At 33.9% G+C, this 57,671-nt stretch carries 58 protein-coding genes, 1 tRNA gene and 1 other annotated feature (1 of these 60 running past the window's edge); of the genes, 13 read left to right on the plus strand and 46 right to left on the minus strand.

Annotation, left to right across the window (positions count from 1 at the left end; genetic code table 11):
• The 3 genes from LB941_RS03465 to LB941_RS03475 all read left to right on the plus strand — a co-directional run.
• Window positions 1-594 (plus strand): UPF0236 family transposase-like protein (locus tag LB941_RS03465; protein WP_253359508.1); only part of this gene is annotated, 594 nt, incomplete at its 5' end.
• A 307-nt stretch (window positions 595-901) separates the two neighbouring features.
• The gene (locus tag LB941_RS03470; RefSeq protein ID WP_253359509.1) at window positions 902-2,341 is read left to right on the plus strand and encodes a C69 family dipeptidase; all 1,440 of its coding nucleotides are present in this window, start codon (window positions 902-904) and stop codon (window positions 2,339-2,341) included.
• Between the two features lie 19 nt (window positions 2,342-2,360).
• Window positions 2,361-3,245 carry a hypothetical protein gene (locus LB941_RS03475; RefSeq protein ID WP_253359510.1) on the plus strand — a complete coding sequence of 295 codons (885 nt, stop codon included), beginning with the start codon at window positions 2,361-2,363 and terminating at the stop codon, window positions 3,243-3,245.
• Window positions 3,246-3,570: 325 nt separating this feature from the next.
• Here the strand turns inward: LB941_RS03475 and lepA are convergent, their stop codons facing one another.
• The 5 genes from lepA to hrcA all read right to left on the minus strand — a co-directional run bounded on the left by lepA (window position 3,571) and on the right by hrcA (window position 10,425).
• Window positions 3,571-5,406 (minus strand): translation elongation factor 4, encoded by a 1,836-nt coding sequence (gene lepA, locus LB941_RS03480; RefSeq protein WP_253359511.1) that lies wholly within the window; start codon window positions 5,404-5,406, stop codon window positions 3,571-3,573.
• A gap of 182 nt (window positions 5,407-5,588) precedes the next feature.
• Entirely contained in the window at window positions 5,589-6,728 is a 1,140-nt protein-coding gene (dnaJ, locus tag LB941_RS03485; protein ID WP_253359513.1) for a molecular chaperone DnaJ, read from the minus strand.
• Between the two features lie 164 nt (window positions 6,729-6,892).
• Entirely contained in the window at window positions 6,893-8,737 is a 1,845-nt protein-coding gene (gene dnaK, locus LB941_RS03490) for a molecular chaperone DnaK (protein WP_253359515.1), read from the minus strand.
• Window positions 8,738-8,773: 36 nt separating this feature from the next.
• Window positions 8,774-9,376 carry a nucleotide exchange factor GrpE gene (grpE, locus tag LB941_RS03495; protein ID WP_253359517.1) on the minus strand — a complete coding sequence of 201 codons (603 nt, stop codon included), beginning with the start codon at window positions 9,374-9,376 and terminating at the stop codon, window positions 8,774-8,776.
• A 17-nt stretch (window positions 9,377-9,393) separates the two neighbouring features.
• Window positions 9,394-10,425: a heat-inducible transcriptional repressor HrcA gene (gene hrcA, locus LB941_RS03500; protein ID WP_253359519.1), complete on the minus strand. Its 1,032-nt coding sequence runs from the start codon at window positions 10,423-10,425 to the stop codon at window positions 9,394-9,396.
• A gap of 201 nt (window positions 10,426-10,626) precedes the next feature.
• Between hrcA and LB941_RS03505 the strand changes: the two genes are divergently transcribed.
• The 4 genes from LB941_RS03505 (at window position 10,627) to LB941_RS03520 (ending at window position 14,391) form a co-directional block, all read left to right on the plus strand.
• Window positions 10,627-11,295: a histidine phosphatase family protein gene (locus LB941_RS03505; protein WP_253359522.1), complete on the plus strand. Its 669-nt coding sequence runs from the start codon at window positions 10,627-10,629 to the stop codon at window positions 11,293-11,295.
• Window positions 11,296-11,628: 333 nt separating this feature from the next.
• Complete coding sequence (locus LB941_RS03510; protein ID WP_253359524.1) at window positions 11,629-12,111, plus strand: FeoA family protein; 483 nt, start codon at window positions 11,629-11,631, stop codon at window positions 12,109-12,111.
• On the plus strand, window positions 12,111-14,219 hold the full coding sequence (feoB, locus tag LB941_RS03515; protein ID WP_253359526.1) for a ferrous iron transport protein B: 2,109 nt from the start codon (window positions 12,111-12,113) through the stop codon (window positions 14,217-14,219). The genes LB941_RS03510 and feoB overlap by 1 nt, the downstream gene beginning before the upstream one ends.
• 13 nt (window positions 14,220-14,232) lie before the next feature.
• Window positions 14,233-14,391, plus strand: a complete 159-nt coding sequence (locus LB941_RS03520) for a FeoB-associated Cys-rich membrane protein (RefSeq protein WP_253359528.1) — start codon at window positions 14,233-14,235, stop codon at window positions 14,389-14,391.
• A 436-nt stretch (window positions 14,392-14,827) separates the two neighbouring features.
• Here LB941_RS03520 and obgE read toward each other — a convergent pair whose 3' ends face one another.
• From obgE to LB941_RS03555, 7 genes are all read right to left on the minus strand, one after another.
• Window positions 14,828-16,132, minus strand: a complete 1,305-nt coding sequence (obgE, locus tag LB941_RS03525) for a GTPase ObgE (protein ID WP_253359530.1) — start codon at window positions 16,130-16,132, stop codon at window positions 14,828-14,830.
• Window positions 16,133-16,246: 114 nt separating this feature from the next.
• Complete coding sequence (gene uvrC / locus LB941_RS03530) at window positions 16,247-18,028, minus strand: excinuclease ABC subunit UvrC (protein WP_253359532.1); 1,782 nt, start codon at window positions 18,026-18,028, stop codon at window positions 16,247-16,249.
• A gap of 219 nt (window positions 18,029-18,247) precedes the next feature.
• A complete protein-coding gene (gene tsf / locus LB941_RS03535) occupies window positions 18,248-19,126 on the minus strand; it encodes a translation elongation factor Ts (RefSeq protein ID WP_253359534.1) in 879 nt (292 codons plus the stop codon).
• A 100-nt stretch (window positions 19,127-19,226) separates the two neighbouring features.
• Complete coding sequence (gene rpsB, locus LB941_RS03540) at window positions 19,227-20,024, minus strand: 30S ribosomal protein S2 (RefSeq protein ID WP_253359536.1); 798 nt, start codon at window positions 20,022-20,024, stop codon at window positions 19,227-19,229.
• A gap of 162 nt (window positions 20,025-20,186) precedes the next feature.
• Window positions 20,187-21,179 (minus strand): D-2-hydroxyacid dehydrogenase, encoded by a 993-nt coding sequence (locus tag LB941_RS03545; RefSeq protein WP_253359538.1) that lies wholly within the window; start codon window positions 21,177-21,179, stop codon window positions 20,187-20,189.
• A 153-nt stretch (window positions 21,180-21,332) separates the two neighbouring features.
• Window positions 21,333-21,614, minus strand: coding sequence for a GIY-YIG nuclease family protein (locus LB941_RS03550; protein ID WP_253359539.1), 282 nt, complete (start codon window positions 21,612-21,614; stop codon window positions 21,333-21,335).
• The gene (locus LB941_RS03555; RefSeq protein ID WP_341869220.1) at window positions 21,604-22,344 is read right to left on the minus strand and encodes a tRNA1(Val) (adenine(37)-N6)-methyltransferase; all 741 of its coding nucleotides are present in this window, start codon (window positions 22,342-22,344) and stop codon (window positions 21,604-21,606) included. The genes LB941_RS03550 and LB941_RS03555 overlap by 11 nt, the downstream gene beginning before the upstream one ends.
• Before the next feature lie 104 nt (window positions 22,345-22,448).
• On the opposite strand from LB941_RS03555, the gene LB941_RS03560 reads away from it, so the two are divergent.
• The gene (locus LB941_RS03560; protein WP_253359541.1) at window positions 22,449-23,084 is read left to right on the plus strand and encodes a lysophospholipid acyltransferase family protein; all 636 of its coding nucleotides are present in this window, start codon (window positions 22,449-22,451) and stop codon (window positions 23,082-23,084) included.
• An 84-nt stretch (window positions 23,085-23,168) separates the two neighbouring features.
• Here the strand turns inward: LB941_RS03560 and LB941_RS03565 are convergent, their stop codons facing one another.
• Window positions 23,169-23,393: a YneF family protein gene (locus LB941_RS03565; protein WP_253359542.1), complete on the minus strand. Its 225-nt coding sequence runs from the start codon at window positions 23,391-23,393 to the stop codon at window positions 23,169-23,171.
• 86 nt (window positions 23,394-23,479) lie between these two features.
• Window positions 23,480-23,731, minus strand: coding sequence for a DUF896 domain-containing protein (locus tag LB941_RS03570; RefSeq protein WP_253359543.1), 252 nt, complete (start codon window positions 23,729-23,731; stop codon window positions 23,480-23,482).
• A 152-nt stretch (window positions 23,732-23,883) separates the two neighbouring features.
• On the opposite strand from LB941_RS03570, the gene lexA reads away from it, so the two are divergent.
• Window positions 23,884-24,507 (plus strand): transcriptional repressor LexA, encoded by a 624-nt coding sequence (gene lexA, locus LB941_RS03575; protein WP_253359545.1) that lies wholly within the window; start codon window positions 23,884-23,886, stop codon window positions 24,505-24,507.
• Window positions 24,508-24,607: 100 nt separating this feature from the next.
• On the opposite strand, the gene recN is transcribed toward lexA, so the two are convergent.
• From recN to rplU, 14 genes are all read right to left on the minus strand, one after another.
• A complete protein-coding gene (gene recN, locus LB941_RS03580) occupies window positions 24,608-26,326 on the minus strand; it encodes a DNA repair protein RecN (RefSeq protein ID WP_253359547.1) in 1,719 nt (572 codons plus the stop codon).
• Between the two features lie 119 nt (window positions 26,327-26,445).
• Window positions 26,446-26,907: an arginine repressor gene (locus tag LB941_RS03585; RefSeq protein ID WP_253359549.1), complete on the minus strand. Its 462-nt coding sequence runs from the start codon at window positions 26,905-26,907 to the stop codon at window positions 26,446-26,448.
• A 92-nt stretch (window positions 26,908-26,999) separates the two neighbouring features.
• The gene (locus LB941_RS03590; protein ID WP_253359550.1) at window positions 27,000-27,815 is read right to left on the minus strand and encodes a TlyA family RNA methyltransferase; all 816 of its coding nucleotides are present in this window, start codon (window positions 27,813-27,815) and stop codon (window positions 27,000-27,002) included.
• Complete coding sequence (locus tag LB941_RS03595; RefSeq protein ID WP_253359707.1) at window positions 27,812-28,717, minus strand: polyprenyl synthetase family protein; 906 nt, start codon at window positions 28,715-28,717, stop codon at window positions 27,812-27,814. Before LB941_RS03595 ends, LB941_RS03590 begins: the two co-directional genes overlap by 4 nt.
• Entirely contained in the window at window positions 28,704-28,940 is a 237-nt protein-coding gene (locus tag LB941_RS03600; protein WP_253359551.1) for an exodeoxyribonuclease VII small subunit, read from the minus strand. The genes LB941_RS03595 and LB941_RS03600 overlap by 14 nt, the downstream gene beginning before the upstream one ends.
• Window positions 28,937-30,289, minus strand: coding sequence for an exodeoxyribonuclease VII large subunit (xseA, locus tag LB941_RS03605; RefSeq protein ID WP_253359552.1), 1,353 nt, complete (start codon window positions 30,287-30,289; stop codon window positions 28,937-28,939). Before xseA ends, LB941_RS03600 begins: the two co-directional genes overlap by 4 nt.
• Window positions 30,279-31,139, minus strand: coding sequence for a bifunctional methylenetetrahydrofolate dehydrogenase/methenyltetrahydrofolate cyclohydrolase FolD (folD, locus tag LB941_RS03610; RefSeq protein ID WP_253359553.1), 861 nt, complete (start codon window positions 31,137-31,139; stop codon window positions 30,279-30,281). The genes xseA and folD overlap by 11 nt, the downstream gene beginning before the upstream one ends.
• A gap of 233 nt (window positions 31,140-31,372) precedes the next feature.
• A complete protein-coding gene (gene nusB / locus LB941_RS03615) occupies window positions 31,373-31,786 on the minus strand; it encodes a transcription antitermination factor NusB (RefSeq protein WP_253359554.1) in 414 nt (137 codons plus the stop codon).
• A 1-nt stretch (window position 31,787) separates the two neighbouring features.
• On the minus strand, window positions 31,788-32,222 hold the full coding sequence (locus LB941_RS03620; protein WP_253359555.1) for an Asp23/Gls24 family envelope stress response protein: 435 nt from the start codon (window positions 32,220-32,222) through the stop codon (window positions 31,788-31,790).
• A gap of 23 nt (window positions 32,223-32,245) precedes the next feature.
• The gene (gene efp, locus LB941_RS03625) at window positions 32,246-32,803 is read right to left on the minus strand and encodes an elongation factor P (protein WP_253359556.1); all 558 of its coding nucleotides are present in this window, start codon (window positions 32,801-32,803) and stop codon (window positions 32,246-32,248) included.
• A 131-nt stretch (window positions 32,804-32,934) separates the two neighbouring features.
• Window positions 32,935-34,008: a M24 family metallopeptidase gene (locus LB941_RS03630; RefSeq protein WP_253359557.1), complete on the minus strand. Its 1,074-nt coding sequence runs from the start codon at window positions 34,006-34,008 to the stop codon at window positions 32,935-32,937.
• Window positions 34,009-34,096: 88 nt separating this feature from the next.
• Entirely contained in the window at window positions 34,097-34,378 is a 282-nt protein-coding gene (gene rpmA, locus LB941_RS03635; protein WP_275979987.1) for a 50S ribosomal protein L27, read from the minus strand.
• A gap of 23 nt (window positions 34,379-34,401) precedes the next feature.
• The gene (locus LB941_RS03640) at window positions 34,402-34,728 is read right to left on the minus strand and encodes a ribosomal-processing cysteine protease Prp (RefSeq protein ID WP_253359558.1); all 327 of its coding nucleotides are present in this window, start codon (window positions 34,726-34,728) and stop codon (window positions 34,402-34,404) included.
• A gap of 21 nt (window positions 34,729-34,749) precedes the next feature.
• Window positions 34,750-35,058, minus strand: a complete 309-nt coding sequence (gene rplU, locus LB941_RS03645; protein WP_253359559.1) for a 50S ribosomal protein L21 — start codon at window positions 35,056-35,058, stop codon at window positions 34,750-34,752.
• Window positions 35,059-35,076: 18 nt separating this feature from the next.
• Window positions 35,077-35,157: a sequence feature (ribosomal protein L21 leader region), on the minus strand.
• 205 nt (window positions 35,158-35,362) lie between these two features.
• On the opposite strand from rplU, the gene asd reads away from it, so the two are divergent.
• Window positions 35,363-36,448 (plus strand): aspartate-semialdehyde dehydrogenase, encoded by a 1,086-nt coding sequence (gene asd / locus LB941_RS03650; protein ID WP_253359561.1) that lies wholly within the window; start codon window positions 35,363-35,365, stop codon window positions 36,446-36,448.
• Window positions 36,449-36,615: 167 nt separating this feature from the next.
• On the opposite strand, the gene LB941_RS03655 is transcribed toward asd, so the two are convergent.
• The 6 genes from LB941_RS03655 to LB941_RS03680 all read right to left on the minus strand — a co-directional run bounded on the left by LB941_RS03655 (window position 36,616) and on the right by LB941_RS03680 (window position 41,617).
• Window positions 36,616-37,245, minus strand: a complete 630-nt coding sequence (locus LB941_RS03655; RefSeq protein WP_253359563.1) for an Lreu_0056 family protein — start codon at window positions 37,243-37,245, stop codon at window positions 36,616-36,618.
• A gap of 272 nt (window positions 37,246-37,517) precedes the next feature.
• Window positions 37,518-37,591 (minus strand) — tRNA-Arg (locus LB941_RS03660).
• A gap of 362 nt (window positions 37,592-37,953) precedes the next feature.
• Complete coding sequence (locus tag LB941_RS03665; protein ID WP_253359565.1) at window positions 37,954-38,415, minus strand: hypothetical protein; 462 nt, start codon at window positions 38,413-38,415, stop codon at window positions 37,954-37,956.
• Between the two features lie 3 nt (window positions 38,416-38,418).
• Window positions 38,419-39,429 carry a hypothetical protein gene (locus tag LB941_RS03670; protein WP_253359567.1) on the minus strand — a complete coding sequence of 337 codons (1,011 nt, stop codon included), beginning with the start codon at window positions 39,427-39,429 and terminating at the stop codon, window positions 38,419-38,421.
• Window positions 39,422-40,309: an exonuclease SbcC gene (locus LB941_RS03675; protein WP_253359569.1), complete on the minus strand. Its 888-nt coding sequence runs from the start codon at window positions 40,307-40,309 to the stop codon at window positions 39,422-39,424. The genes LB941_RS03670 and LB941_RS03675 overlap by 8 nt, the downstream gene beginning before the upstream one ends.
• Before the next feature lie 150 nt (window positions 40,310-40,459).
• The gene (locus LB941_RS03680) at window positions 40,460-41,617 is read right to left on the minus strand and encodes a hydroxymethylglutaryl-CoA synthase (protein ID WP_253359571.1); all 1,158 of its coding nucleotides are present in this window, start codon (window positions 41,615-41,617) and stop codon (window positions 40,460-40,462) included.
• A 125-nt stretch (window positions 41,618-41,742) separates the two neighbouring features.
• Between LB941_RS03680 and LB941_RS03685 the strand changes: the two genes are divergently transcribed.
• Together LB941_RS03685 and yidC are read left to right on the plus strand one after the other, a co-directional pair.
• Entirely contained in the window at window positions 41,743-42,018 is a 276-nt protein-coding gene (locus LB941_RS03685) for an acylphosphatase (protein WP_253359573.1), read from the plus strand.
• Between the two features lie 103 nt (window positions 42,019-42,121).
• Window positions 42,122-43,054, plus strand: a complete 933-nt coding sequence (gene yidC, locus LB941_RS03690; RefSeq protein WP_253359574.1) for a membrane protein insertase YidC — start codon at window positions 42,122-42,124, stop codon at window positions 43,052-43,054.
• Between the two features lie 156 nt (window positions 43,055-43,210).
• Here yidC and LB941_RS03695 read toward each other — a convergent pair whose 3' ends face one another.
• The 10 genes from LB941_RS03695 to rpsO form a co-directional block, all read right to left on the minus strand.
• Complete coding sequence (locus LB941_RS03695; protein ID WP_253359575.1) at window positions 43,211-44,737, minus strand: HAMP domain-containing sensor histidine kinase; 1,527 nt, start codon at window positions 44,735-44,737, stop codon at window positions 43,211-43,213.
• Window positions 44,738-44,765: 28 nt separating this feature from the next.
• Entirely contained in the window at window positions 44,766-45,452 is a 687-nt protein-coding gene (locus LB941_RS03700) for a response regulator transcription factor (RefSeq protein WP_253359576.1), read from the minus strand.
• A 198-nt stretch (window positions 45,453-45,650) separates the two neighbouring features.
• Window positions 45,651-47,072, minus strand: coding sequence for an NADP-dependent phosphogluconate dehydrogenase (gene gnd, locus LB941_RS03705; RefSeq protein WP_253359577.1), 1,422 nt, complete (start codon window positions 47,070-47,072; stop codon window positions 45,651-45,653).
• 166 nt (window positions 47,073-47,238) lie between these two features.
• A complete protein-coding gene (clpX, locus tag LB941_RS03710) occupies window positions 47,239-48,471 on the minus strand; it encodes an ATP-dependent Clp protease ATP-binding subunit ClpX (RefSeq protein ID WP_253359578.1) in 1,233 nt (410 codons plus the stop codon).
• Between the two features lie 156 nt (window positions 48,472-48,627).
• Window positions 48,628-49,938, minus strand: a complete 1,311-nt coding sequence (gene tig, locus LB941_RS03715; RefSeq protein WP_253359579.1) for a trigger factor — start codon at window positions 49,936-49,938, stop codon at window positions 48,628-48,630.
• Between the two features lie 343 nt (window positions 49,939-50,281).
• A complete protein-coding gene (gene tuf / locus LB941_RS03720; RefSeq protein WP_253359581.1) occupies window positions 50,282-51,469 on the minus strand; it encodes an elongation factor Tu in 1,188 nt (395 codons plus the stop codon).
• A 204-nt stretch (window positions 51,470-51,673) separates the two neighbouring features.
• Window positions 51,674-52,576: a hypothetical protein gene (locus LB941_RS03725; RefSeq protein WP_253359582.1), complete on the minus strand. Its 903-nt coding sequence runs from the start codon at window positions 52,574-52,576 to the stop codon at window positions 51,674-51,676.
• Between the two features lie 93 nt (window positions 52,577-52,669).
• Window positions 52,670-54,385: a ribonuclease J gene (locus tag LB941_RS03730; RefSeq protein WP_253359583.1), complete on the minus strand. Its 1,716-nt coding sequence runs from the start codon at window positions 54,383-54,385 to the stop codon at window positions 52,670-52,672.
• 16 nt (window positions 54,386-54,401) lie between these two features.
• Window positions 54,402-55,274: a 4-hydroxy-tetrahydrodipicolinate synthase gene (gene dapA, locus LB941_RS03735; protein ID WP_253359584.1), complete on the minus strand. Its 873-nt coding sequence runs from the start codon at window positions 55,272-55,274 to the stop codon at window positions 54,402-54,404.
• Between the two features lie 374 nt (window positions 55,275-55,648).
• Window positions 55,649-55,903: a 30S ribosomal protein S15 gene (rpsO, locus tag LB941_RS03740; protein ID WP_253359585.1), complete on the minus strand. Its 255-nt coding sequence runs from the start codon at window positions 55,901-55,903 to the stop codon at window positions 55,649-55,651.
• 278 nt (window positions 55,904-56,181) lie between these two features.
• On the opposite strand from rpsO, the gene rpsT reads away from it, so the two are divergent.
• Entirely contained in the window at window positions 56,182-56,436 is a 255-nt protein-coding gene (rpsT, locus tag LB941_RS03745; RefSeq protein WP_253359587.1) for a 30S ribosomal protein S20, read from the plus strand.
• A gap of 184 nt (window positions 56,437-56,620) precedes the next feature.
• Here rpsT and holA read toward each other — a convergent pair whose 3' ends face one another.
• Entirely contained in the window at window positions 56,621-57,643 is a 1,023-nt protein-coding gene (gene holA, locus LB941_RS03750; RefSeq protein WP_253359589.1) for a DNA polymerase III subunit delta, read from the minus strand.
• A 15-nt stretch (window positions 57,644-57,658) separates the two neighbouring features.
• Window positions 57,659-57,671, minus strand: the 3' end of a protein-coding gene (locus LB941_RS03755; protein ID WP_253359591.1) for a DNA internalization-related competence protein ComEC/Rec2. Its footprint extends 2,216 nt past the window's final position; 13 of the gene's 2,229 nt are visible here — the last part of the coding sequence; its start codon lies off the right edge, out of view — the gene reads right to left on this strand; the stop codon is at window positions 57,659-57,661.

A 57,671-nucleotide genomic window follows, 5' to 3' on the forward strand; every position in this document is an offset into this window, starting at 1 on the left:
TGTGGAGTCGACTTTATTCCACAGTGCACCTTCATCTTAGATCGTTTTCACTTACGTAAATATTGTAAAAAAGCTTCCGTAGGAATTGCCGGTCTGGATCGGACTTTATATCATTGGGCTTTAGCTGGAAAAACCAACTTTATCCAGGATTACTTTAAGGTCCGTTTTAGTGACCCAATAGTAACTGTTAGCCAATGCCAAAGCTTGAAACAGGCCGCTAAATATTTGACCAACAATGCCGTAGCAATCCGCGAAAACCGCTTAGAGGACTATCATGGCTGTTCAGCTGAAGGTCATATCAGCCACTATCTGTCACGGCGTTTGAGTTCGCGTCCGCAAGGTTGGAGTTTGGTTGGTGCGCAAAGTGTCGCACGGACACTAATCTTCCAACTAAATGGTGGCAATATCACCAATTTCTTACAGATGGAACAGCAAAAAACGTGCAAGCAGGAAAAAATTATCCGATTCGATCGACGGCTGAATGTCAGAAAAAACATTAAAAATAAGTATTATGAACAAGCACAAGTTGCATTCAGTGGTCACCTGCGGGGACAGCGGAGTTTGTGGCAACATAGCCTACAGGTTGGTTGGTAGTTCAAAGATGTCAATTTTAAGCTTAGTAGGCGGCTAATGTGCTTGTCAACTAATTCCTTGTTTTCATTGGGATCATGTCAAGAGAAGGAGCGTCAGCGGCTCTTGACGTGATTTCAATGAAAATATAAAATAATTCAAGCATAGAAGCTGAATAAAAATAAAGATCGCAATTACAAAAAGCAGCGAAACAGGCTCTCTAAAAATTTACCCACACAAAGTTGACACTATCGTATTTTCTTTCATCCTACTAATGTTACTTAAAAATGTGCTAAAATTAAGTGGATTAACTTTAATTAGGAGGATCTATATGAACATAGTAAAACAACGACTCTCAGCTTGTACAAGCATTCTTGTAGGAAAAAAAGCTACTCTTGATGGTTCAACTTTTATTGGCCGCAATGAAGACTTTAAAAGTGCCTGGCCTAAACATATGTGTGTTCATTCTCATAAGGAATTTAAAGCAACACAAAGTTTTGTTTCTAAAAGTAATGGGTTTAAAATTAGTTTACCTTCAATTCGTTATAAATATACTGCAACTCCTGAATGGACAGATGAATTTGGTTTATTAGAAGAAAATGGTATTAATGAATATGGAGTAGCAATGAGCGCAACAGAAAGTGCCTATGCTAATTCTAACGTATTAAGTTATGATCCTTTAGTTAAAGATGGTATAAGTGAGGAGGCCATGTTAACTGTCGTTTTACCTTATGTATCTACTGCAAAAGCCGGTGTAAAACGTCTTGGTGAGATTGTAACTAAGCATGGCGCAAGCGAAGCAAATGGAATTTTATTTGCCGATAACAATGAAGTCTGGTATATGGAAATAGGTAGTGGTCATCATTGGGTTGCCCAAAGAATACCAGATGATTGCTATGCGGTCGTTGCTAATCAATTATCTATTCAAAAAATTGATTTTAATGATTCTGCGAATTTTCTAGCGTCACCTAATATTCAACAATTTGTTCAGAAAAATCATTTAAATCCTGCCTTAGAAAGTAATTTTATCTTTCGAGATATTTTTGGAACGCATACTCTTTTTGATGAAATATATAATACTCCGCGAGTCTGGTATGGGCAAAAATTTTTAACTCCTTCCAAAGAACAAGTACCTATGGACGAAAACTTAGCCTTTACTTTAAAACCAGATCGCAAATTAGGAATAGATGATTTAACCTACGTTCTCAGCTCGCATTTTCAAAAAACGCCTTATGATCCCATTGGACAAGGTGATGCAACGCTAAAACATAAATTTCGGCCGATAAGTTTAGCCAAAACTCAAGAATCACACGTATTGCAACTACGTCCGAATTTACCGCCCGCATTATCAGGAATTCAGTGGCTCGCCTTAGGTGTACCTGCACAGAGTATCTTTGTTCCTTTCTATGCAGGAGCAAGTGATGTTCATTCAGCATACAAGTTAGGTAATGAAACCTACTCCCCTGATTCTGCTTACTGGACATATAAACATGTTGGAATTTTAGTAGATGCTCATTATCCGTTATTTGGTCCTATTCTTAAAGACCTTCAAGATGAACTGACTACTAAATTCAAGCAACATATCCATCTTATTGATCAAAAGGCTATCCAAAATTCTTTTTCAGGCAAAGAACTTGAAGAATATTTAACAAAAAACTCTATTGAACTGCAAGAACTTGGGTTGACTGAATTTAAAAAATTGGCCGCTCAGCTTATAACAAGCGCAACTGATCTTTCACCATTGAACTTCAAAACAGATGCCAATCTTTAATAAAGGATGATGAGTACAAGTGCAACTAACAAAAACAAATGGCTATCTTTTATTCCAATCTGATGCTACACATCTTTACTGTGATCCGACGCATTATGCTAATGAATTAGATGGCAAATTAATCCTAATTACCCATCTTTATCCATCGTTATTTGATGTTTTAGAATCACTTTCTTCAAATACAACCGTTCTCTTAAGTTTAGACTTACTTTTTTTACTGCAAAAACTGCAACGTTTTTTTGCTTATAAAAAGTTTACTTTGAGTTTTAAAATTTTACCTTGCTCGTATGCCGTTACACTTGGAAATATACATCTTACTGCTGAAAACAGCGACGACAGTCTTTACGGTTCTATTGTCGTTTTAATCCAAGATCAACAAACAAAAATAGGTTATGCACCTATTTTTGATCCCCATGGCAAACATAAAAAGCGTATAAAAAAATGGAAAAAAAAATGGAGTCAAATCCATTTAGATTTGCTAATTGTTGATTCATCTTTGTTAAATCCAGTAGATAATTTACATCACTTTACTGAACTTGATAATCACAAAGAATTTAGTTCATTCATTAATAAGATACAACCTCATGAATTAGCTTATGTTAGATTTAGTCCTTGGAATCCTGAACTACTATTATCTTTTAATGACATCGCTCTAAAAAGTAACTATCATATTGTTTGGCCCGACTATTGGAAGAACTTTCTACAATCATTTTCTCCTTATGCTGATTTAAAAAATACAGATTCTATAGTTTCTGGGCAAAAACTATATTTTTCGGATAAAGTTAAAGTAACAAATTATTATGAATACTACTATGAATTACCTCCGCTTTTATCAACTATTTCCAATCAGGAATGGGCAGAATTTGCAAAGATTATTAATGCCAAAGCACTAAAACTTTTATAGTATATTGACATAAACTTATGAATTCTAGTTATAAACAAATAGGAACTGTATCATATTGAGATAAAAGAATCACAATATAATACAGTTCCTATTTGTTTTTTCTTTAAATACTATTTTTGTGTAAAAATATACACAAAAGATAGCTAGTTGCGCTAATTTGGGATTACCGCTATTATTACTGATCCTTTTTAATCACTCTATTTTTTATAATAATTAAAAAAACTATTTCAGATAACAGACCCAACTAATTGGCAATATTATCTAAAATAACTTTAAAGTTACCGACTATTCTTACTCATAATTAGCCTTTTGCAATATCATCTAATTACTTCTTATTGTACTCTTCATCTGTTTTTAAAACAGCCATAAATGCATCTTGCGGAACATCTACTGTTCCAACCGATTTCATGCGCTTTTTCCCGCGTTTTTGTTTATCAAGCAGTTTGGCACGTCGATCAGGATCACCCGTATGAATCTTGGCCGTTACATCTTTACGATAAGCCTTAATATTAGTTCGTGCAATAATCTTTGCACCTATTGCTGCTTGAATTGGAATTTCAAAGTTCTGCCGCGGAATTACATTCTTTAAACGAACAACGATTGTTCGTGCTCGTTCTTGCGCAAAATCACGATGCGCTATAAAGCTTAGTGCATCAACCTTGCTACTATTTAGTAAAATATCAATTTTAACTAAATCACTAGGCCTATTCTCAATTATTTCATAGTCCAGTGATGCGTATCCCTTGGTGCTTGACTTTAATCGATCAAAAAAATCAAAAATGATTTCAGATAGTGGTATATCATAGATAACATTAACCCGATAATCATCTAAATAATCCATCGTAACAAAAATTCCTCGTTTTCGCTGACACAACTCCATAACCGGCCCCACATAATCATTAGGTACCATAACAGTTGCTTTAACAAATGGTTCATTAATTTCTTTAATACCAGATGCTTCTGGCATTTCTGATGGATTATCAACCACTCTATGCGCACCATCTGTAAGCTCAACATCATACGTAACAGAAGGTGCTGTTGTAATTAAATCCATATTAAATTCGCGCTCAAGTCTTTCTTGAACTACATCCATATGCAACATTCCTAGAAAACCAGCTCTAAAACCAAAACCTAACGCCTGCGATGTTTCTGGTTCAAATTCTAACGCAGCATCATTTAACTGTAATTTTTCTAATGCTTCACGCAAATCATTATATTTTGCATTATCTGTTGGATAAAGCCCTGAATAAACCATTGGATGCATTTCACGGTAACCTTCTAATGGTTTAGCAGTTGGATTTGTGGCGCTCGTAACAGTGTCACCAACTCTTGTATCTTGAATATCTTTAATAGATGCTGTTAAATATCCAACATCACCTGCCATTAAAAAATCACGTTTTAATGGCTTAGGCGAATTGACTCCAACCTCAACAACTTCATATTCAGTGTTGCTGTTCATTAGTCTGATTCTGTCACCGGTTTTAACAGTTCCTTCTACAACCCGAATACTTAGTACAACACCACGGTAATCATCATAAACAGAATCAAAAATTAAGGCTTTTAAAGGTGCATTTAAATCTCCTGTAGGTGCTGGAATATTATACACAATTTGTTCTAGCATTTCCTCAATTCCAAGTCCCACCTTAGCACTTGCTAAGACAGCTTCTGAAGCATCAATACCAATCATATCTTCAATTTCTTGACGAACTACCTCTGGTTGTGCTGAGGGTAAATCTATTTTATTTATAACAGGTACTATTTCTAAATTATCATCAATTGCCAGATAAACATTTGCTAATGTCTGCGCCTCTACACCTTGTGCTGCATCTACTACTAACACTGCACCTTCGCAAGCAGCTAATGAACGTGAAACCTCATAAGAAAAATCAACATGCCCCGGTGTATCAATTAAATGAAAAATATAGGTTTCACCATCTTTAGCATGATAATGCAATTCAACAGCATTTAATTTAATTGTAATTCCTCGTTCACGTTCCAGATCCATGGAATCTAGTAATTGATCTTGCATCTCACGTTTTGAAACCGTATCTGTCATTTCTAAGATTCTATCTGCCAATGTAGATTTGCCGTGATCAATATGCGCCACTATTGAAAAATTACGAATATGCTTCTGACGCTCCTTCATCTGTTTTAAATCCATGAAGATTCCTTCCTACTTTCTATATTGTTCAAAAAATATTAGTTGTCTACTCTCTAATTAGAGTAACTATGTTCAAAAATTTTAACTTAGTATTTTAAAAGTAAATCTATCCAAGATAATGCTAAACTGAACCTCCAAAATTGTCAATTTTCTCCTTTGGAAGTTCAGTCTATATGCATACTTTATTTCTTTTTACGTTGCTTTTTACGCCATTTTTCAAATATGCTATTGTCCCCTGTTGGATCTTCACCAGAGACTTCAGCAAATTTGTGTAGTATGTCTTTTTGTTCTTTAGTCATATTTTTAGGTGTAACAATTTCTACGGTTACTTTTTCATCACCGTTGCCACCACCACGCAAACGAGGAGCACCTTTTTCACGTAATCGGAATGTTGTTCCTGTTTGTGTTCCTGCAGGTACCTTCATTTCTACATCACCATGAACAGTTGGTACTTTTATATTATCACCTAGTGCAGCTTGAACAAAACTTATTGGCATAGTGAAGTAAATTTCCGCTCCATCTCTTTCAAAGCGATCACTTTTCGCAACTCTGAAAATAATGAATAAATCGCCATATGGTCCACTGTTTTTACCAGCTTCACCTTGTCCTTGTAAACGCATTTGATTTCCATCTTCAACTCCGGCAGGAATCGTTACTTGAATTTCATGATTTTCACTTATATGACCACTACCATGACAAACAGTACATTTTTCTTTAATTTCTTTTCCGGTTCCATGACAAACATCACATTCTTGTTGTGTCATCATACGTCCAAGCGGTGTCTGCCGTTGGACTTGAATAAAGCCACGACCACCACATTTATGGCAAGTAACAGGTGCTGTGCCTTCTTTAGCTCCCGTTCCATGGCACTTTTTACATTGTGCTTCTCGTGTATACTGAATACTTGTTTTCTTACCAAATATAGCTTCTTCAAATGTTAAATTCATTTCATATTGTAAATCACGACCTTGTCGTGGAGCTGTTCTTGAATGATCGGTAGTACCACCACCGCCAAAGAAAGAGTTAAAAATATCTTCAAAACCACCGCCACCGCCAAAGTCAAACCCACCATTACTAAAGCCGCCACCAAAACCTTGTTGATTACCACCAAATCCATATTGGTCATACTGTGCCTTTTTTTGAGGATTGCTCAATGTTTCATAAGCTTCACTTATTTCTTTAAACTTTTCTTCTGCACCTGGATCTTTATTTAAATCAGGATGATATTTCTTAGAAAGTTTCCGATATGCTTTTTTTATTTCATCTGCAGAAGCATCTTCAGAAACACCCAAAACATCATATGGATCTCTTTGTTCAGCCATCTTTTTCCTCCAAGAATTCTCTTAATAATTATACTAATTAGCGTACCATACTTAGACAGGAATAAAAAGACCTTCTTATCTGCCTAAAATTTTTTGCAAAGAAAGGACCGGGACGAAACACTTCTGGTTTTGCCACCGGTCCCCCGATTTAATTATATAATTAATTATTTTTTGTCAGGGTCTACTTCTTTGAAGTCGCCATCGACTGTGTTATCGTCTTTATTCTCTGTTGCATCAGTTGCTTGACCATCAGCTTGTTGTGCTTGTTGCGCTTCTTGGGCTTGTTGGTACAATTTAACAGATACATCTTGAACAATTTTTGTTAATTCATCTTTCTTAACTTTCATGTCCTCAATATTGTTATCTTCTTGAGCCTTCTTAAGTGCTTCTTTTGCATCCTTGACTTTAGTAACTTCTTCTTCAGAAACTTTACCATCAAGTTCTTTTAATGTCTTATCAGTTTGGAAAATTAATTGATCTACCTCATTACGCAAATCAACTTCTTCTTTACGCTTCTTATCTGTCTCTTCGTTTTCTTTAGCTTCTTTAACCATCCGGTCAATTTCATCATCGGATAAGCCAGATGAACTCTTAATGGTAATCTTCTGTTCTTTATTAGTACCCAAGTCTTTTGCAGAAACATTAACAATACCATTCTTATCGATATCAAATTTAACTTCAATCTGTGGGATTCCACGAGGTGCAGCAGGAATATCTGTTAACTGGAAACGACCTAAAGTCTTATTGTCAGCAGCCATTGGACGTTCACCTTGTAAAACATGAATATCAACAGCAGGTTGATTATCAGCTGCGGTAGAAAATACTTGTGATTTTGAAGTAGGAATTGTCGTATTACGGTCAATTAACTTAGTGAAAACCCCGCCCATTGTCTCAATACCAAGTGATAATGGTGTAACATCAAGTAAAACAACGTCTTTAACGTCACCTGTAATAACACCACCCTGGATAGCAGCACCTAAAGCAACTGCTTCATCTGGGTTAACAGATTGGTTAGGTTTGTGATTTGTTTCTGCTTCAACAGCTTCTTGAACAGCAGGAATTCTAGTTGAACCACCAACTAAAATAACTTCATCAATATCTGTGTTACTTAATCCTGCATCTCTTAGTGCATTACGTACAGGAATCTTTGTGCGTTCAACTAAACTTTCTGTTAATTGATTAAATTGTGCCCGTGTCAAAGTTGTTTCTAAGTGTAATGGGCCATTTGCGCCAGCTGTTATAAATGGTAATGAAATTTGTGCTTGTGTAGCAGAAGAAACATCTTTCTTAGCTTTTTCAGCAGCATCCTTTAGTCGTTGCATTGCCATCTTATCAGCAGACAAATCAATTCCATTTTCTGCTTTGAAGTTTGATACTAACCAATCCATAATAGCTTTATCAAAATCATCACCACCAAGATGTGTATCACCATTTGTTGAAAGAACTTCAAATACTCCATCACCTAATTCAAGGATAGAAACATCAAACGTACCACCACCAAGGTCAAAAACCAAGATTTTTTCATCTTTGTCTGTCTTATCTAGACCATAAGCTAATGCAGCAGCTGTAGGTTCATTCACAATTCTTTCCACTTTCAACCCAGCAATTTTACCGGCATCTTTTGTAGCTTGACGTTGTGAATCATTAAAATATGCAGGTACTGTAATAACTGCTTGAGTTACGTCTTCGCCTAAGTAACTTTCTGCATAGTCTTTAATATATTGTAAAATCATAGCTGAAATTTCTTGCGGTGTGTATGCTTTTCCAGCAATTTCAACTTTATAATTTGGTTCACCCATATGACGTTTAATAGATGAAATAGTATCTGGATTTGTAATTGCTTGACGTTTAGCAACTTCACCAACTTGTGTTTCTCCATCTTTAAACGAAACAACTGATGGTGTTGTACGATTTCCTTCTGGATTTGCAATAATTTTCGATTCTTTACCTTCTAGAACAGCAACTGCTGAGTTAGTTGTTCCAAGGTCAATACCAATAATCTTAGCCATTTAAATTCAACCTCTTTAATTAATATTTTATATTTTTTATTGTGCTACAACAACCATTGCCGGTCGCAGTACACGATCTTTGAACATATAACCATCTTGAAATACTTTGACTATAGTTTCAGCTGTCTGTCCTTCTTCAACAGGTACAGTTTGAACAGCTTGATGTAGCGTAGGATCAAATTTTTTCCCTAACGCTGCTATTTTTGTAACTTGATTCTCTTTTAATGCTGTTTCAACATTTTGTGCAACCATCTCAACACCATGTTTTAATTGTTGCGATGCTTTATCATCAACTTCAATTTCTAAAGCTCGAGTTAAATTATCAATTGCTGGTAAGATTGCTTTTGCTAAATCTTGTCCAGCATATTTAAGAAGCTGTGCCTGTTCTTTTTTAAACCGCGTGTGCATATTAGCCATTTCCGCTTCAGCACGAAGATATTTATCTTCCATAGAATCAAGTTTACTTTGTAAATCTTTGACTTTTTCTTGCATTTCTAAATCCAAACTATCTTCTTTGGATAAGTCAGCATCTGTTTGCGCTTCTTGTGTTGATTCTGACTTTTCTTTTACATCTTCTTTTTCAACCGTAGCTCTATCTTGCTCTTGCTCCGTTTGTTTAATATCTTCTTTTTCAGCCACTTCTCCACCCCTTTTCTTTAACCTTCAAAATTATGGTAATAATCAATAAGTCGCGCTGTTAACTCTTTACGAAATGCACCAAGCAAACCGAGCATCTTAGCGTATGGCATATTAGTTGGACCTAATATTGCAATCAGCCCTTCTCCATTATGACCATCGTCATAAGTTGCAGAAATCAAACTATAGTTTGCTAACACTTTATCGGTCAGTTCATATCCAAACCTAACTGAAACATCTTTATTGGCATCAATAAGTTCGTCTATATTGGGTACATGATTAAGTAAAGCAGATAAAGATTTTAATTGTTCTACGTTATTACTTTGAGCAAAATTCAACAGATTCATTCTGCCTCCAACATATACCTGCTCACGCACAGCTTTGTCCAAAACACTACCAAAAATATCTAGGAATCCATTTGGATGCTTTAGATATTGTGTTAAAATTGGCAATGCTGTATGCAACTTAGTTATTACTTGATTAAGCGGCAATCCTACTACTTGGTCATTGATGACTCTAATTACTAACTCTAACTCATCCCCACTAATTCCCTGTGGAATAGTAAAAATTTGACTTTCTACCGTACCATCACTAGCTACTAAAATAACCATGACTTGCTGGTTTCCAATCGGGACCATTCGAAATCCTTCCAAACGTAAATCCGTAGACTCTGGTTTAAGCATTATTGCTGTATAACTAGTCAAATCAGAAAGAATACGTGCAGATATCTCTACAATCTCATCAACCTTCAAAAATTCACTGTCAAATGAATGTCGAATACTCCCTAAAGATTGTTTATCCAGTTTTGTAGGTTTAACAATATTGTCTACGTAGTAACGATAACCTTTTATAGAAGGAATTCGTCCAGAACTTGAGTGTTCCTTAGTAATGTATCCTTGTCGTTCCAAGAATGCCATCTCATTACGAATTGTTGCCGAACTTACATGAATAGGTAATTGCTGTTGTAATGCTTTTGAACCAATTGGTTGCCCGATATCCGTATAGTCACGAATGATAGCTTCTAAAATCAGCAGTTGTCGTTCTGTCAACATTACAATCACCTCTATTTCTTCTTAGCACTCAAATGGGTTAAGTGCTAAGAACAATTATTAATATACACGAGTTTGCTACTAAGGTCAAGGCTTTTAACTTATTTTTAGCAGAATACCTACTTTAGTGCTAAATCTTTTTTCATTTATTGATAATCATGTTAATATACTATTATATACTAAAATTAAACAAGGACTTTTTATATGACAATTAAACTTTATATGGTTCGACATGGACAAACAATTCTAAATCTCTATAATCGCTTGCAAGGCTGGTGTGACTCACCTTTAACAAAAAAAGGTATTCAAGATGCACAAATTGCCAGTCAACATTTACAAAAAATAAATTTCGATGTAGTTTACCACACTAATACAATCCGAACTCGTCGTACTAGTCAAATTATTTTGGATAACAATCTTAGTTCAAAAAAAATAACACCGATTCCTTTACCATATTTTCGTGAACAAGGTTTTGGTTATTTTGAAGCAGCTGATGCTAATCAAACTTGGCTAATTGCCGGAGCTAATCACGGAACAAAAACATATGATGAAATCTTACAAAAATATTCTTTTGCCCAAACACGTGATTTTTTAAACACTGCTGATCCGTTTAAAAAAGCTGAAACAGATAATGACTACTGGGAACGTTTAACTAATGGTTTTGCTTATTTACGTAACCATTGCACAGATAATCAAAATATTTTGCTTGTTACACATAGCATAACTACACGCAGTATTGTTGATCATTTTGCTCCAGAACTAGGTGCCTATCAAACTGGACCACGTAATGGGGCTGTCACTAAATTAGAGCTGTCTTCTAATGATGTTAAAGTTGTATATTATAACCATTATTTAGACACTGAAGAATATTAATTGAACTTCTACTACAACCAACTCTTTCATTATATATACATGTTTTTTATCCAGACATAAGTTGCATTACAATCCTACTTATAAATTTATTTTCAAGAGCCATAAGTTTAATGGCTTTTTATTTTTATTCCTTTATTGTTCTAACACTATTCTTTCCTATGAATTAAAGCTTTTTTACACTCTTTTTTAAAAATTAAAATTTCCTCGCCAGAAGCTTGTTGTTAAGCTAATGTTTTGCACAATGTTTTATATTTATAATTGCTTTGCTCTTTTTATTGTGCTACTTTGATATTAGATTAAATTATTCTAAGAAAAGCATAAAGGAATGAGGCTATGCAAACTCTAGCACATGTAACTAACAAGGGAAAATATATAATTACCTCAATTACTGGTGAAAAAGCTCTAACTCGACGCTTAGCTGAAATAGGCATGATCAAAGGTCGTATTATATCTGTTTTATCTGGAAACCGTTCAGAAAGTGGATTGGTTGTCGTGTTTCAGGGGCAACGACTGGCTGTTAGTGCACCTATGGCAACTTGTATTGAGGTCAGTTCCGTCAATCAGCTGGATGATGAAACACAACTTAAACCACTATCAGAAATGTCTTTAAAAACACCATGTATCGTAGTAAAAATACTTGGTGATAAAAATGTTCGTAAACGCTTAATGGACATGGGATTAACCCGCAATACACTTGTTACTATTCAGCAAGTAGCGCCTTTAGGTGATCCTTTAGAATTAATTTTACGTGGTTATAAATTAAGTATCCGTAATTTTGAAGCACAATATATTTTAGTCCAGGAGGTGAATATGTAATGGCAGTTGTTACTTTAGCTGGTAATCCTAATAGTGGAAAAACAACCTTGTTTAATGCATTGACCGGTTCTAGTCAGTACGTTGGTAATTGGCCTGGTGTTACTGTTGAAAAAAAAGAAGGCCAACTTAGAAATCATCGTGATATAAGTATTGTTGATTTACCTGGTATATACTCACTATCTCCATATACCCTTGAAGAAGTTGTGGCGCGCAGATATCTATTAGAACAACAGCCTGACTTAATTGTAAATATTGTTGATAGTATGAATATTGAACGCAATCTTTATTTAACGTTACAACTGATGGAAACTGGCAATCCCATAATTATTTCGCTTAATATGCTCGATTTACTCAAAAAAAGTGGTAAAAAAATAAATTTAAAAAAACTTTCTTATATGTTGCAAGTCCCAGTGATAGGGATTAGTGCTTTAAAGCACGAAAATTTAGATAAGTTAACAAATCATATGTTAGATAATCAAGAGAATTATCCTTATCCGCAATATGATGAGCGCATTGAATCCGCCCTAACAATGATTCAAGCAACTCTACATACCGAAGTTCCTGAAAATGAAGAGCGTTGGTATGCTATCAAATTGTTTGAACGTGATGAAGATGTTATGCAAGCTCTTGAATTAAATCCAGCTAAGCAAGAAGAAATTGAGCAAACGATTACAACTGCAGAAAAAATATTTAGTGATAATAGTGATAGCATCATTGTCAATGCACGTTATGACTATATTGCAAAAATTGTTGATATGTGTGTTATTAATAACGATGATGCTAAAATGAGTTTTAGCGATAAAATTGATTTAATCGTTACCAATCGTTGGCTTGCTCTTCCAATTTTCGCTTTAGTTATGTGGATTGTCTATTATCTTTCAATTCAAACCATTGGAACCATTGGATCCGATTGGGTTAATGACGTTCTTTTTGGTAAATGGGTTCCCGATAGTGCAACATATCTGTTAACAATATGGCATGTTGCTCCTTGGCTTAAAAGTTTAATTATTGATGGTATTATTGCTGGTGTTGGTTCCGTTTTAGGTTTTGTTCCGCAAATTATGATGTTATTTTTATGCCTTGGTATGTTGGAAGATTGTGGCTATATGGCGCGAATTGCTTTTGTAATGGATAGGATTTTTCACCGCTTCAACTTATCTGGTAAATCTTTTATCCCCATGCTAATTTCAACTGGCTGTGGTGTTCCAGGTATTATGGCTACACGTACCATTGAAGCTGAAAATGACCGTAAAATGACGATTATGCTGACTACGTTTATGCCATGTTCGGCTAAACTTACTGTCATCGCTTTAATTGCTGGTACTTTCTTTCCTCATCAAGCATGGGTTGCACCTTCTGCTTACTTTTTAGGAATGCTCGCTGTTATTATTTCTGGTATTTTCTTGAAAAAAACACAGCTATTTTCAGGGCCAACAGCTCCTTTTATAATGGAACTACCTGCCTACCACCTACCTATTTTAAATAATATCATTCATTATGTTTGGAGTCGTAGCAAGGCCTTTGTTCAAAAAGCTGGCACCATCATCTTCATGTCTTGTGTTGCCATTTGGTTTTTGTCTAGCTTTAACTTCCGTTTACAGATGGTAAGTAATCAAAGCGACAGTATTTTACGTTATATAGGGGCTATTTTATCTCCAATATTTGCTCCGCTTGGATTTGGAGATTGGCGCGCCTGTGTTGCCGTTATAGCTGGCCTAATTGCTAAGGAAAATTGTGTTGATACTTTGAGAATTGCTTTTGGTAGTAATTCAAGCGCTGCATTTTCACGTGATTTATTAGCAACCTATACTTCTGTTGCGGGTTATTGTTTCTTAGCGTTCAATTTACTATGTGCACCCTGTTTTGCTGCTATTGGAACAATGTATAAGGAATTTGGAGATATTAAGTGGACTTTGCGTGCAGTTGGTTATCAAACTGGTTTTGCCTATTTAGTTGCTATGCTAATTAATCAATGGTCACTTATTTTTACTAATCAGTTCACTTCTATAAACGTTATTTTAGCCGTTTTAGGTCTATATATTATTGTCTGGGGTCTGTTTATTAAAAAAGGTTCTATCGCATCTAAAAGTAAAAGCACTTTAGCTTAAGGAGGATTATATTATGGTTGCAACTGTTATTTTGGCGTTTTTAATCTTTGGTTATGTTGGCTTTGTTTTCTATAAACGTTTTATAAAAAAATCAGGCGGTTGTCATGATTGTGATGATATTGGCTGTCCTTTAGTCGATCCGCATAAACTCAATCGGCAAAATACTAAATAAAATATCCTAGCATGATACTTTTATACAAAGTGAAAAATGCTAATTATTTAATTAACCAGTTTGTTTATAGTATTCTCTAAGAGTTTGGAGCAAAATCCAAACTCTTTTTTATTTCTGAATATCTGACGCTAAAGCATACACAAAAAAACAGCTAATTACACTTAATACCATAATCTATTTTTTAAAATATACATTATTTTTTTATGCCGTTAAATTTGTTTTAAACTATTTTTTTCACTCTTTTCTAATAAATACTGCTGAAATGCTAGTCATTACTGGCTACTTATGAGCTTTCTTAAATATCTCCAATCCATTACTTCCTTTTACATTTTCCAAATTAAATGAAAAAAATTATTCTAGCATAAAAATAGTGATCTATAAGAGTTCGTCGTCCGCTCTTATAAATCACTATTTTAAAAAACAATTAGCTTTACACTTATTCAACAAATTCAAATGTAAAGTTACCAATATGAACTATATCACCGCTCTTAGCTCCACGTTCACGTAAAGCATCATCTACTCCCATACCTCGAAGCTGACGGGCAAAGCGCATCATACTTTCTTCATGATCCAAATTAGTCATCAAGAACAATTTCTCTAACCTTTCCCCTGAAAGAATCCAATTAGCTTCTGAATCACGCGTAATTTCAAAGTCTGTATTTTTAGTCTTGGATTCGTACGTGTAATCCTTTTGTGTTTCTTGCTTATCTGCTTGCATCTCAAACTTCGGTGTCGCATCCAATATATCAGCTGTACGCTCTACAAGCTCTTTTAATCCCTGATGTGTGATAGATGATATTTCTAGAATTTCTGGTGTAACTTTAAACGTTTTATCAGCAGCTAAGCTCTTTTTAAATTCCTTTAGATTGTTAGTAGCCTCTGGCATGTCCATTTTGCTAGCAACAACAATTTGTGGACGTTTTAATAAATCTGGATCGTAGGTTTCTAATTCTGCATTGATTTTTAAAAAGTCATCATAAGGCTTACGTCCTTCAACACCAGACATATCAATTAAATGTAAAATAACGCGTGTTCTTTCTACATGTCGCAAAAATTGAATTCCTAGGCCTACTCCATTTGAAGCTCCTTCAATTAGACCTGGTAAATCAGCCATAACATAGTCTCTGCCATCTTCTAATCTTACCATTCCTAAATTAGGAACAAGTGTTGTAAAATGATATTCAGCAATTTTGGGCTTGGCACTTGTAACAACCGATAGTAAAGTTGATTTACCTACTGAAGGAAAACCTACGAGTCCTACATCAGCGAGCACTTTCAATTCAAGTCTCAGATTGCGTTCTATCCCAGGTTCTCCATTTTCAGCTATTTCTGGTGCCGGGTTTTTGGCACTTGCAAAATGAATATTTCCTCGTCCACCACGACCACCTTTAGCAACGACTAACTCGTCATTTGCTTTAACTAAATCACCTAGAACTTCGCCAGTGTCACTATCTGTAACTGTTGTTCCCTCAGGGACCGCAATATATGTATCTGTTGCCCCACGTCCATACATTCCTTTAATCATTCCATTTTGACCAGCGTTAGCTTTAAAAATTCGATGATAACGAAAGTCCATCAATGTCCTTAAACCTTCATCAACTTTTAGGATAACACTTCCACCTTTTCCACCGTCGCCACCTGAAGGGCCACCATTTGGAACATACTTTTCCCTTCTAAAAGCAACCATCCCGTCGCCACCTTTACCGGCTTTAACTTTAATTTTAACTTGATCTACAAACATTTATTTATCCTTTCTAAACTTAACTATTCTATTTTATCCGTTCATCTTTTTTAAAATAAAAAATTATCCTACTTTTCAATATAGCATCTCAACTATAGTAGGTCAAAAACATTCTTAAATATCCTTGCTCTTCAATGATAACTTGATTGTTTTAGCTACTTTAGCCGATATTCCAAGCTCTTCTAATTTTTCTATGGGTGCCTCACTGATTTTTTTCAATGATGTATAATTACGTAAAAGCTTAACTCGTGTTTTCGGGCCAACACCTGAGATCATTTCAAGTCTTGATGCTAATGAATTTCTAGAATGCACCTGTCTATGAAATGTAATAGCAAAACGATGAACTTCATCTTGAATGCGTTGTAAAAGATAGAATCCTTCACTTTTAGGATCAAGATTTATTTTCTGATATTTCTCAGTCATCAAATCTGCTGTTTTATGCTTGGAATTCTTTACCATTCCTGCAATCGGAATATCTATTCCCAATTGATTGTTTAGAACATCTTTAGCTGCCTCAATTTGAATTTCAGCACCATCCATTAAAATCAAATCAGGTAACTGTTGTTTTTCTTTCAACAATCTACTATATCGTCGAAAAATAACTTCACGTGTACTTGCCGCCTCATCCGCGTGATCAACATTTTTTAACTTGTATTTACGATATTCATCCTTTTGTGGGCGACCGTCAACATAACAAACCATAGCCGAAACCAGATCTGTTCCTTGAATATGTGAATGATCAAAAGCTTCAATTCGATGTCCACTAACAATTTTAAGTGCACTCATAATTTCTTCAACTGCTCCAGAAGTTTTTCTTTCATCTAATTCTAACAATCTAAATTTTTCTTCTAAAACTAATTGAGCATTCTTTTGTGCTAAATTAAGTAATTCTAATTTCTTTCCCCGCTGTGGTGTTTTAACTGGAATATCAAAAATATCCCCTAAGATGCTCTTATCTAATTGAGATGGTACTAGAATTTCGCGTGGTAATAGTCTGTTTTTTTGATTATAAAATTGTAAAATAAATGAAGTCATTTCTGATTCTGGCGTGTCAATGCAAGGAAAAAGCCGTTTTTCTCTTTTCATCAATCTTGCTTGTCGAATTGAAAAAACCTGAATTGACAACCATCCCTTATCCATATAATAAGCAAACAAATCCCTTGGAGTATTATCATTAGAAATAATCTTCTGTTTTTCAACTGTTACTTCAACATAATGAATTTGATCGCGCAATTCGGCTGCCCGTTCAAATTCCAAATTGGCAGCAGCTTCTTCCATTTTCTTATATAAACTTCTCTTAATCGGCCCCACATTTCCGTTTAAAAATGCCTTAATCTTTTTTATCTGTACTTCATACATACTCTGTGGAACTTCTTTAAAACAAGCACCTAAACATTGACCCATATGATAGTATAAGCATGGTCTTTTTTGATAACCTGTGCACCTTCTTAAAGGATATGCTTTTTGAATTAATTGCATTGTTTCTGTTGCAGCATAAACGTTTGGATACGGGCCAAAATAGTAGCCACCATCCTTTTTTATTTGACTAACAATCTTTATTTGCGGATCTTTTTCTTTCGTGATTTTTATATATGGATATCCTGTACCACGTTTAAGTTTAATATTATAATACGGTTTATGCTTTTGAATAAGGGTGATTTCAAGTAAAAAGGCTTCTTTGTCTGTAGACGTAATAATTGTTTCAAAATCACGAATCTCAGCTACTAGTTTTGCGGTTTTACCTTCATGTGAGCTTTTAAAATATGAACGCACTCTATTTTTTAAATTCTTTGCCTTACCAACATAGATAATGCGACTATTTAAATCCTTCATAATATAGCACCCTGGAAGATCAGGCAATAACTTTAGCTTATTTTCAATATACTCCGTTGCCACCTATACCCCTCCTTAAAATTCATATTAATTATAGCATAAGCCCTTATAAAAACTCACAAATCAGCTTTAACAATACTTTTTATCTTTACCTACACGAGTATCTAATAGATAATTCTATTGCATAGAATAAATTCACTAAAGATAAGCAGTTGAATTAAGGAAAACAGGAGCCTGCAATACGCAAGCCCCTGTCTTAAATTGACTCTATTTATTTAGAAATTAGCCCTTAACTTGTGACATAACTTCTTCAACAAAGTTGTCTTCTTTCTTTTCAATACCTTCTCCAACTTCATAGCGAATAAATGATTTAACCTTACCATCTTTTGAAGCTACGAATTTAGCAACTGTTTGATCTGGATCTTTAACAAATTCTTGATCATCTAATGAAATTTCAGCCAAGAATTTATTCAAACGTCCTTCAACCATTTTTTCAATAATCTTTTCAGGTTTGCCTTCATTTTTAGCTTCAACTGTTAGAACTTCACGTTCATGTGCTAATTCTTCAGCTGGTACATCGTTTCTATTTACATATTTAGGATTAATAGCTGCAACATGCATTGCAACATCCTTTGCTGTAGCTTCATCAGCACCATCAACGACTACCAAAGAAGCAATTTTTCCGCCCATATGCAAATATGCACCAAAGTTTTCATTATCATTTTTTTCAACTACAGTAAAGCGACGCAAAGTAATCTTTTCGCCAATAACTTGTGTTGCTTCAATAATTTCTTCGTTAACTGTTCCTTTATCTGTTTTGATTGCTAAAGCAGCAGCCACATCAGCAGGTTTGTTTGCAGCGATAATAGCAGCTATATGTTTAACTAAAGCCTTAAATTGATCATTTTGTGCTACAAAATCAGTTTCAGCATTAACTTCAACAATAGCAGCTGTGTTATTGTTAACCTCAACATTTGCTAAACCTTCTGCAGCAACGCGATCACTCTTCTTAGCAGCTTTTGCCATCCCTTTTTCACGCAAGAAATCGACAGCCTTTGCCATATCGCCTTCAGTTGCAACTAAAGCTTTCTTAGCATCCATCATACCAACACCTGTTTTGTCACGCAATTCTTTTACTTGAGCAGCAGTAATCTTTGCCATAACCCAAATAACCTCCTTATTTATCTATCTCTAATTAAAAAGACTGTCCCATGATTTAGGCTTCAAATGCCCAACTCTTGTGACAGCCTAATTTTATTAACTATTCAGCATCTTTAACGTTGTCGCCTTCAACTGCTTCAACGATATCTTCAATCGATTCAACTTTTTCAGAATCGTCATTAGAGAATGATTCTTCTGAAACAGGAGCTTGATCTTCACCTTGATGACCTTCAATAACAGCATCAGCCATTTTAGCAGTAATCAAACGTACCGCACGAATAGCATCATCATTTGATGGAATCTTAACATCGATTTCATCAGGATCTGCATTTGTATCAACCATAGCCACAATAGGAATATTTAATTTCTGTGCTTCTTTAACAGCAATACGTTCCTTACGTGGATCAACGATGAACAATACATCAGGAATACGAGGCATATCTTCAATACCGCCAAGGAATTTTTCAAGACGGTCACGTTGTTTCATTAATAAAGCAACTTCTTTTTTAGGAAGACGATCAAAAGTACCATCTTCTTGCATTGTCTTGATTTCTTTCAAACGCTTAATACGTTTTTGAATTGTATTCCAGTTAGTCAAAGTCCCGCCTAACCAACGATGATTAACATAATATTGACCTGCACGCTTTGCTTCTTCAGCAATAGCATCTTGAGCTTGCTTCTTTGTACCAACAAAAAGCACAACTCCATCATCTGCAGCTGCATTTTTTACAAAATCATACGCTGTATCGATTAGTTTTACGGTTTTTTGTAAGTCGATGATATAAATACCATTACGTTCTGTAAAAATGTATTTCTTCATCTTAGGGTTCCAACGACGTGTTTGATGACCAAAATGGACACCAGCTTCAAGTAATTGTTTCATGGTAATAACTGCCATTACAATTTACCTCCAAATATAATAGTTTTTATTTTCCTCCCTTATGTTCAGCTGATAGAAAACTTAACTAAGCACTATTCTATCTATTGCATAAGGTGTGAATTGTGTCTAATATGACACCTGTAATATCATATACTAATCTTTACTAAAATGCAAGTTTTTTTAATATTTTACAACTGTTGCTGCTGTTCCTGTTTCAACCACACTTTTGGCACTATCTAATGAAATAATAACCATATTTTCAACTGCTGTTTCCGTGTAAAATGCAATATGCGGTGTGACTAGCGCATTATCTAGACTAATTAGCTCTTTAAAAGTCTTGTCTTGCAATTCTCTTCCCTGAAGGTTGCGATTGAAAATTGGAGTTTCATTTTCATACGTATCAAGCGCCGCACCAGCAATTTTCCCACTCTTCAAAGCAGCAATTAAAGCTGTCGTATCTATTAGAATACCACGAGCTGTATTAACTATATAGACACCATCTTTCATCTTAGCAATAGCCTTTGCATCTATAATATGTCTATCTTGTTCAGTTGCAGGCATGTGTAATGTTATTGCATCCGATACTTGATATAATTCATCCAGAGTATCTACATAAACGCCTTCTTCTTCAAGCTGTGGATTATGGTATGGATCATATGCAACTATTTTTGCTCCAAAACCCTTCAAGATATCAATAGCAGCTCTGCCAATTCTACCAGTGCCAATAACACCAACTGTTAAAGCTCGTAATTCTTTGCTGATGTATGGTGCCCAACGATAATCCTGTTTTGCAAACTTACGTCTAAATACTCTTGTTTGTCGAAGCATCTGCATTAATTGTGTGATTGCAAATTCAGCAATAGCATTTGGCGAATATGCAGGAACATTTGTTACAGTGACTTCATTGTCTTTTGCACTTTGCAAGTCAACGTTATCAACACCAACATTTCTAATCGAAAAATCGCGAATCCCAAACTCTTTCATTTTTTCAAAGAATCCAGCTGGGTACTTGCCTGTTTGTAATCCGATTACCGCATCATAGCCATTAAAAGAATTTAAATTGTCAGAGGTAATCTCTTCAGTATGTAAATCCACCTTAATATTGTTAACCTTTGACCATTCTTCAAAATACACGCGTTCATCTTCACGAACATTAAATGCAATAAACTTCATCTTTATATTCCTCCAATGTTATTATAATTTCTATATTATACGGTGTGCTGAAAAAAATAGAAATTTAATACTCAACTCTTTAAGTCTAGCACAACAAACAATTTATATCCGCTTATTTGCTTGATTCTAATCAAAAATTAAAATGTGCTTATCTTATGATAGCCACTTAGAGAGTACAGCATGATTAGTTAAATATTTTTCTTTTTGTTTACGCGTTTGATGTTTAAAAGAATACTCTGCTTTAAGTGCATCCGATTTGGTAGAAAACTCTTCAAAATAAATCAGTTTTACAGGTCGTCGTGTTTTTGTATACTTTGCACCTTTACCAGCATTATGTACTGAAATGCGGTGTTCTATGTTAGTTGTATATCCGCCATAAAAAGAATTGTCTGCACATAGCACTACGTAGAAATAAAATTTTTTATTATTCTCCATACAATATACCTTGCATTTTAGTCGTATATTCCCCATTATCTTTATACACAACAATTGGCTCTAAAAAACGAACTCCTCCACTTTTACCATCTTTAATAGCTTCAATGAGGAGCATATTAGCTTCTTTTCCAGCTTTTGGATAAACCATTTGAATTTTCTTAGGTGCTAGCCGATTAGCACGAAGTAAATCAATAATTTCGACAAACCGCTCTGGCCGGTGCACCATATAAAATTTGCCTCCCATTTTTAGTAGTGAACTTGTCTCTTTGATAACTTGTTCTAAAGTCACTGTTATCTCATGTCGGGCAATTGCAAGATACTCATTTGGATTTTTTTTGCTAGTTATTAAATTTTTGAAATAAGGTGGATTACATGTCACCGTATCAACAGAATCAGATGCTATATAATTTTTGACATTATTTAAATCAATATTTAAAACATCAATCTGTTTATCCAAACTATTCAATTTTATACTTCGCTTCGCCATATCTGCCAATCGTTCTTGAATTTCCACTTCGATAATTTGTGCTTTACTTTTTGCACTCAAAAACAAGCCAATAGCCCCATTTCCTGCACATAAATCTACAATTTTTCCGTTTGGCTTTAAAATTGGCTGTGCAAAATATGCCAGCAAAACTGCATCAAGTGAAAAAGAGAACACCTCATTACTTTGAATTATTTTGATATTATTTGCGTATAATTCATCTACGCGTTCATTAGACTGTAACAAATCAGGCCTCAAACTCTTCACCTCTATTTCTAACTTGCAACTTCTTCTAAAATTCGGCATACTAGTAGCATACAATATCTAATTCTAGAAAGGAGTCCCCATCGTTGTTTTATTCATTTATACGTGCACTTGTGCGCATAATCTTGTTCATTTTAAATGGCAATGCTCATTATCTTAATAAAGATAAATTGCCAAAGGGCAACTATATCTTAGTAGGGCCTCATCGGACTTGGTTTGATCCTCTTTACTTTGCATTAGCTGCTGCACCTAAAAAATTTTCTTTTATGGCTAAAGAAGAGCTTTTTAAAAATCCCATCTTACGTTTTATCTTGGTTCATGCAAACGCATTTCCTGTAAATCGTAATAATCCTGGTCCATCGGTCATTAAGACTCCTGTAACTTGGCTACGTAAACGTGATATCTCTTTAATAATGTTTCCATCAGGAACTAGACATTCCCAGGAGTTAAAAGGTGGCGCTATTTTAATTGCTAAAATGGCTGGTATTCCAATTGTCCCGGCTGTTTATCAAGGTCCTTTAACTTTTAAACAACTACTTTCTCGTAAAAAAGTAACAGTTTCCTTTGGTGATCCAATATATATTGAGCGCAAAACTAAAATAACTGCCGATTTTCAAGGCCAAATAATCAAAGAAATGGAGCAGTCTTTCAATAAAATTGATAATGAAATTGACCCTAATTTTGTTTATATTGATCCTGCATCAAAAAAAGAAAACAGTTAATATTTCCTCATAAAAGAGAGACTGAGAATTTTTCCCCAGTCTCTCTTTTATGACTTATTACTAATTCTCATTGTTTAACACAAATTATTTTTTACCATAATTTGACTTCATTGCGCTCATCATCTGATGCAATTTCTTTTCAGAAGGTTTCTGGCCCATTTGTAGCATCATTGATTTAATCATTTGTTCATTTATAGGTGGATTCTTTTTTAAATAATCTTCCATATATTTACGAGCAACAAAAAAACCCGCTACAAAGCCACCAACAATTGCAATAATTACAATTAAAATCCAAACACCTGTTGACATTCACTCTCGCTCCTTTCTAAATCTCACTTAACTAGTTTACACAATAAGTCTATAAAAATAAAGCACTTGTCTGAAAAAGTTATCAATTAATCATCACGTAATCCTTTTTCTCGCTGAACATCACGAACTTTTTGTGGTGTAACTTCTTTACCCGTTTTATCAAACACTTGCAGCATTTCAACATGACTACGAAAATTCTCGCGAAACATTGTTAGATACGTTTCACGTAAACTTTTTTGTTCCTCTTTTTCTTCTGCGGTTAGTCCAAGCGTTTTTTTCTTTTTAGCCAATTCATTTATACGATCAATTAAATTTTGGGGAATTCCATTGTTTTCCATGATAAACCTTCTTTATATATTTCTTTCTCATTCATAAAAATAATACCTGAAAATATACAAAAACACAAGAATTTTAAGCGAACGCTCGTTTGAATCTATGTATTAGTTATGCTATACTTAACCAAAATATATATTCACAATGAGGTGAGACAATGTCTAAAATCTCCGAAAAAAGGCAACATGCTATCCTTCGCTATATTTACGATTTTATTAATGAAAAATCCTATCCTCCTACAGTTCGTGAAATTTGCCAATCTGTTGGCTTATCATCAACCTCAACTGTTCATGGGTATCTTGATACTCTAACCAAAAATAAACTGATTACACGTGATTTAACTAAACCACGTGCAATGGAAATTACAGTTGCTGGTCTTGAATATCTTGGCGTTTCAGCTCATGAAGGCTTTATTCCTATTTTAGGTGTAGTTACCGCCGGAAAACCAATTTTAGCTGAACAAGAAATTTCTGAGTACTTTCCGCTACCACCAACATTTAAATCAGCAACTGATTTATTCATGCTAAAAATTAGAGGTGAGAGTATGATTAATGCAGGCATCCTAAATGGTGATCAAGTAATTGTACGTCGCCAAACTAGCGCCGACAATGGTGACATTGTTATCGCTATGACAGATACAAATGAAGCAACTTGTAAACGGTTTTTCAAAGAAAAGCAACATATCCGCTTACAACCTGAAAATGATACTATGGCCCCTATTATTCTTAATGATGTAGTTATTCTAGGTAAAGTTGTTGGCTTATATCGACCATTAATTTAATCATTTCTACTGCCTACATTGTCGGAGAAAATACTTTCCTTAAGTGAGTGCCCCATAACTGTTGATTTTTTATATCTAACAATTATGAGGCACTTCACTTTTATTTTTCTTTATTACTATTTACCATATTCGAATTATTGTCCTTGCGAATTTTTGTTGCCATTTGTAATAATTCTTCAGCATGTTGTAATGTTAGTTTAGTTATTTCCGAACCCGAAAGCATTCTTGCTATCTCATTAATTCGCTCTTTATTATCTAGTTTAACCAATGTAGTTTCAGTTCTTCCATTGTGGATATGCTTTGAAATAAAATAATGGTGTTCTGAGATAGCTGCTACCTGTGGTAAATGTGTAATACATAGAACTTGCGACCGCATTGCAATCTGACTAATTTTTTCAGCAATAGCCTGTGCAACACGTCCACTTACTCCTGTATCAACTTCATCAAATATTATACTTGTTATATCTTGTTTTCTTGCAAAAATCGTCTTTAGAGCTAGCATAATCCGTGACAATTCTCCTCCAGAAGCTATTCTAGCTAATGGCCCCATCGTTTCGCCTAAATTAGTTTGAATATAAAATTCAACTTTTTCTGAACCATTCTCATTTAAATCATTCATAGGGAAAAATTTAACTTCAAAAACTGCTTTGTCCATATAAAGTGCTCTTAATTGCTCATGCACTGCTTTTTCAAGCAATTTTGCTGTGTTTTTTCGTTTTCTTGATAAAATCACCGCGAGCTTTTTTGCTGCAATCAATGCATCCTTAACTGCTGCTTCCTGCTTTTCCGAGCTTGTTTCATTACTATGCATTTCTTCAAGTTCATTCTTAATTTTAGTATCGTAATTTAAAATTTGTGTTATTGAATCTCCATATTTGCGCTTTAATTGATGAATCAATTCTAATCGTTGCTCAATTTGATTAAGTCGATTTTCATCCCATTCCATTTGATCTAACTCACTTGAAATATCGTGGGTTACATCTTGCAAACTATAAAACGCATCTGATACTTTTTCAGAAATTTGTTTCAACTCAGGTGCTAAATCAGCCGTTTTCTCCAATTCTTCCATAGCACGGCCTAAGTTTCCAACAACATCATAGTTTTCTTCTGTTAATACTTGATAACTTGTCTCTAATGCTTCATGAATTGCTTGATAGTTGTCTAATCGCTTTTTTTCTTCAATCAGCTTTTCTTCTTCATTTTCTTTTAAATTAGCGTTTTCAATTTCTTGAGATTGAAATTCCAACATATCCAATCTTTGCGCCCAAGCTTTCTCATTAGCCTCACGTTTACTCAAAATATTTTGCAGATATCTATATTCTTGATATTTTTCCAAATATTCTTGTTTTAAATTGACTAATTTTTTGTTATAGCTATCTAACAAATTAATATGTGTTTCAGGATGCATTAGCTCCTGATGTTCATTTTGCCCGTGAATATCTATTAAAGTTTCTCCAACACGTCTTAATGAAGCTAAATTAACTAAAATACCATTTATCCTACAAACATTGCGCCCACTTTGATAGATATCACGTTCTAAAATTAGTGATTCATCTTCATGTTCAATCCCTAAACTGTCCAAAATCGTGAATGTCATTGCTGATTTAGGCACTAAAAATTGCCCTTGAATTAAAGCTTTGTTCATCCCTCGACGAATAAATTCAACTGATCCACGACCACCTGCAAGTAAACCCAATGCATCAATAATAATTGATTTTCCTGCTCCCGTTTCACCAGTTAGCACTGTCATCTGAGATCTAAAGTCAATATCCATTTTTTCAATAATTGCAAAATCTCTAATCGTTAATTCTTGTAACAAAATATCACCTCTTCATAAAAATCAGAATTCATTTTTAGAAAATAAAAGTCAGAAAAAGTCAACAGTCATTACCTTTTCTAACTTTTATAAATGCTAACGCTAGATTATTAACATATCTTTTAACTATTATTTTCGACCATTGCTAATAATTTTTGCTGAATTTGCTGTGCATCTTCAGGTGAGTAAGCATAAATCATAATAGTATTATCATCTCCCAGAGTTGCAAAAACCTCAGGATAATTCATTTGATCAATTAAGCTAGAGAGCACTGGACCATTGCCAGGAAGAACCTTTACTACACATAAATCTTCATGACAATTTGAAAACACATAGGTTTCACTGATGATTTTTGTAATCTTTTTTTCCGTATTCATCTTTTTTTCTGTTGGCATGCTGTAAACATATGTACCATCAAGCGTTGGTAACTTAATGAGTTGCATATCTTTAACATCCCGTGAAACTGTGGCTTGAGTCACCCAAACACCTTTTTCAGCTAAAATTCTGACTAAATCTTCTTGACGATACACATCATTATCATGCAGTACTTGCTTAATCATTCTTTGTCGCTCTTGCTTTTTCATAACCAAATCATCACCTAGCTTTTCTGGATATCGTTTACTTAATGATAGCGTAAAACTTAAAAATATGAAAGATTTTTATTTGAATTTAACATTCATTTGTGTAATGTTAGGTACGCCTGTCTCAAGGTATTATTCAAATCAATCCTAGAGTCAATCTTACCTTCTCCGTTTACCGCTGTTAGTTGGACTAAAAATTCAATATTTCCCTCACCACCTGTAATTGGTGAAAAATCTAAATTGTTCACATCATACCCACATTGAGCTGCAAATGTAATGATATCCGTTAACACATCTAAATGAACATTTTCATCACGAACAATCCCATTTTTTCCAACCCGATTTTTCCCAGCTTCAAACTGTGGCTTTATCAAAGCAACTACAACACCACCTTGTTTAATAATGGTATGCAAGTTAGGTAAGATTAAGTGTAGCGAAATAAACGAAACATCAATTGTTGTAAAATCTGGTTGTCCATATGTAAAATCAGCCAATTTACTATAACGAAAATTAGTATTTTCCATTACAACTACTCTCTCATCTTGGCGAAGCTTCCAAGCTAACTGATTTGTTCCAACATCAAGTGCATAGCTCATTTTAGCTCCTTTTTGAAGGACAACATCCGTAAAACCACCAGTTGAAGAGCCAATATCTAAAATAATCTTATTGCGTACAGAAAGCTTAAACACACGTAATGCTTTTTCTAGTTTTAAACCGCCTCGGCTAACATATGGCATTTTTTTACCTTTAAAATGCAATTTTGTTTCAATTGCAATTTTCATTCCTGGTTTATCAAGGCGTTCTTCGTTTTCCCCTAAAATTTCACCAGCCATAACCGCACGTTTAGCTTGTTCGCGTGTATCAAACAATCCTTGTTGTACCAATAAAACATCTACTCTTTCTTTTTTCATCTTGGCTCCTTTATTTCAAAATAATCCAATAATTCCAATAGTAAATCAGTCTTAATACCTTCAGCCTCTAAATCAGCTAGATTTTTTTTAGCCGCTAAAATAGTTTGTTCTAATTTAGAGTATGCTTTATTCAAGCCTAGTAATTCTGGATACGTATTTTTATTTTCACTTGTGTCCTTATGAACTGCTTTTCCCATTTCTTTTTCAGTAGAAACTACGTCTAAAATATCATCGTATATTTGAAATGCTAATCCAAAGTTTTCACCATACAAACATAATAATTCGCTAATCTTATCATCTGCTGCACCCATCAATGCACCTGCTTTACATGCATATCTAAGTAAAGCACCTGTTTTCCCGCGATGTACCTCTTGTAATTGAGCAAGTGTTAACTGTTGTTTTTCTCCTAGAATATCGCCAACTTGACCATTAACCATCCCTTGTGGTCCAGCTGCATATGCTAATTCATGTAATAACTCAATTTTAATTTGATTATCAATTTTAACTTGACTTAACCATTCAAAAGCACTTGTCAATAATCCGTCCCCCGCTAATACAGCCAGTGCTTGACCAAACACTTTATGATTAGTTGGCTTTCCACGACGTAAATCATCATTATCCATTTCAGGTAGATCGTCATGAATTAAAGAATATGTATGTATTAATTCTAATGAAGCTGCTACCTCTATTTCAGATTTATTGATAGAATCACGTAGACTTGCTAAAACAGCTAACATCAAAATTGGCCGTATCCTTTTTCCGCCTGCTAAAACTGAATACAACATAGCCTTTTTTAATGAAGCATTGCTTTTTAAACTATTTAAATAATCTACTAATACTTGATCTATTTGTGGTCGATATAACTCTTCAAATGCTTGCAGATTTTGCTTATTTGTTTTCATCTGATTTTTCTTCAAATAATTGTTCCTCACCATTATCATCAATAATTTTTGTCAATGTTTTTTCTGCATCTTTGAGGGTTTCTTCCAACTTTTTACTCAAAACCATTCCTTCTTGAAACTGAGTCATCGCATCTTCTAATGGTGTATCACCTTTCTCCAATTGTGTTACTATTTGGTCTAAACGTGTTAAATTTTCTTCAAAACTCATTGTTTGTTTTGTCATTTTTCTTCTTCCTTTATAATCTCCAAAATCTCCGCTTTAGCAATTCCATCAACTAAATGCAATTTAACTTGCTGCTTTTCTTTCAAATCAGCAACTCTTTTTACAACAGCTTCATTTTCATCTGTAGTCACATAAGAAAAGCCACGTCCCATTACTTTTAATGGACTTAATATTTCTAAACTATGCACTTTGTCTAAAACATCTTTTTCATTTTTCTTCAACACATTTTTCATATTTAAAATAAGTTGCTTTCTTATCTGAATTACACTTTGTTTTGCTAAGCTACACCGGCTGATTGGAGTAGCCACTTGCAATTTGTTTTGGAGCGTTTCATAATATGTTCTTTTGGCATGAATAATATCCTTTAAAGCTTGCTTTTGTTTCATTTCTAAAATGTCAAGCCGCTGCTCATAATTTTCATACAATCTTTTAGGTTGTGTAAATACATATGATTGCTGTAATCTTTGCCAACTTTCACGCTTACGTTTTAATAATTGACTGCAACTTTGCCAAATTCGCATTCGATTTTGTCTGATTTTTTGAACTTCTTCACTTAAAACTGGTGTTGCTAGTTCAGCTGCTGCAGTAGGTGTTGCTGCTCTAACATCTGCAACCAAATCTGCAATTGTCGTATCTGTCTCGTGACCAACCGATGAAATAACTGGAATATGACTAGCCGCAATTGCACGAGCTACACTTTCTTCGTTAAATGGCCATAAATCCTCAATTGACCCGCCACCACGTCCAATAATAATGGTATCAAAATCAGCACGTTTATTAATTTCAGTTAAACGTCCCACAAGCGATGGAGCAGCTTGATTTCCCTGCACCACAGCCGGAAATAAGACTAATTGCGCTATCGGATAACGTCTTTTAGTTGTAGTTATAATATCACGAATTACTGCTCCAGAAGGACTTGTAATAACAGCAATTCGATGCGGAAACTTGACTAACTTTTTCTTAGGTGCATTAAATAGCCCTTCATTAGCTAACTTTTCTTTTAATTGTTCATATGCTTGATACAAAGCTCCAATTCCATCAGGTTGCATATCTTCAATAATAATCTGATAATTACCATTTCCTTCATATAAATCAATTCGACCACAAACTAAAACCTTCATTCCACTTTCAGGTTTGAATTTAAGTTTTTTAAAACTCCCTTCAAACATAATTGCATCTATTTTAGCTGTCTCATCTTTCAAACTAAAATACTGGTGTCGTGGCCGAATTCTGAAATTTGATATTTCTCCTGTTAAATAAACTTTTTGCAAATATGGATCAACACTAAATTTCCGATGAATATACTTTGTCAAAGCTGTCACTGTCAAATATTGATTATTAACAGTCATTTTTAACACTTCTTTCAGCGAATTCAACAACTTGCTTCATTAACATTGCAATTGTCATTGGACCAACACCTCCAGGAACAGGAGTTAAGTAACTGGCAATTCCATCAATACTTGCTTGATCAACATCTCCAACTAGTTTACCATTAGGCAATCGATTCATACCTACATCAATAACAACTGCATCCTTTTTTATGTCTTCACCTGTCAACATTTGTGGCTGTCCTGTTGCCACAATTACAATATCTGCTTGTTGCGTAAGTTTTGATAGGTTAAGTGTTTTACTATGTGCAATAGTAACCGTTGCATCTGCATTTATCATCAACGCTGCCATAGGGCGCCCTACTATATTACTTCTCCCTATAATAACTACATTCTTGCTTTTAGGACTAATTTCATATTCTTTAAATAATTCCATGATTCCTCTCGGAGTACACGGTAAAGAATGGGGTGCATTCATAAATAGGTGCCCCATATTAACTGGATGAAACCCATCTACATCTTTAGCTGGTAAAATTGCATGCGTTACATTTTCTTCATTAATATGTGCCGGTAAAGGCAATTGAACTAGTATTCCGTGTATATTAGGATCTTCATTATATTCGTAAATTAAATTTAAAATTTCTTCTTCTTTAGTATCTTCTGGCAACATATTGTCAATTGTTTGAATACCTATTTTCTTAGCCGCTTGTTGCTTGTTGCGTACATAAATTTGACTTGCAGCGTCTTGCCCCACCATAATAACTACTAAACGAGGTACAATACCTGCAGATTTTTCAAGCTTTTCGACCCTAACTCGTAATTGTTCTTTAATCTTTTTTGAGAGCTTTCTCCCATCCATCAAAACTGTCATATTATAACCTCACTATTTAAAATCCTTCCTTTTATTTTAGCATGAAAAAACTTGCTTGTGTAGAACTCTACTAATTAGAAAGTATTAACATCGTAACCTGAATAATCTAAATTTTGAATTATCTGATTAGATTAAGCCATTAAGTGCTACTAACTTACTATGAAAACATACTTTTGCACCAAATACTTAGCACTAAAAAAAGTCTAGGACTTTGTCCCAGACTTTTAAACACTTTAATTGTTTTTTTCTACTAAATTAGATAATACTCCATTAATAAAACGTCGTGATTTATCATCACTAAATTCTTTTGCCAGCTGTAAAGCCTCATCTAATGCAACTTTATCAGGTGTTTCTGGCATCCATTTTATTTCATAGACTGCTAATCTTAAGATTAATAAATCTGTTTTATTGAGTCGATTTATTGCCCAATTTTTTTTAAGATACTGTGCGATAACCTCATCAATTTCAACTCGATTATTGGACACACCAGACACCAATTGCTCCAAATAGGCAGGAATCTTAGGCTGAGTACTTGTTTCTTCAATTAACTGAGTATATATCTCAGAAGGGTCAGCTTCAGGATTGCTATTTAGAGCAAATAACGTTTGAAATGCTAGTATCCGTACTTCATGCCTAGTTATACTCACTTTACTCTTCCCCGTCTTCTTCACCAAATAAGTTATTAGGATCTACTGTTGGTTCTCTTTTTTCAGGAACTACTCCTTGAATATGAACATCTACAGCAGCTAACTTCAATCCGGTCATAAACAAAACTTGTTGTTTAACTTTTTCTTGAATTTCAAGTGCAACTTTAGGTACTGAAACACCATAATTCAAAAATGCATACACATTAACTTTTAATTCACCTTCAGATTGATCTAGCCTTACACCCTTGCCACTACCTCTATCTTGGCGCCTAAATAATTCTGAAAAACTATTTGCTAATGAACCGCGCATAGAATAGACACCATCCACTTTATTAGCGGCAATACCTATAATAACTTCAATAACTTCTGGTGCAATACGCACTTCTCCTAAGCTTGATTCGTTACCTGCCAAGATTATCTTACTATCTTCAGCCATAAACAAATACCTCCTTCAAAAAGCTAAGCACGTGAAATGTACGTACCATCTACCGTATTAATTGTTAAAACATCGCCTTCGCTCACGAAGAAAGGTACTTGAACAACCAATCCCGTTTCTAAAGTTGCTGGTTTTGAGCCACCTGAAGATGTATCACCTTTAATACCTGGTTCCGTTTCTTTAACTTCTAAGTCAACTGTATTAGGCATTTCAACTCCCAAAGTTTCAGCACCAAACATAATGATACTAACAATCATATTTTCTTTAAGATACTTCAATTCTGCTTTAATTCGTTCGCCTGGCAACTCTAATTGCTCATACGTTTCTGTATCCATAAAAACAAAACTATCGCCATCAGCATATAAATATTGCATCTTTTTACGATCAATCTGTGCTTGTTCTACTTTTTCACCAGCACGGAAAGTTTTTTCTTGCATAGCGCCGCTTCGCAAATTTTTTAATTTAGAACGTACAAACGCACTACCTTTCCCTGGTTTAACATGTTGAAATTCAACAACACGCCATAAGCCTCCATCCACCTGAATGGTTAATCCATTTTTGAATTCATTAACTGAAATCATATATATCCTCCTCGAAAATATCCGCACTATATTTGTATAATAAATATTTATTAAGTACTGCATATATTAAAAACAAATTTTTGCATACACTTCATAATAGCAAGAATCATGGTTCAAATGCAAGCTAAAGATTATACCTCTAGATAATTACGTCCAAAGTCTGTTAGTACTTCATAACCATTTTCTGTAACTAATATGTCATCTTCAATTCGCACTCCACCAACGCCAGGTACATAAACACCTGGTTCAATCGTTATAATCTGTCCGACTTCCAAGTTTTCATTATAACTTTTACCTATATTAGGTAATTCATGAATGCTTAGTCCAATACCATGCCCCATGCCATGATTAAAATAATTGCCATATCCTTGGTCCGTTATGTATTGTCGTCCTATATAATCAAGTTCTTGTCCACTAATTCCAGCTTTTACAGCAGCAACTGTCCGCAAATTGGCTTCATAAACAGTTGCATATATCTTTTTAACTTCCGCTGATTGTTCTCCGTATCCAAAAGTACGTGTTACATCAGAAGTGTACTTTTGTACATAGTATCCATAATCAAGTGTTATTAAGTCACCTGTAATTATTTTTTTATCACTCGCAGTACCGTGTGGCCAAGTTGTATGTTCCCCTGTAGCTAAAATCGTTTCAAACGATTTCTCTGATGCACCATTTTTCTTCATAAAATAGTCCAATTCATTCGCCACATCTAGTTCTGTTATTTCATTTGAAGTCGCATCATTTAATAACTTCACTACAAATTCATACCCACGCTTAGCGACCTCACATGAATAACGAATTTTAGCAATCTCAGTTTCGTCCTTAATTGAACGAATTTTTTCAATAACACCACTTAAAGGTACAATATCACAAATTGCTTCTTCATCTAAAATATCATATTGAGCATATGTTAGAGAACTTTCAAATGCCATCGCGACCATCTTTTCTTTAGCAGCGAGCTTAGCTGCCATTTTTATATAATCACGTGTTAAGACATTTTTCCAACCTAATGCTTCACTACTTAATTGTAACTCAAATCGCTTATCTGTGATGATATAGCAACTGTTTTCTGTAATTAATAAAACACCGTCATCACCAGTAAAGCCACTTAAATAAAAGATATTTGCTCTTTCGGTTACTAAAAAACAGTCGACACTCATTTTATTCATCAATTGACGCAATTTGTTTATTCTTTCTTTTTGCATTCCTATCACCTCAAAATTAGCTCTATCAAAATACAAAAGAGAGGTTAAGACAAAACAAAATCTGTCTCAACCTCACTTACATTTTCAATTATTCAGCTACCGGGTATACTGAAACTTGTTTTTTATCGCGACCTTTGCGTTCAAACTTAACAACGCCATCAGTCTTAGCAAACAAAGTATTGTCGCCACCCATACCAACATTTGTACCTGGATAAATACGAGTACCACGTTGACGATAAAGGATAGAACCACCACTAACAACTTGGCCATCAGCACGTTTTGCGCCTAAACGTTTTGAACGTGAATCACGACCGTTAGATGTAGAACCACCACCCTTTTTGTGAGCGAAATATTGTAAGTTCATTAACATAATTCAGTGCACCTCCTTATTTTTTAACCAATTGTTATATAATCTCGATAATTTTCTTCTTTTGCTATTGATTGAAGTCCTAATTGCAGACTTGCAATTAACAATTGTACTTTTGAATCCGAAACTTTAGATACTGGAATCTCTACTTTTAAAAAGCCTCCAGCAAGTTGATCTTCAAAAACTGTTAATTTGACCTTCAATAGTTTTTCAATGCTATTAACTGTATTAATAGTTAAAGCCGAAACTGCTGCACATACTAAGTCATGACCGAAATCGCCTGATTCTGCATGTCCTTGTAATTCAAACGCAACAATAACTTTGTTTTTCTTGATAAACTTAGCATGAATCATTTTTACACCAAGATTCTAAGCTTATGCATTGATAGCATCAATAACAACCTTTGTATAAGGTTGACGATGACCTTTTTTGGTATGTGAATGCTTTTTAGGCTTATATTTGAAAGTTACAACCTTCTTAGCACGGCCTTGTTTTTCAACAGTACCTGTAACAGTTGCGCCTTCAATTACTGGTGTACCAACAACCGTTTTTTCGCCACCAACCAATACTACTTCGTCAAAAGTTACAGTTTCACCTGCATTAGCAGCCAACTTTTCAACATAAATTGCTTGACCAGCTTCAACTTTTAATTGTTTACCACCTGTTTTAATAATTGCGTACATATCTGTGCACCTCCTTATATATTGACTTAGACTCGCCGTAATGTAGTGATTTGAATAATCAAATGCTTAAATACTTAAAACGTGCGGTTGCAGCTGTGACATGCACAAATACAACGTTTAAATGATATCAAACTATTATTGATACGTCAAGTATAATTACGATTAAAATAAACTTTTTTCCACTAAAAAAGTATAAGAATATAATGTCATAAAAGCTTGTGTTTTTGCTAAAATTCTACTAAGATATTCATTAATAAGGGAGACGATATCCTTAATATTTTATCATGGAAATGAGGAACTTTTGATGAGTAATAAGTTAAAGGTCGGTGTCCTAGGCGCCACTGGCATGGTTGGACAAAGATTTGTTTCTTTGTTGGAAGAACATCCTTGGTTTGAAGTTACTACTATTGCAGCAAGTCCACGCAGTGCGGGAAAAACATATGCAGAAGCTGTAAACGGACGTTGGAAAATGGAAAAACCAGTTCCTAATGCTGTTAAAGATTTAATTGTTCTTGACGTCAATGATGTAGCTAAAGTAGCTTCTCAAGTTGATTTTGTTTTTTCAGCAGTAAGTATGGCTAAAGATGAAATTAAAAAAATAGAAGAAGCTTATGCTAAGGCTGAAGTACCAGTTGTTTCAAATAATAGTGCTCATCGTTGGACTCCAGATGTCCCAATGGTAATTCCTGAAATCAATCCTGAACATTTTGAAGTTATTAAATACCAAAAAGAACGTTTAGGTACTACAAAGGGCTTTATTGCGGTTAAACCTAACTGTTCTATTCAAAGTTATGCTCCTGCATTATCAGCATGGATGCAATTTGAACCTTATGAAGTTATTGCGTCCACATATCAAGCAATTTCTGGAGCAGGAAAAACCTTTAATGATTGGCCTGAAATGATAGGTAACGTTATTCCATTTATTAGTGGTGAAGAAGAAAAATCCGAAAAAGAACCCCTACGCATTTGGGGCCATGTCGATTCAAAAAAACATGCTATAATTCCAGCTCAAAGTCCTGTAATTACTAGTCAATGCATTCGTGTTCCTATTCTTTATGGTCATACAGCTACTGCATTTGTTAAATTCAGACAAAATCCCACAAAGAAAGATTTAATTACAGCTTTAGAAAACTATCGTGGGCTACCACAAAAGCTTAACCTACCTAGCGCTCCTAAGCAATTCATTCAATATATGCAAGAAGAAGATCGGCCTCAAGTTGCTAAAGATGTCAACTTCGAAAATGGTATGGGCATCTCTATTGGTCGACTTCGGAAAGATAGTCTCTTTGATTGGAAATTTGTAGGCTTGTCCCATAACACTGCTCGTGGTGCTGCTGGTGGTGCCGTTTTATGTGCTGAACTTCTCAAAGCACAAGGTTATATCAATTAAAAAATCATATAATATAATTAAAAAGTTGCTTGTCCTTTACTAGGACTGGCAACTTTTTAATTATATTGATATTTACTAGAAAGTTTCTTATTCAATATTGACTTTTTGATTACCTAACACTATTTACAATTCGCCCAAATCACTATTGTATAATCGAACATGCAATCTTAATTTGCAGTATAACTGCTTTCATCTTTTAAGTTATTTGCATATCCATCCACTTCACTTTTTTGTGCCTGACTACTGTAATAATCACTTTCTAATTGCTCAACTGTTGCCACTTTAGTTTCCATATGTCCGTCTGCAACACTAGAATTTGATGGTATCCATTGCTTATATGTTACACTTTCTCCATCAATTTTATAATAAATGTAACTTGTTGGATCTCCATTTGCAGTTATATAATTGTAGCCTTGTAATTCTTCATCACTATTTGTTGACTCTACACCATAATAGAGTTCACCTTCTTGGATATATTCTTTAAACCAATTTGGATTATCTAATAACGCTACCATGACCCCAACTGTTTTTTCATTTACTGAACTTGTTGTAGCAGTTTCCTTGCTTGATGAACTTGTTATATTATTATTCGAACTATCACTCGAGCTATTACTTGAAGATTCACTGCTTAAAAAAATGCTTGAACTAACTTTTTTCTGCACCTTTTTACTTGTTTTCTTCTTGGAAACACTTTGATTCGCATCTGTTTTAGCTGTATTATTGGTACCTTGATTGCCACAACCAGCTAAACTTCCCAAAATACTTAAACCAACTATCCCCTTTATTACTAACTTCATGATAACTATTCTCCCTTTAGAATTATTTAAAATAATTATATTTGCTCTTCTATATTATATATCCATCATTAAATAAAATGTAACTTTTACAATGCCAATAGTAGGCAACAACGATTAACTAACAGTATTAACATCGTAAAACAACCAATCCAGTGTTTGAATTGTCGGTTTATATAGAGAAGAACACGACTTTTGCCACCAAATATTCAGACACAAAAAAAGCCTGAGACTTCATACATCTGAGGCTTGTTAGTTAATACTTTTATTAATTATGAATCGGGAGAGATTCGAACTCTCGACCGTCCGCTTAGAAGGCGGATGCTCTATCCAGCTGAGCTACCGATCCATCAACAACGATATTTATTATATTGTATTAACATACATCTGTCAATCTTTTTTATATACTCTGCTAACATGCAACAAATTTCTTGATTATTCAGTAATATTGAAGTAATATAATCGTAATGATAATGTAACATTAATTCAATGAGAGGTGATCATTATGCTATCTTTCTTTATAATTGTTGCTATTTTATTTGTTTCTAGTTTAATTCAGAGTTATATCACTTATGTAAAAAAATATCAGCCACAACATTTAAAAAAATAATAAGTCGGTATGTTTCTATATAAAAAACACCATTGCATTAAGGGAATATTATATATTCCTTATTGCAATGGTATTTTTACTAATTCAAAAATACTTTAATATTACCCAAATAGTTTTATATAATTTGCTTCTATTTCTTTAAAGTTAAACTTCAAATCAACACACCCTAATTTTAAAAAGATGTGCCATGCATGCTCAAAGCTCTTCATATTATTTTCAAAATAGCTTTTATTCAACTGTTGCTGTAGAATCAAATACATTACATTGTACGATTGGCTTGTCCATTTTGACTGTATTTTCTCTTCTAATTCAGCATCAATCAACAAATTATGTAACCAATTTCGCTTAATTCCAATCCATAAAAAACAATATAATGTTTGGCAATATTGATCTAGTATCTCATTTGTAGTTTTCTGTTTAAGCATAAGCATTGTCTGTGATAGATTACAACTTAAATTAGAATAGATACTGGCCAATATTTCTTTTTCATTAACTTGCTTAATTGGAAATAAACTATCTAGAGGCGATTTAAGTGTGATATCTAACATTTTACTCATCTGCATAATTTATGCTCCCTTATAAAATATATCACTTGACTTAATTCCAATACTTTCGATATTTTCTAAATACCAATCGTGTAAAAATTCATATCTAAACAGTAAATCCAGCCACGAAAACTGATTATTGGGATCCTGTACTTGCATAACCCATTGCACTTGCTCATCAATCTGTTTAGAATTACTACCGTTATTAAATAATAAGAGACGGGTACCATCATTTAAATCCAACTGTGCCTCATTATGCGTATTAGTTACAAGCATGTATCCTGCCTGAGATGCTTTTATAAATAACTTATCCAATGAAAACTGAGGCATTTTATCATTAACTATTTCATAAATAGCTTGGTTAGATGGATCTAAATAATTAAAGTCCACATCATAGCCAAAATCTTCTTTGAAAAAACGTCCAATCTGCAAAAGGAAGATAGATAGTTTCTTAATCACACTAAAATCATATTTATTACCATAATTTACAACCAAAAGATTAGTTAGAGCCTCACTATTAAAGCTAATTACCTGTCTTGTAAAATTAATGTAGAACAAAGTTTCTCTGGTGTTTTTTTCAAAGTAATACGCTCCATCAGGATTTTGTGTATCCAGTTTAAAAATAAAATAGCCATCTTGATTAATTCCAACAAATTCATGATGTAATTCTTTATCATGGACATTTTCTTGCAGTATCATCCCTAACTTATTATGTAATTGTAATAGCCTACTCAAAAAAATTAAATAGAAATCTGAGCTACTATACTGCTTTGGATATATTAAGTAGGTGCTATCCAATTTGTATTGACTTAACTCTAAAACGGCCTTAAGTAACTCTTCTGTATCATTAGTTTCGATTAAGCGTTCAAAAATGCGTGTAAATCGAATACCCTTATTCAAATTATTTTCTAGTTGCTTATTATATTCAATTAAATGGTCTGCAGTACTTAAAGACGCATTCGACTGGTTTATTATTTTCTGCTGTCCACCGGGATAAAAAACAGTTGTACTACCAAAATCAACTTCATGCATCAGCATCTACCCCCTTAGCAGCAATCAAACTTGCTATATAATCACGATATAAGGTTTCTATTTTTTCTTCAAAAACCGCAAAAGAGCTAAACTTAGCTATTATACTTTGCTTTTCGTAACCCATTAAAGTATCTTCCTTTGAAAGCGCTAAAACCCTTTCTTCATTTTCTCTAATTTCCCTATAAGCACTATTGGCTTGCTCATCTAGTTCTGCTAAATGAGTCAATTCACCAACTAATCTTTGCTTAGCATCTTTTTGTTCTGCAGCCTTCCAAAAACCACTTTTTTCTTGAGAAGTCCTTTTTATTTCTCCACGTATTTTTTCTTTTTCTAAATCACGTTTTTCCTGACTGTCAATCAATGCCTGTAAGCGATCACTGGACTCTGAAATTTGTTTTATTTTATCGCTGTTTAATCTTTTGTTTTGTGCTTCCAATGCAAATGATCGAGTTAATTTTTGATATTCAATCTCGTCAAAATTAAAACTAACATTTAATACATCTAGCGTACCAAACATTCTTCTCCCCCACCAATTACCAAAATAAATTTGAAATTGCCCAATAGCTATTTCTTCAAAATAAAAAAAAGGATACTTTTCTTTCAGATATGCTATTAATTTACCACTCAAATAATCACTAAGTTCTGCATGAATATCTTTGATCAACATTTCATTTTCAGCATCTGCATTTCCGTGACGTGCACGCATTATTTCGCGTGCATAACGAGCACCATCAATCAACTGATAAACAAGACGATCATCTTGTTTCTTGACAGCATCGTCCAAAGCTTGTAAGTATTTTATCTTATTAACTACTGCATCAGTCAGCGTCTTCGTTGCCTGATTATGATCAGATAAACTAAATTGATTTGAATTCGCCATGTTAATCTCCTCTTATTTCCAAATTGTTTATATAATAACAAACATATCTTTTCTCTAATTTAATACTACAAACATTTTATTAAATAATCAAATTATTACATTTTAATATTTTAAAATAAGCCTGATAGAGGATCCATTGCTTTAACTTACCTATCTATGCAGATACTGACGCTTATTGTTATCAATTCCTGAAAAAATAAAAGTAGCTGGATCATTTTGATAATCAAGTTGTATGTTTGTTTGTGATGTTACTGTCGCCTTATATATTTTTTCATACTCAGCCACAGTTACTTCTTTTCTATTTTTTAATAGCTCTTTATGGCCAATTAATTGTTGTTTAAATTTTGATTGTAAAATACCACTATAAAACTCACCTTCAGCTCCAGATCCATAACTGAATAAACCTAATCGTTGTCCCGGCAATAAATCTTGACTATTTTCCAATACAGAAAGAAGACTTAAATACAAAGACCCTGTATATAAATTACCAACTTTTTTACTATATATTCTTGAATTTTCAAATTCTTCGTTTAATTTCGTAATTATTCTTTTATCTAAATCAGAAACTGCTAAACGCAGTGCCTTAAGTCCTAATTTAGTATATGGTAAATGGAATAATAAACTTGAAAAATCAACAGTTTTTAAACCTGTTTTACTTTTATAATCTGTAAACACTGTGTTAAAAAAATCTAGATAAACGTCTGATGAGTATTTACCATCTACCAGTGCTTCATAATGACCTAGCGGCCGCCAAAAATCCATAATATCTCGCGTTAAATAACTTGATTCATCCTCGATTGCCAAAATTGCAGGATCTTTGGTCACCAACATAGCAACCGCTCCTCCACCCTGTGTGGGTTCTCCAGGTGTATTAAGTCCATACCTTGCAATATCAGCACCTATTACTAATATTTTGCTTGTTGGATGTACAGCTATATATGTGCGCGCTAATTGAAGTGCAGCTGTAGCTCCATAACAAGCTTGTTTTAATTCAACCACTCGTATCTTTTCATTTAGCCCTAATAAATTGGCCACATAAGCTGCTGCTGATTTTGAATTATCAATTCCAGACTCTGTAGCTAATAACACCATATCAATCTGCTCTTTATCAGCAACTGTTAAAATTCTATTTGCTGCATTTGCTGCCAATGTTACAACATCTTGTGTTGGTGGAATAACAGCCATCTTAGTTTGTCCGATTCCTATCAGATACTTATTTGGATCTACATTACGTGCAACAGCTAGTTTTGCCATATCAACATAAAGATTTGATGTAAAAAAACCTATTTTATCAATGCCTATCTTCATATTTAAACTCCTAACATTCTGATTTAAAGCTAGTTTTATTATGCCATACTTTCATAAGTATGTGGTAGTATAATATAAATAGTAGCAGTTATAACTTTACTAACACTTTTAGGAGGTTTTTTATTATGAAAGCAGTTAAACTTAAAGTTAGTGGCCTCGTTCAAGGCGTTGGCTTTCGTTATATGACAAAAATTTTAGCCGATAGGTTAGGTGTTGTTGGTATTGTTCGCAATATGAATGATGGCTCTGTATATATAGAAGCACAAGCACCCACACAAATTTTATATCAATTTATAAGTGCTGTTAAAGCTGGACCTTCTCCTTCTGGAAAGGTGGATCATGTCGAAATAACAGCGATTCCTGTCCAAAATTTTACTAAATTTGACGTAGTCTATTATTAATTTTTTTTTTAACTTTATCCTTACTTTTCCCATTCTTAATTGAAAATTTTCTTGACTTAAAGTATAGTTATAATCGATAGTTTATTTTGAAGGGAAATAAAAAATGAAAAAAAAGAAATTACTTACCTTGGTTCCAATTTTTCTCACTATATCACTATTTTTGAGTGGTTGTGTACAAAGAACCAAAAGTGGTAAGCCATATGGTATAATATATGATCATCTTGCAATTCCTACCCAACATATAATTGATTGGCTGTCTAATCTGTTGGGAGGCAATGGTAACAGTTATGGTTGGGCAATTATTGCTATTACTTTTATCGTGCGTCTAGTCTTAATGCCTGTAATGTTGAGTCAATCAAAAAAGGCTACGATTCAACAGGAAAAAATGAGTTCCATTCGCCCACAATTAGCAAAAATTCAGAAAAGACAAAAAGAAGCACAAACACAAGAAGAAAAAGCTGCCGTAAGTCAAGATATGATGGCTTTATATAAACAAAATAATATTTCAATGACCGGTGGTATTGGCTGCTTACCTCTTTTGATTCAAATGCCAATTTTTGCAGCTTTATATGCAGCTATTCAATATTCAGATTTATTATCTAAGTCATCTTTTTATGGAATTAATCTCGGTCATCGTAGTTTTACATTTGTTGTACTAACCTTTTTAATCTATGCATTACAAGGTTGGTTATCTTTACAGGGAATACCTGAAGAGCAAAAGAAACAAATGAGTTCCATGATGATTGCAAGTCCTGTAATGCTTGCAGTTATGACCTACATCGCTCCAGCCGGGTTAGGTTTGTATTTCTTTGTTGGTGGGATATTTGCTTGTTTGCAAACACTTCTTATAAATAGGATGCGTCCACAGATTAAAAAAAGAATTGAAAAAGAAATGAAAAAAAATCCACCTAAAGAAATCACACCTACTGTTCCAACTAATAAAAAAGCCACAATAACTTCTACTTCCAATGAACATGCAAAGAAAATGCATGCCAATAACCGCAAACGTAATTCTGGTAAACAAAAACGCAACTAATGTTTTTAGTTGCAAGGATAAATAAACAACGAGTCTGAGACATAAGTCTCAGGCTCGTTGTTTATTTATCTTGAAATGTTTGGTGTCAAAATACATACAGAAAAGGCAGCTAGTTTCGCTATTAATACTTTCTAACTAACTGCCTTTTGTGACACTCTAATTTTTTTCTGTATCTTTTATTGTTTGACTTTCTTCTTGCTCACTTGAAAGCGGCAAAGAGATTCTAAAGACAGATCCCTGACCTATAACACTTTCAACAGAAAGTTTCCCATGATAGCCTTCAATTAATCTTCGTGCTATAGATAAACCTAATCCATTGCCACCCTTATCTCTACTCCGTGCTTTATCAACACGATAAAAGCGATTAAAGACTTTATCAAGATTATCTTGTGAAATTCCTTCTCCAAAATCCTGTACAACAATTTCTACATACCGACTATTTTTAGAAATCGTCATATGAACTTCTTTACGCTCTTGTGAATATTTAACAGCATTATCCATTAATATTATTAAAACCTGTTCCAAATGATTACGATACATTTTAACAATTGTTTTATGTTTTAAATCATTGTCTAAAACAAACGAAAATTCAGGGTGTATCATTTGAAAATTATTGAAGACCTGTAGGCCAACTTCTCGTGCATCTGTTTTTTCTTGTCCAAACTGAATTTCGACTTGCTCCGCTCTAGACAAATCAAGCATTTCTTGTACTAAACTCTTCATCCGTTTTATTTCTTGCAAAGAAGCTGCTATCGACTCAGCTAAAACTTCAGGATCATCTTTTCCCCACCGATTTAACAAATCTAGATGGCCTTGAATAATTGCCACAGGGGTTCTTAATTCATGTGACACATCCTCAACAAATTGCTGCTGTTGCTCTATATAGCGTTGCATTCGATCAAGCATATCATTAAATAATAAACTTAGTTCTGATAATTCGTCATGTTGTTTTAAAACCGGTACACGAACTGTCGCTAATGCATCGCCTTCTTTATCATCTTCATTAATTTTTCCAATTGTATCATTCAATAAATCAACAGGGCGTAACAACCATGAAGATAATCCATATCCTAGCATTGTACTTGCAAGGGCTGCTGTTAATCCAAAAACGATAAAAATTAAAATTAACTTTCTTTTAGTGTTATCGTAATCGGTTAATCGATTAGTTACTTGAATATATCCAATTATTTGGTTAGTTGATTTTGATTTAACAGCTTTACTAGTAACAAAAACTGTTGTTCCATTAACACTTGTTAAATGATCACTAGTTGAATTTGAAGTATCAAATTTAACTGGAACCTTTCGTGAAGCAAAAATCTCATCACCAGACAAATTATAGACGCTAACACCAATATTCTTACGTGATAAAGTTACAAAGACAGAATCAGTATATAATGCAGAAGTTTTTCCTGTTGTTTTAACCTGTTGTAAGCTTGAACTCAAATCTTCTTTAACATCTTTTATAGTTAATTCGCTATCGTTAGTAGCTAATTTCCCCGATGCTGTTGAAAGTGCATCTACTGCATACTGCTGTTCTTGTCTTAACAATAAACTTGAAAAACTTTGATATAACAATACTGAAAAAACTAGAAATATCAATAGCACCCCTATACCTGTACCTATAGACCATTTCATCTTTAAAGATAAAAAATGATGCTCTTTTTTCTTCCCAAATTTTTTCATATTGATCTGACCATCTTGCATAATCATATTACGAACGCATTACGTATCCAGTACCACGAACTGTTTGAATATAACTATCTTCACCTGGTCTATCAATTTTATTTCTCAGATAACGAATATAAACATCTACTACATTTGTTTCTATCTGTGTTTCATAACCCCAGACTTTTTTTAACAAGACATCACGCGCTAAAACGACGTTTACATTTTCCATTAATGCCAATAACAATTCATACTCTCTTTTAGTTAACTCAATAATCTCATCGCCACGACGTACAACTCGATTTTCTTTTTCAATTGTTAAATCACGATAAGTAACAGTTGTTTGTTTTGAAGAATTTTGCTCGCTCTCCAAATCAACACGACGTAGTACTGCTCGAAGTCGCGCTAATAATTCTTCAATTGCAAATGGTTTTACTATGTAATCATCTGCACCATGATCCAAACCAGAAACTCTATCTATAACTGAATCACGTGCTGTCATCATAATAATTGGTGTGTTTTTAACTTGACGCACACGACGACAAACTTCCAATCCATTTAGTTCTGGTAACATAAGATCTAATAAAACAGCATCCCATTCTTGTTCCAATGCTACTTCAAGTCCTTCACGACCATTCTTACATACACGTGTATCATAACCTTCATGTTGTAGTTCCAATTCGACAAAACGAGCTAGATTTTTTTCGTCTTCGATAATTAGAATTTTACTCATTTATGTATCCTCCTATATAAAATATCATTTAATAACTTCATAATATTACATTTTTTTGCTTACATTTGCAATTTTAACATTTTATGACACTTTTTCCTATAAAGAATTAGTACTCATTGCGGTAAAAGAATTCTTTTACAATAAAAAACAATGATTTATTCATGTAAATAAGTCATCGTTTTTAATATTCAAATCATTTTATTGTTCATGATACCATTCATAATGGAATATACCATCTTTATCAGTTCTTTCATACGTATGTGCACCAAAATAATCACGTTGTGCTTGAATTACATTGGCAGGTAAAACAGCTGAACGATATTGGTCATAGTACGTAATTGCTGAAGAAAATGCCGGGCAAGCAATGCCAGCTTTAATTGCTAAAGCTGCAATATCACGAACAGAGTCTTGATATTTAGCTGTGATATCATTAAAATAATCATCCAACATTAAATTCTTTAGATTTTCATTATTCTCAAAAGCATCAGTTATTTTTTGCAAGAATTGTGCACGAATAATACATCCTTCACGCCAAATCATTGCTAGCTCACCAAATTTTAAATTCCAATCATATTTCTTTGATGCTACGCGTAATTGTTCAAAACCTTGCGCATAACTCATAATCTTACTAAAATATAATGCTTGTCGAATTTTTTCAATATACTCTTTTTTGTCTAATGACTTATTATTAAAAACTGGTTTAGCTAATACTTTACTTGCTTCTACACGCTCATCTTTAAACGCTGAAATGTATCGAGCATAAACAGATTCTGTAATTAATGACTGTGGTACACCTAATTCTAACGCACTTTGTGAACTCCATTTTCCAGTTCCTTTATTACCAGCACGATCTAAAATCATGTCTACAATTGGCTTGCCAGAACCTAAATCATCCTTACGTGTCAAAATGTCAGCTGTAATATCAATTAGGTAGCTATTTAATTCTGTAGAGCGCCATTCCTCAAAAATTGCAGCAATTTCTTTAACAGAAAGTCCTAATAGATTGCGTAATAAGCTATAACTTTCAGCAATTAATTCCATATCTCCATATTCAATTCCGTTATGCACCATCTTAACATAATGGCCAGCACCATTTGGTCCAATATAAGTTACACAAGCTTTATCATCATCAGCTTTAGCAGCAATCTGTTGCAAAATAGGAGCTACTAAATCATATGCTTCCTTTTGACCACCTGGCATTAATGATGGGCCCTCTAATGCACCTTTTTCTCCACCCGAGACACCCATTCCAATAAAATTAATACCGGAGTTATCTAAGGCTTCACTTCGACGGATTGTATCTTCAAAAAAGGTATTTCCGCCATCTATTAAAACATCCCCTTTTTCCAAAAAAGGAAGTAGTTGTTTAATGGTAGCATCAGTTGCTGCTCCAGCTTTAACCATCATTATGATTCTTCTTGGCTTTTCAAGCGATTCAACAAAATCTTTAATTGTATAACTTGGTAATAACTTTTTATCTGGATGATCTGCAACAACCTTTTCTGTTTTAGAACCAGTTCTATTAAAAATTGCAACAGAATATCCACGGCTCTCGATATTTAGAGCCAAATTTTTACCCATTACAGCCATTCCTATAACACCAATTTGTGGTTTGTTCATTTCAAAACCTCCCGTTAATTATCTAACCTTAGTAATCATACCAAAGAAAACATCTAAATTAAAGACTAAAACATTAAATAACATTTATAGATAACGATTAATAACGACTAAGCATATCTATAAAAATAGATATGCTTTAATCTTTTTTTAAACTTAAACATTCAACCTAGCTCTTTGAAATGAGTTTGGGTTCCTTTTTACGGTCAACTGTTGCTTTAGTAATGACTATTTTAGCAATATCATCCCTACTTGGGATATCAAACATTACATCTCGCATTGTACTTTCAATAATTGAGCGTAACCCTCGTGCCCCCGTATTGCGCTCTAATGCTAAATGAGCAACTTCACTTAATGCGGCACCTTCAAACTCTAGTTTAACACCATCAAGTTCTACCAATTTTTTATATTGCTTAACCAAAGCATTTTTAGGTTCCGTTAAAATACGTACTAAATCTTTTTCAGTTAATTTTTCCAATGCTGTCAAAATTGGTAAGCGCCCAATAAATTCAGGAATTAGTCCAAATTTTAAAAGATCCTCAGGGATTATTTGTTGCATTAAACTCTTTGACTCATCATATTGTTGTTTTGAATCTACACCAAAACCAATTGTCTTATCACCTAAACGGTTTTTAACCATATTTTCGATACCATCAAATGCACCTCCAACAATGAACAAAATATTCGTTGTGTCTATTTGAATAAACTCTTGTTGAGGATGCTTTCTACCACCCTGTGGTGGAACATTAGCAATAGTACCTTCTAAAATTTTTAATAATGCTTGTTGAACTCCTTCACCGGAAACATCACGAGTTATTGAAACATTTTCACTTTTTTTAGCTATTTTATCTATTTCATCAATATAAATAATTCCACGTTGTGCACGATCAACATCATAATCTGCATTTTGGAGAAGTTTAAGTAAAATGTTTTCAACATCTTCTCCCACATATCCAGCTTCCGTTAATGTGGTTGCATCAGCAATGGCAAACGGAACATTTAGTATGCGCGCTAAACTTTGAGCTAAAAAGGTTTTCCCTGAGCCAGTTGGACCTACTAAACAAATATTACTTTTTTGTAGTTCTGTATCATCATCATCTTTTAATGTTGCATTTATTCGCTTATAGTGGTTATACACAGCCACTGCCAACGTTCTTTTGGCTTCATCCTGCCCAATTACATATTGATTTAAAATATCAACAATTTCTCTTGGTGTAGGTACATCAGTTAATTCACGAGCCACTTGGGCTTTTGTTTCAGTTTGGATAATTGATTGCGCCAACTCAACACATTCGTTGCAAATATAAACACCAGGACCTGAAATCATACTATTGACCTGCGTCTCAGATTTTCCACAAAATGAGCAAGTTACGGGGCTATTATTATCTGTATTTTCGTACATTTCTAAACCACCCTACATTATTGTTTCATAGTAATTAAGTCCATTTTAACAGACATTAGCTCTAAACGCTAATTGTTAGTCTTAAACAAAAAAACGATGACAGGTATCTGAACCACCTATCATCGTGATTATTCATTAAGCTAGAATAACTTGAAATTAATCTTTCTTTTCTTCTGGCTTGCGTGTTTGCGTAGCTGTATCTGTAATTAATTCAACTGCTTTACGCACAGAAATATCATGGTTTAACATATCGTCAGATAGAGCAGAACGAACTGCTTTTTCATCCATGTTATATTGTGTAGCCAAATTTTTAATTTCCTTATTAATTTCTTCTTCGGAAGCCTCTAATTTTTCTTTAGCAACAACTGCTTCCAAAACTAAATCAGTTTTAACACGGTCTTGTGCACCATCTTCAAACTGCTTGCGCAAGTCATCTTCACTAGTACCTGTTAATTTATAATACATTTCTGCACTAATACCTTGTTGTTGCATTCCTGCTAGATATTGATCCATCTGACGATGTACGTCTTCTGAAATCATTACTGTTGGTATTTCACCAATTTCTGCGTTTGCAACAGCTAATCCTAATGCTTCTTCTTGAATAGCTGACTTAGCAGTCTCTTTTTTTTGAGCACTCAATTCTTCTTTAATCTTTGCTTTCAATTCTTCCAAAGTTTCAACTTCTTCATCCACATCTTTAGCGAATTCATCATCTAATGCAGGTAATTCTTTAGTTTTAACTTCATGAATAACTGTTGTAAAAATTGCTTCTTTATCACGTAAATCTTCAGCTTGATAATCTTTAGGGAATGTTACTTTAACTTCCACTGTTTCTCCAGCCTTATGACCTTCAAGTTGATCTTCAAAGCCAGGAATAAATGAATTTGAGCCCAATTCAAGTGAATGATTTTGTGCAGTTCCACCATCAAAAGCAACGCCATCAACCTTACCTTCAAAATCAATCACAACTGTATCGCCTTTTTCAGCAGCTGCATCTTCTTTTAAAACTAATTCAGCCTGAGCTTGTTGACGTTTTGTCAATTCTTCTGTTACATCTTCATCTGAAACAGTTGTTGTTTGTGGATAAACTTCCAATTCTTTATATTGACCCAAATCAACTTCTGGTTGAACCGTAACTTTAGCAGTTAAAACCCATGCAGCATCCTTTTCCATTGATTCAACGTTAACTTCTGGTTGGTCAACTGGTTTAATGCTTGTTTCTTTAATAGCAGCAGCATAAGCATCTGGCAAAACAGCATTCAAAGCATCTTCATATAATGCCTCTTCACCATACATTTTATTAAAAATTTGACGAGGAACTTTACCTTTGCGAAAACCAGGTACGTTTAGTGATTTTTTAACACGATTAAATGCAGTGTCTAAGCCTTCCTTGATTTTAGCGGGTTCAATTTCGAAAGTAAGTTTTCCTTCGTTTGTCCCTTCATTTTTTTCCCATTTTACAGACATTATTTTCCCTCCGAGCAAATGTTTTCTACAATTTCGCAATTGCATACTAAGTTAGTGTACCTTAGAAAACGCTATTTGTAAATGTTTATAGTCTAAAATTTTGTTTTTTTCAAAATATTTAACCTTCATCCTTATAAAAGATATCAAAAGAGCGGAACAAGAAGCAATTAGCTACCGAGCATTAAAGTCATAAATCAAATAATTGAGATTGGAATCCCCTAGATTACAGGTTTAATCATAGTAGCTGCCTTTAGCGCGCATTTATCCGCCATTATCAAATATTTGAAGATAAAAAAGAGTCTGGGACTTTTCCCCAGACTCCTTAAGATAAATCACAAAAATCTTAATCGTCGATTTCTGAAACGACACCAGCACCAACAGTACGGCCACCTTCACGAACTGTGAATTTAAGACCCTTTTCGATAGCAACTGGAGCAATTAATTCAACTTCAAATGTTACATTATCACCAGGCATAACCATTTCTACACCTTCTGGCAATTCAATAACACCAGTAACATCAGTTGTGTGGAAGTAGAATTGTGGACGGTAATTTGAGAAGAATGGTGTATGACGTCCGCCTTCTTCTTTTGTCAAGATATAAACTTCACCCTTAAACTTCTTGTGTGTTTGGATTGAACCTGGCTTTGCTAAAACTTGGCCACGTTCAACTTGTGAACGATCTACACCACGAAGTAAGGCACCGATGTTATCACCAGCTTCACCTTCATCAAGGGTCTTACGGAACATTTCAACACCAGTAACTGTTGTTTTAATAACATCTTCCTTCAAACCAACGATTTCAACTTCGTCACCAACTTTAACAACACCACGATCAATACGGCCTGAAGCAACTGTACCACGACCAGTAATTGTAAATACATCTTCGATAGGCATCAAGAATGGCTTATCTGTAGGACGTACTGGTGTTGGGATGTATTCGTCAACAACCTTCATTAATTCTTCGATTTGCTTCTTAGCATCTGCATCATCTTCAAGAGCTTTCAAAGCTGAACCGCGAATAACAGGAATATCGTCACCAGGGAAATCATATTCTGATAACAAGTCACGAACTTCCATTTCAACCAAGTCTAATAATTCATCATCATCAACTAAGTCACATTTGTTTAAGAACACAACGATGTATTCAACACCAACCTGGCGAGCCAATAAGATGTGCTCACGTGTTTGTGGCATAGGACCATCTGTAGCAGCAACAACCAAGATAGCACCATCCATTTGAGCAGCACCAGTAATCATGTTTTTAACATAATCAGCGTGGCCTGGAGCATCAATATGAGCATAGTGACGTGTTTCTGTTTCATATTCAACGTGAGCAGTATTAATAGTAATACCACGTTCGCGTTCTTCTGGAGCAGCGTCAATTGAAGCGTAATCGGAAGCTTCAGCTAATCCTTTCTCAGCTAAAACCTTTGTAATAGCTGCTGTTAAAGTTGTTTTACCGTGGTCAACGTGGCCGATTGTACCAATGTTAACATGGGGTTTTGTTCTTTCGTAATGTTCTTTTGCCATTTAAAACGAACCTCCTGATATTTTGCAAGAAAAACCTTCAATTTATTAATTGCTGATAATTCTTTGTTTTTTATTATACTACTTCCTAGTAAGAAAACCAAGCATTTATTGCCTAGTAGCCCTTACTTAAGGAAGAATCCTTGAACTATTATATAGATGGATTATAATTTTGTAAATACTAAATTCAAAATTTGTTAAAATTAATTATTTTGTTAATGTTTGCCATATCAAAATATTTTCTTCCAATTTATCAACAAAATCTGATACATCATCATTTCGATGTGTTGAATCTTTAAACAATGCGTACCATTTTTTATATTCACCCAAAACTTTCTTTGCTCCCTTAAAATCCGGATAGAGTAACATCAATTTTAATTTAAAATCATCCCATTGCGTAGATGCTAAAATATCTCCTTTTTCAACTCGTGTTTTAAAATAGTCTTGATAATAATCATACACTTCAGTGTCCTCTAAGCTAAGAAAATTAGCTGGAACAACTTTATTTCTTAAGCCCTGAATATTAAGAAAAACTAATTCATCAGTAATCTTCAGTTTACGTAGGTCATCTAATATTGTTACACGCAAAAAAATATGCACATCTTCATTTTCCAATAGTTCTCCTATATTCTTTTTCCAATTATTTTTTGACAACGCATAGCTTTGTTGATAAATTACACGCTGCTCATTAAAACTTAATGATCCTAAATAACGAAGTTTGCGCTCAATTTTTTTTAAATATTCCTTTTTTTCACACCAATAATTTGATAATGCACAAACTTTTTCAAATTTCTTCTGTTCGTTTTTTTTCATATATGGATTGATTTGTATCAGTAGTTGCTCAATTAGAATGCTTTTTCCAGCCCAAACTCCAGTTTCTATATATTCTTCTAACCAATCATTATTTTGTATGTATTCCTGTAAATAATCACTTGCTAAATTATAAGCATCCTCGTATCTTTTTTCCTTAATTAATACTTTAAATAAAAAACGATTAGTTCGTAATGTTTTCTTTCCCATATATAATTCTGTAGCTAAAATACCTGCCTGTCTATAATCATGATTTAAAAAAGCTTGTTGAGCTAATTGAAATTTTTCTGTATTAGTCATGTCTCCTCCAGTCTATATTATTTGTCTAATTGTCTCCATATAAAACATAGGCACCATACCTATTAAAAAGGCATGCTACCTACATCAATATAATTACGCTTCTTCTTTACTTTTTTTGATACTTTTATTTTTTTTGTGTGAATGATACTGATTTATTTCCATAATTACCGGTAGTATCACAGGATGGCGTTTTGTTTGTTCATACAGAAAATGATTTAACTGTTCTCTAACATCCTGCTTAAGATGGCTCCAATCAAATTCTTTGTTATCAAGATTTTTCTGAACAACATTAGTCACAATTTCTGCACTTTCAGCCATTAAATCACGACTAGTTTTTACATAGACAAAGCCACGTGATGTAATCTTAGGCGCATCCACGATTTTCTTTTTTCGTCGATCAATTGTTACAACCGCAATAAAAATACCATCTTCAGACAATATCTTACGATCTCTTAAAACAATATTACCTATGTCACCGACACCTATTCCGTCAATCATTGTATTACCGACTTCAATAGATGAGCCTAACAAAAGCTTGTCATGCTCATATTCAACTACATCTCCTTTAGCCAATAAGAAGATGTTTTCCTTTGGCATTCCCAATTCTTGAGCCAATTCTGCATTCGCTGCTAATAATCGATATTCACCTTGCACTGGAATCAAATATCGTGGATGCAATAGATTCATTAATAATTGTAAATCATTACGGCTAGCATGTCCTGAAGAATTAAATTCATCCGAAATAGCTTTAACATCTGCGCCAGCACGATAAATCATGTCTCGCGTCCGCGCTACTACTGTTTCTACGGCATGTGAGGGTGTTGTAGTTATAAAAACAAGATCACCTTCACGTAAATTAATTGCTTTGTGTCGGCCAACTGCCATTTTTTGAAGTGACTTTAAAGGCTCTCCAGAACGTCCCGTTTCTAAAATTACAATCTGATCATCAGGTAATTTATTAATCTTATCTATTGACACAAGGATATCTTCGTTTGGCAAAACAATCTTGCGTCTTTTCATCGCTGTCCGAATTACTTTTTCAACATCATGACCTGTTAATGCTACCTTGCGTCCATTAGCAGCTGCTGCATCAAAGATTTGCTGAACACGTAATATATTTGATGCTACACAAGCAACTATAATTCTTCCTTGTCGGTACTCAAATGTTTCACTAATAAAATCATATAATTCATGTTCCTTAACAATCTCTTTTGGATTTTCCGCATTTGCAGAATCACTTAATAATGCTAAGACACCTTCTTGACCAATATTAGCCAATCTACCTAAATCAGTTTGATATCCTTGGACAGCAGTTTGATCAAACTTAAAATCACCAGTGTACACAATATCTCCTTCATCTGTTTTTAAAACAATACCAAGCGATTCAGGAATTGAATGTGTGGTTTTGAAAAAAGAGACTGTTGTATTATCAAAATCAATTTCAGTATCTGCATTAATTATGTGAAAATCATCAAATTTACGTGCTTTATCTTCGTTCTCACACATGATCTTAGCTAACGAAATAGTTAACTCTGAACCAAAAACGGGAATATTGAATTCACTAACAAAATACGGTAACGCTCCGATTGCATCTGCATGACCGTGGGTTAAAAAAACACCAACAATACGTTGAACATTTTGGCGTAAATATTCAAAATCAGGAATTACTATATCAATTCCTAATAGCTCATTTTCAGGATATTTTAACCCGCAATCCAAGATAAAAATATCTTCGTTTACCTCTACAGCATACATGTTCTTTGCATTTTCACGCACGCCACCTAGAGGAATTATTTTAATTTTACTCATTTTTTCCTCCTTCAATTTATAAATTTACTTTATCTAAAACTTCTTTTTGCTGTTCTTTATCTAATGGAACTAATGGCAATCTACTTGGACCTACGCAAATGTTTCTGTTATTAAGAATCGCTTTTATTGGTGTTGGCGATGGATACATAAACATTGCCGCTATCTTAGGCGTTAACTTTCTCATTATTGTTGCCGCTGCTGTCAAGTTACCCGCATCAATATCCTGATACATTTCCGCTATTTTTTCACCATAAATATGACTTGCCACAGAAATGACGCCTTGCGCGCCAATTGTTTTGGCTGCAAAAGCATCCGCATCCTCTCCAGAATATACTAAAAAATCAGCAGGTGTTTGATTAACAAGATTAGCCAATCCAACATTGCCTGTACAGTCTTTAATGCCAACAATGTTTTTATTTTGAGCTAGTTTAGCTACTGTTGCAACTTCCATTACAACACCTGTTCGTCCTGGAATATTATAAATGAACAACGGTAAATCAACTGCATCAGCTACTGCTTCAAAATGGGCTATCATTCCTCTTTGATCTGGTTTATTATAATATGGAACAACCACTAAGGCAGCATCAACACCTGCTATTTCAGAAACTTCACGCGTGAATTTAATTGTCTCAGCTGTATTATTTGAGCCGGTACCTACCATAACAGGAACACGTCCATTAATAATTTTAACGGCTTCTTTAACCAAGCTTAATTTCTCTGCATGTGTTAAAGTGGGACCTTCTCCAGTGGTTCCGTTAACCAAAATACCTTGTGTCCCTGTCGCTAACAAATGTTCAATCAAATTTTCTAACCGTTCAAAACTTAAATTTCCTTCATCATCAAAGGGTGTCACCATTGCCGTTAAAATTTCAGCTTTTGAAAAATCCATTATGCTTACCTTCCTTATACATACTATTTATTGGTTTTAACCAGCCCTAAGCTTTCATGTTTATCTATTATATATAAATGTAAAAATATTTTTCAATCAATCTAAATTAATTTTTAAATGAATAACTTATTTTTCCATTTCATATTGTCAGCATTCGAGGCTTAATTCTGGGAAAAGTTCTATCTTTACGTAATCATATTGAAACCTTATTATACCATACTTTATGTATCTTTCGTTTAAAATAGTACTTATTTTCAATTAAAACAGATTATTGTCTTATTATGTATACAAAAAAAGTTCGAGATAAAATCCCGAACCTTTCCTGTTTCTAAATATTAGTACCACGCTGTGCGCCCAAAGGCAACGAGTTTTGCTTAACGACGTAAACCTAAACTCTTAATTAATTCACGGTAACGTTGTACATCTGTTTTACGTAAATATGCTAGTAAATTACGACGGTGACCAATTTTTTTCATCAAACCACGTTGTGAAGCATAATCCTTCTTATGATCACGTAAATGATCATTCAAATTATTAATATCATCAGTTAAAAGTGCAATTTGCACTTCTGCTGAACCTGTATCTCCTTCGTGACGAGCATATTTAGCCATGATTTCTGTTTTTGTCATAATATATATTCCACCTTTCAAAAAGTTGCCCTAAACCGAGTATGTCGTCGGTGTTATCGCCAAACTAAGTTAAGGGTCAGTACAATATTGTACTTATCTAATTTACTAGATAATTAAACAAATTACAAGTTTTTTTTCTTAAAAATGGTGTCAAGGTAAATTTCTTGACACTATTTCCATTTTATTTATTGCATTGTTTAGAGTCCTCTTGTATAATAATTAGTGTTGAAAATTTCATATGATACCCTAACGGAATCATTTATGTGGAGGTGACATTAATGCCAATTATTAAATCCGCTATCGAACGTGTAAAAACAAACGAAAAGGCTAATGCAAAAAATACTGCACAATTAAGCAAGATGCGTACAGCTGTTAAAAAATTTGAAAATGCTAAGACTGCAGATGCAGACAACACAGAAGAAATGTATCGTCTTGCTGTTTCTGCTATAGATAAAGCTCAATCTAAGGGCTTAATTAAAGCGAATAAAGCTGCTCGTGATAAATCACGTATGGCTGCTCGTTTAGCTAAGTAAAATTCATTAACCAAAGCTATTTGTAATTTAATAGACTAAAAAGATTCAAGCATCTAATTAGAGTTTGAATCTTTTCTTTTGTTCAAAAAAAGGCACTGCTAAATAAAGCGGTGCCTAAAAGTTATATTTTTGGTCTAACTTTTGGAAGTCACTTCAAAATTAGCCTCTCTAGCAGTATCGTTTTTTATTGCATAAAACTTAACATAAATAACTGAAACATTTCTTCAGGTGATCTTGTTGTTGATTTCAACTTTTTTTCAATACTAACTAAACTATTAAATGCCTTCTTCAAATCTTTTATTTTTAACTGATAACGTTTAATGCTTTGCAAAGCTATTTTTATTCGATAAGGGTGTATTTTTAAAACACTAGCAATATTGCCTTGTGCGTACCCTTGATTAGATAAAGTAACAACTTGAATTAATAATCTGAATTGTTTACTTAAAATAGCATTTAGCTTAACCGGTTCTTCTTTTCTTTCAATAAAATCATGGTACATCATTACCGCATTACTAAATTTTTTTTGTAACACTAGATCTGTTAAATCAAAGACATTCTCCTCTAATGAACGAAAAACAAGTGCTTTGACATCTTCTGTAGCTATATTTTTAGTATCTTGTGCAAATAATGTTAATTTAATTGCTTCATTCATTGCCTTTGTTAAATTTCCATTTGTTCTCATTAATAACATATCCAAAGCTTCGTTTTCAATTACTATCTTGTTTTTATTGAAAATTCCACCTAAATATCGCCGTACTTCATTTTCATTTATTGGCCCTGCTTCAATAACTTCAGCATTTTTCTTTAATAGTTTCGTCACTTTTTTACGTTCATCTAGTTTTTCATATGGTGCAATAAAAACTAATGTTGTTGACGGTTGAGGTTGTTTCAAATATCCCAGTAACTCATCTAAATTATGTTCAATATTTCTTTTTTTACTATCGCCCGTTAAGAAAAAGGGTTGTTTAATAAAGATCAACCGTCGATCTCCAAAAAAGGGAATTGTCATTGCATCATCTAACGCTACAGTCAGTGGTGTCGTTTCCATATCGTATGTTCCTACATTTACATCAAAATCTTCTTTAGGAATCACATTTAACAATGCATTTTTGGCCTCATTTATAAAATAGCTTTCCGTACCTAAAATAACATAAAGTGATGCTACTTTTCCCTGTTTTAATTGTTCGCATAGTTTATCCACCTTCATAAAAAACATCTCTTTTCATTCAAAATTA

It is taken from the genome of Ligilactobacillus ubinensis, assembly GCF_024160875.1.
Lineage (GTDB): Bacteria > Bacillota > Bacilli > Lactobacillales > Lactobacillaceae > Ligilactobacillus > Ligilactobacillus ubinensis.

Coding starts and splice junctions, on each gene's coding strand:
- feoB (WP_253359526.1), top strand. CDS start 12,111: ATGGCAGTTGTTACTTTAGCTGGTAATCCTAATAGTGGAAAAACAACC.
- obgE (WP_253359530.1), bottom strand. CDS start 16,132: ATGTTTGTAGATCAAGTTAAAATTAAAGTTAAAGCCGGTAAAGGTGGC.
- LB941_RS03565 (WP_253359542.1), bottom strand. CDS start 23,393: ATGTCAACAGGTGTTTGGATTTTAATTGTAATTATTGCAATTGTTGGT.
- LB941_RS03665 (WP_253359565.1), bottom strand. CDS start 38,415: ATGCAGATGAGTAAAATGTTAGATATCACACTTAAATCGCCTCTAGAT.
- LB941_RS03505 (WP_253359522.1), top strand. CDS start 10,627: ATGACAATTAAACTTTATATGGTTCGACATGGACAAACAATTCTAAAT.
- LB941_RS03595 (WP_253359707.1), bottom strand. CDS start 28,717: ATGAAAACAAATAAGCAAAATCTGCAAGCATTTGAAGAGTTATATCGA.
- efp (WP_253359556.1), bottom strand. CDS start 32,803: ATGATTTCAGTTAATGAATTCAAAAATGGATTAACCATTCAGGTGGAT.
- LB941_RS03685 (WP_253359573.1), top strand. CDS start 41,743: ATGAAAGCAGTTAAACTTAAAGTTAGTGGCCTCGTTCAAGGCGTTGGC.
- holA (WP_253359589.1), bottom strand. CDS start 57,643: ATGAAGGTGGATAAACTATGCGAACAATTAAAACAGGGAAAAGTAGCA.
- LB941_RS03510 (WP_253359524.1), top strand. CDS start 11,629: ATGCAAACTCTAGCACATGTAACTAACAAGGGAAAATATATAATTACC.
- LB941_RS03570 (WP_253359543.1), bottom strand. CDS start 23,731: ATGGAAAACAATGGAATTCCCCAAAATTTAATTGATCGTATAAATGAA.
- LB941_RS03470 (WP_253359509.1), top strand. CDS start 902: ATGAACATAGTAAAACAACGACTCTCAGCTTGTACAAGCATTCTTGTA.
- rplU (WP_253359559.1), bottom strand. CDS start 35,058: ATGTACGCAATTATTAAAACAGGTGGTAAACAATTAAAAGTTGAAGCT.
- gnd (WP_253359577.1), bottom strand. CDS start 47,072: ATGAACAAACCACAAATTGGTGTTATAGGAATGGCTGTAATGGGTAAA.
- clpX (WP_253359578.1), bottom strand. CDS start 48,471: ATGTACGAAAATACAGATAATAATAGCCCCGTAACTTGCTCATTTTGT.
- rpsO (WP_253359585.1), bottom strand. CDS start 55,903: ATGACAAAAACAGAAATCATGGCTAAATATGCTCGTCACGAAGGAGAT.
- dapA (WP_253359584.1), bottom strand. CDS start 55,274: ATGGATTTTTCAAAAGCTGAAATTTTAACGGCAATGGTGACACCCTTT.
- tig (WP_253359579.1), bottom strand. CDS start 49,938: ATGTCTGTAAAATGGGAAAAAAATGAAGGGACAAACGAAGGAAAACTT.
- LB941_RS03725 (WP_253359582.1), bottom strand. CDS start 52,576: ATGACTAATACAGAAAAATTTCAATTAGCTCAACAAGCTTTTTTAAAT.
- dnaK (WP_253359515.1), bottom strand. CDS start 8,737: ATGGCTAAGATTATTGGTATTGACCTTGGAACAACTAACTCAGCAGTT.
- LB941_RS03585 (WP_253359549.1), bottom strand. CDS start 26,907: ATGAAAAAGCAAGAGCGACAAAGAATGATTAAGCAAGTACTGCATGAT.
- LB941_RS03550 (WP_253359539.1), bottom strand. CDS start 21,614: ATGGAGAATAATAAAAAATTTTATTTCTACGTAGTGCTATGTGCAGAC.
- LB941_RS03630 (WP_253359557.1), bottom strand. CDS start 34,008: ATGCAAAAAGAAAGAATAAACAAATTGCGTCAATTGATGAATAAAATG.
- LB941_RS03520 (WP_253359528.1), top strand. CDS start 14,233: ATGGTTGCAACTGTTATTTTGGCGTTTTTAATCTTTGGTTATGTTGGC.
- yidC (WP_253359574.1), top strand. CDS start 42,122: ATGAAAAAAAAGAAATTACTTACCTTGGTTCCAATTTTTCTCACTATA.
- asd (WP_253359561.1), top strand. CDS start 35,363: ATGAGTAATAAGTTAAAGGTCGGTGTCCTAGGCGCCACTGGCATGGTT.
- LB941_RS03730 (WP_253359583.1), bottom strand. CDS start 54,385: ATGAGTAAAATTAAAATAATTCCTCTAGGTGGCGTGCGTGAAAATGCA.
- hrcA (WP_253359519.1), bottom strand. CDS start 10,425: ATGTTGACAGAACGACAACTGCTGATTTTAGAAGCTATCATTCGTGAC.
- LB941_RS03640 (WP_253359558.1), bottom strand. CDS start 34,728: ATGATTCATGCTAAGTTTATCAAGAAAAACAAAGTTATTGTTGCGTTT.
- LB941_RS03675 (WP_253359569.1), bottom strand. CDS start 40,309: ATGGCGAATTCAAATCAATTTAGTTTATCTGATCATAATCAGGCAACG.
- LB941_RS03545 (WP_253359538.1), bottom strand. CDS start 21,179: ATGAAGTTTATTGCATTTAATGTTCGTGAAGATGAACGCGTGTATTTT.
- rpmA (WP_275979987.1), bottom strand. CDS start 34,378: ATGTTAATGAACTTACAATATTTCGCTCACAAAAAGGGTGGTGGTTCT.
- rpsB (WP_253359536.1), bottom strand. CDS start 20,024: ATGGCAGTTATTACCATGAAACAATTACTTGAAGCTGGTGTCCATTTT.
- LB941_RS03670 (WP_253359567.1), bottom strand. CDS start 39,429: ATGCATGAAGTTGATTTTGGTAGTACAACTGTTTTTTATCCCGGTGGA.
- LB941_RS03680 (WP_253359571.1), bottom strand. CDS start 41,617: ATGAAGATAGGCATTGATAAAATAGGTTTTTTTACATCAAATCTTTAT.
- xseA (WP_253359552.1), bottom strand. CDS start 30,289: ATGACTGTTAATAATCAATATTTGACAGTGACAGCTTTGACAAAGTAT.
- LB941_RS03590 (WP_253359550.1), bottom strand. CDS start 27,815: ATGAAAAAAGAAAGAGTAGATGTTTTATTGGTACAACAAGGATTGTTT.
- LB941_RS03600 (WP_253359551.1), bottom strand. CDS start 28,940: ATGACAAAACAAACAATGAGTTTTGAAGAAAATTTAACACGTTTAGAC.
- tsf (WP_253359534.1), bottom strand. CDS start 19,126: ATGGCAAAGATTACTGCTGCTCAAGTAAAAGAATTGCGTGACAAAACA.
- folD (WP_253359553.1), bottom strand. CDS start 31,139: ATGACAGTTTTGATGGATGGGAGAAAGCTCTCAAAAAAGATTAAAGAA.
- lexA (WP_253359545.1), top strand. CDS start 23,884: ATGTCTAAAATCTCCGAAAAAAGGCAACATGCTATCCTTCGCTATATT.
- LB941_RS03700 (WP_253359576.1), bottom strand. CDS start 45,452: ATGAGTAAAATTCTAATTATCGAAGACGAAAAAAATCTAGCTCGTTTT.
- LB941_RS03620 (WP_253359555.1), bottom strand. CDS start 32,222: ATGGCTGAAGATAGTAAGATAATCTTGGCAGGTAACGAATCAAGCTTA.
- dnaJ (WP_253359513.1), bottom strand. CDS start 6,728: ATGGCTGAACAAAGAGATCCATATGATGTTTTGGGTGTTTCTGAAGAT.
- rpsT (WP_253359587.1), top strand. CDS start 56,182: ATGCCAATTATTAAATCCGCTATCGAACGTGTAAAAACAAACGAAAAG.
- LB941_RS03695 (WP_253359575.1), bottom strand. CDS start 44,737: ATGAAAAAATTTGGGAAGAAAAAAGAGCATCATTTTTTATCTTTAAAG.
- LB941_RS03655 (WP_253359563.1), bottom strand. CDS start 37,245: ATGAAGTTAGTAATAAAGGGGATAGTTGGTTTAAGTATTTTGGGAAGT.
- tuf (WP_253359581.1), bottom strand. CDS start 51,469: ATGGCAAAAGAACATTACGAAAGAACAAAACCCCATGTTAACATTGGT.
- lepA (WP_253359511.1), bottom strand. CDS start 5,406: ATGGATTTAAAACAGATGAAGGAGCGTCAGAAGCATATTCGTAATTTT.